Source organism: Aeromonas sp. SER, from assembly GCF_038739615.1.
Taxonomy (GTDB): domain Bacteria; phylum Pseudomonadota; class Gammaproteobacteria; order Enterobacterales; family Aeromonadaceae; genus Aeromonas; species Aeromonas jandaei.
On sequence record NZ_JBCGFC010000014.1, the window covers coordinates 1 to 55143 of the forward strand.

Annotated in this window: 50 protein-coding genes, 1 tRNA gene and 1 pseudogene (1 of these 52 only partly in view); 22 read left to right on the plus strand and 30 right to left on the minus strand. The window is 61.4% G+C overall.

Annotation, left to right across the window (positions count from 1 at the left end):
* The first annotated feature begins 9 nt into the window (after positions 1 to 9).
* From AAHA41_RS18040 to AAHA41_RS18055, 4 genes are all read left to right on the plus strand, one after another.
* A tRNA-Asp gene (locus AAHA41_RS18040) sits at positions 10 to 86 on the plus strand.
* 108 nt (positions 87 to 194) lie between these two features.
* The gene (locus AAHA41_RS18045; protein WP_323070629.1) at positions 195 to 1157 is read left to right on the plus strand and encodes an IS1595 family transposase; all 963 of its coding nucleotides are present in this window, start codon (positions 195 to 197) and stop codon (positions 1155 to 1157) included.
* A gap of 277 nt (positions 1158 to 1434) precedes the next feature.
* Positions 1435 to 1752 carry a PTS system regulator TmaR gene (gene tmaR, locus AAHA41_RS18050; protein ID WP_033115541.1) on the plus strand — a complete coding sequence of 106 codons (318 nt, stop codon included), beginning with the start codon at positions 1435 to 1437 and terminating at the stop codon, positions 1750 to 1752.
* Between the two features lie 209 nt (positions 1753 to 1961).
* Positions 1962 to 5045, plus strand: coding sequence for a transglycosylase domain-containing protein (locus AAHA41_RS18055; RefSeq protein WP_323070628.1), 3084 nt, complete (start codon positions 1962 to 1964; stop codon positions 5043 to 5045).
* 80 nt (positions 5046 to 5125) lie between these two features.
* Here the strand turns inward: AAHA41_RS18055 and yidA are convergent, their stop codons facing one another.
* The 4 genes from yidA to AAHA41_RS18075 all read right to left on the minus strand — a co-directional run bounded on the left by yidA (position 5126) and on the right by AAHA41_RS18075 (position 10437).
* Complete coding sequence (gene yidA, locus AAHA41_RS18060; RefSeq protein ID WP_124243203.1) at positions 5126 to 5935, minus strand: sugar-phosphatase; 810 nt, start codon at positions 5933 to 5935, stop codon at positions 5126 to 5128.
* A 114-nt stretch (positions 5936 to 6049) separates the two neighbouring features.
* Entirely contained in the window at positions 6050 to 7717 is a 1668-nt protein-coding gene (locus tag AAHA41_RS18065) for a FapA family protein (RefSeq protein ID WP_323070627.1), read from the minus strand.
* 257 nt (positions 7718 to 7974) lie between these two features.
* On the minus strand, positions 7975 to 9138 hold the full coding sequence (locus AAHA41_RS18070) for a molybdopterin-binding protein (RefSeq protein ID WP_323070626.1): 1164 nt from the start codon (positions 9136 to 9138) through the stop codon (positions 7975 to 7977).
* 54 nt (positions 9139 to 9192) lie between these two features.
* Complete coding sequence (locus AAHA41_RS18075) at positions 9193 to 10437, minus strand: DUF3391 domain-containing protein (protein ID WP_185430764.1); 1245 nt, start codon at positions 10435 to 10437, stop codon at positions 9193 to 9195.
* Between the two features lie 144 nt (positions 10438 to 10581).
* On the opposite strand from AAHA41_RS18075, the gene metA reads away from it, so the two are divergent.
* A complete protein-coding gene (metA, locus tag AAHA41_RS18080; protein WP_041209306.1) occupies positions 10582 to 11529 on the plus strand; it encodes a homoserine O-succinyltransferase in 948 nt (315 codons plus the stop codon).
* A gap of 1 nt (position 11530) precedes the next feature.
* On the opposite strand, the gene AAHA41_RS18085 is transcribed toward metA, so the two are convergent.
* Positions 11531 to 12049 (minus strand): tyrosine-protein phosphatase, encoded by a 519-nt coding sequence (locus tag AAHA41_RS18085; RefSeq protein ID WP_208737160.1) that lies wholly within the window; start codon positions 12047 to 12049, stop codon positions 11531 to 11533.
* A gap of 143 nt (positions 12050 to 12192) precedes the next feature.
* On the opposite strand from AAHA41_RS18085, the gene AAHA41_RS18090 reads away from it, so the two are divergent.
* Positions 12193 to 12663 (plus strand): Lrp/AsnC family transcriptional regulator, encoded by a 471-nt coding sequence (locus AAHA41_RS18090; RefSeq protein ID WP_033115549.1) that lies wholly within the window; start codon positions 12193 to 12195, stop codon positions 12661 to 12663.
* Positions 12664 to 12700: 37 nt separating this feature from the next.
* Here AAHA41_RS18090 and AAHA41_RS18095 read toward each other — a convergent pair whose 3' ends face one another.
* Positions 12701 to 14695: an LTA synthase family protein gene (locus tag AAHA41_RS18095; protein WP_323070625.1), complete on the minus strand. Its 1995-nt coding sequence runs from the start codon at positions 14693 to 14695 to the stop codon at positions 12701 to 12703.
* A gap of 258 nt (positions 14696 to 14953) precedes the next feature.
* Here AAHA41_RS18095 and AAHA41_RS18100 point away from each other — a divergent pair, with 258 nt between their 5' ends.
* From AAHA41_RS18100 to AAHA41_RS18110, 3 genes are all read left to right on the plus strand, one after another.
* Entirely contained in the window at positions 14954 to 15211 is a 258-nt protein-coding gene (locus tag AAHA41_RS18100; RefSeq protein ID WP_033115550.1) for a DUF2442 domain-containing protein, read from the plus strand.
* A gap of 245 nt (positions 15212 to 15456) precedes the next feature.
* A complete protein-coding gene (locus AAHA41_RS18105) occupies positions 15457 to 17424 on the plus strand; it encodes a TonB-dependent copper receptor (RefSeq protein WP_323070624.1) in 1968 nt (655 codons plus the stop codon).
* A 109-nt stretch (positions 17425 to 17533) separates the two neighbouring features.
* The gene (locus AAHA41_RS18110; protein WP_323070623.1) at positions 17534 to 19162 is read left to right on the plus strand and encodes an alpha-amylase family protein; all 1629 of its coding nucleotides are present in this window, start codon (positions 17534 to 17536) and stop codon (positions 19160 to 19162) included.
* Between the two features lie 73 nt (positions 19163 to 19235).
* Here the strand turns inward: AAHA41_RS18110 and AAHA41_RS18115 are convergent, their stop codons facing one another.
* Together AAHA41_RS18115 and AAHA41_RS18120 are read right to left on the minus strand one after the other, a co-directional pair.
* Positions 19236 to 19775 (minus strand): MgtC/SapB family protein, encoded by a 540-nt coding sequence (locus AAHA41_RS18115; RefSeq protein WP_042032827.1) that lies wholly within the window; start codon positions 19773 to 19775, stop codon positions 19236 to 19238.
* A 27-nt stretch (positions 19776 to 19802) separates the two neighbouring features.
* Entirely contained in the window at positions 19803 to 21245 is a 1443-nt protein-coding gene (locus tag AAHA41_RS18120) for a RimK family protein (RefSeq protein ID WP_323070622.1), read from the minus strand.
* Positions 21246 to 21431: 186 nt separating this feature from the next.
* Here AAHA41_RS18120 and AAHA41_RS18125 point away from each other — a divergent pair, with 186 nt between their 5' ends.
* The 3 genes from AAHA41_RS18125 to AAHA41_RS18135 are packed head-to-tail and all read left to right on the plus strand — an operon-like array spanning position 21432 to position 22956.
* Positions 21432 to 21911 carry an N-acetyltransferase gene (locus AAHA41_RS18125; protein ID WP_323070621.1) on the plus strand — a complete coding sequence of 160 codons (480 nt, stop codon included), beginning with the start codon at positions 21432 to 21434 and terminating at the stop codon, positions 21909 to 21911.
* Positions 21908 to 22153, plus strand: coding sequence for a DUF3624 domain-containing protein (locus AAHA41_RS18130; protein WP_323070620.1), 246 nt, complete (start codon positions 21908 to 21910; stop codon positions 22151 to 22153). The genes AAHA41_RS18125 and AAHA41_RS18130 overlap by 4 nt, the downstream gene beginning before the upstream one ends.
* Positions 22154 to 22209: 56 nt before the next feature.
* Complete coding sequence (locus AAHA41_RS18135) at positions 22210 to 22956, plus strand: SDR family oxidoreductase (RefSeq protein WP_323070619.1); 747 nt, start codon at positions 22210 to 22212, stop codon at positions 22954 to 22956.
* A gap of 61 nt (positions 22957 to 23017) precedes the next feature.
* Here the strand turns inward: AAHA41_RS18135 and AAHA41_RS18140 are convergent, their stop codons facing one another.
* Positions 23018 to 24490, minus strand: coding sequence for a C69 family dipeptidase (locus AAHA41_RS18140; protein ID WP_323070618.1), 1473 nt, complete (start codon positions 24488 to 24490; stop codon positions 23018 to 23020).
* Positions 24491 to 24962: 472 nt separating this feature from the next.
* Here AAHA41_RS18140 and AAHA41_RS18145 point away from each other — a divergent pair, with 472 nt between their 5' ends.
* Positions 24963 to 25418 (plus strand): hypothetical protein, encoded by a 456-nt coding sequence (locus tag AAHA41_RS18145; RefSeq protein WP_302247093.1) that lies wholly within the window; start codon positions 24963 to 24965, stop codon positions 25416 to 25418.
* 143 nt (positions 25419 to 25561) lie between these two features.
* Positions 25562 to 26713, plus strand: coding sequence for an iron-containing alcohol dehydrogenase (locus AAHA41_RS18150; protein ID WP_323070617.1), 1152 nt, complete (start codon positions 25562 to 25564; stop codon positions 26711 to 26713).
* Between the two features lie 268 nt (positions 26714 to 26981).
* Here the strand turns inward: AAHA41_RS18150 and AAHA41_RS18155 are convergent, their stop codons facing one another.
* From AAHA41_RS18155 to AAHA41_RS18165, 3 genes are all read right to left on the minus strand, one after another.
* Positions 26982 to 27440 carry a methylglyoxal synthase gene (locus AAHA41_RS18155; RefSeq protein WP_033115561.1) on the minus strand — a complete coding sequence of 153 codons (459 nt, stop codon included), beginning with the start codon at positions 27438 to 27440 and terminating at the stop codon, positions 26982 to 26984.
* A gap of 172 nt (positions 27441 to 27612) precedes the next feature.
* Positions 27613 to 28089 (minus strand): bacterioferritin, encoded by a 477-nt coding sequence (bfr, locus tag AAHA41_RS18160; RefSeq protein ID WP_033115562.1) that lies wholly within the window; start codon positions 28087 to 28089, stop codon positions 27613 to 27615.
* Between the two features lie 83 nt (positions 28090 to 28172).
* Positions 28173 to 28379 carry a bacterioferritin-associated ferredoxin gene (locus tag AAHA41_RS18165; RefSeq protein WP_033115563.1) on the minus strand — a complete coding sequence of 69 codons (207 nt, stop codon included), beginning with the start codon at positions 28377 to 28379 and terminating at the stop codon, positions 28173 to 28175.
* Positions 28380 to 28516: 137 nt separating this feature from the next.
* On the opposite strand from AAHA41_RS18165, the gene AAHA41_RS18170 reads away from it, so the two are divergent.
* Together AAHA41_RS18170 and AAHA41_RS18175 are read left to right on the plus strand one after the other, a co-directional pair.
* Positions 28517 to 28828: an HlyU family transcriptional regulator gene (locus AAHA41_RS18170; RefSeq protein ID WP_185228209.1), complete on the plus strand. Its 312-nt coding sequence runs from the start codon at positions 28517 to 28519 to the stop codon at positions 28826 to 28828.
* The gene (locus AAHA41_RS18175) at positions 28825 to 30891 is read left to right on the plus strand and encodes a GNAT family N-acetyltransferase (RefSeq protein ID WP_323070616.1); all 2067 of its coding nucleotides are present in this window, start codon (positions 28825 to 28827) and stop codon (positions 30889 to 30891) included. The genes AAHA41_RS18170 and AAHA41_RS18175 overlap by 4 nt, the downstream gene beginning before the upstream one ends.
* Here AAHA41_RS18175 and AAHA41_RS18180 read toward each other — a convergent pair.
* Positions 30878 to 31597 carry an SDR family NAD(P)-dependent oxidoreductase gene (locus AAHA41_RS18180; protein WP_323070615.1) on the minus strand — a complete coding sequence of 240 codons (720 nt, stop codon included), beginning with the start codon at positions 31595 to 31597 and terminating at the stop codon, positions 30878 to 30880. The two genes, AAHA41_RS18175 and AAHA41_RS18180, sit on opposite strands and share 14 nt — an antisense overlap.
* Positions 31598 to 31780: 183 nt before the next feature.
* Here AAHA41_RS18180 and AAHA41_RS18185 point away from each other — a divergent pair, with 183 nt between their 5' ends.
* Complete coding sequence (locus tag AAHA41_RS18185) at positions 31781 to 32797, plus strand: chemotaxis protein (protein WP_041209293.1); 1017 nt, start codon at positions 31781 to 31783, stop codon at positions 32795 to 32797.
* 105 nt (positions 32798 to 32902) lie between these two features.
* On the opposite strand, the pseudogene AAHA41_RS18190 reads toward AAHA41_RS18185, so the two are convergent.
* The 8 genes and pseudogenes from AAHA41_RS18190 to AAHA41_RS18225 all read right to left on the minus strand — a co-directional run.
* Positions 32903 to 33685, minus strand: a pseudogene (locus AAHA41_RS18190) (ElyC/SanA/YdcF family protein); the annotation flags it as partial.
* A gap of 176 nt (positions 33686 to 33861) precedes the next feature.
* Positions 33862 to 36612 (minus strand): collagenase, encoded by a 2751-nt coding sequence (locus AAHA41_RS18195; RefSeq protein ID WP_323070614.1) that lies wholly within the window; start codon positions 36610 to 36612, stop codon positions 33862 to 33864.
* A gap of 260 nt (positions 36613 to 36872) precedes the next feature.
* On the minus strand, positions 36873 to 38267 hold the full coding sequence (locus AAHA41_RS18200) for an AMP-binding protein (RefSeq protein WP_323070613.1): 1395 nt from the start codon (positions 38265 to 38267) through the stop codon (positions 36873 to 36875).
* On the minus strand, positions 38260 to 39189 hold the full coding sequence (menC, locus tag AAHA41_RS18205) for an o-succinylbenzoate synthase (RefSeq protein WP_041209283.1): 930 nt from the start codon (positions 39187 to 39189) through the stop codon (positions 38260 to 38262). Before menC ends, AAHA41_RS18200 begins: the two co-directional genes overlap by 8 nt.
* On the minus strand, positions 39189 to 40037 hold the full coding sequence (menB, locus tag AAHA41_RS18210) for a 1,4-dihydroxy-2-naphthoyl-CoA synthase (protein WP_197025515.1): 849 nt from the start codon (positions 40035 to 40037) through the stop codon (positions 39189 to 39191). Before menB ends, menC begins: the two co-directional genes overlap by 1 nt.
* A 4-nt stretch (positions 40038 to 40041) precedes the next feature.
* Positions 40042 to 40836, minus strand: a complete 795-nt coding sequence (gene menH, locus AAHA41_RS18215) for a 2-succinyl-6-hydroxy-2,4-cyclohexadiene-1-carboxylate synthase (protein WP_323070612.1) — start codon at positions 40834 to 40836, stop codon at positions 40042 to 40044.
* Positions 40796 to 42544 carry a 2-succinyl-5-enolpyruvyl-6-hydroxy-3-cyclohexene-1-carboxylic-acid synthase gene (menD, locus tag AAHA41_RS18220; protein ID WP_320657366.1) on the minus strand — a complete coding sequence of 583 codons (1749 nt, stop codon included), beginning with the start codon at positions 42542 to 42544 and terminating at the stop codon, positions 40796 to 40798. Before menD ends, menH begins: the two co-directional genes overlap by 41 nt.
* Before the next feature lie 32 nt (positions 42545 to 42576).
* On the minus strand, positions 42577 to 43896 hold the full coding sequence (locus AAHA41_RS18225; RefSeq protein WP_323070611.1) for an isochorismate synthase: 1320 nt from the start codon (positions 43894 to 43896) through the stop codon (positions 42577 to 42579).
* Positions 43897 to 44103: 207 nt separating this feature from the next.
* Here AAHA41_RS18225 and AAHA41_RS18230 point away from each other — a divergent pair, with 207 nt between their 5' ends.
* On the plus strand, positions 44104 to 45009 hold the full coding sequence (locus tag AAHA41_RS18230) for a 1,4-dihydroxy-2-naphthoate polyprenyltransferase (RefSeq protein ID WP_041209279.1): 906 nt from the start codon (positions 44104 to 44106) through the stop codon (positions 45007 to 45009).
* A 73-nt stretch (positions 45010 to 45082) separates the two neighbouring features.
* Here the strand turns inward: AAHA41_RS18230 and AAHA41_RS18235 are convergent, their stop codons facing one another.
* Positions 45083 to 46477, minus strand: coding sequence for a PepSY domain-containing protein (locus AAHA41_RS18235; protein ID WP_323070610.1), 1395 nt, complete (start codon positions 46475 to 46477; stop codon positions 45083 to 45085).
* A 267-nt stretch (positions 46478 to 46744) separates the two neighbouring features.
* Between AAHA41_RS18235 and AAHA41_RS18240 the strand changes: the two genes are divergently transcribed.
* Positions 46745 to 47161 carry a hypothetical protein gene (locus AAHA41_RS18240; protein WP_323070609.1) on the plus strand — a complete coding sequence of 139 codons (417 nt, stop codon included), beginning with the start codon at positions 46745 to 46747 and terminating at the stop codon, positions 47159 to 47161.
* On the opposite strand, the gene AAHA41_RS18245 is transcribed toward AAHA41_RS18240, so the two are convergent.
* Together AAHA41_RS18245 and dbpA are read right to left on the minus strand one after the other, a co-directional pair.
* A complete protein-coding gene (locus AAHA41_RS18245) occupies positions 47154 to 47444 on the minus strand; it encodes a YkgJ family cysteine cluster protein (RefSeq protein ID WP_041209276.1) in 291 nt (96 codons plus the stop codon). The genes AAHA41_RS18240 and AAHA41_RS18245 overlap by 8 nt on opposite strands.
* Positions 47445 to 47525: 81 nt before the next feature.
* Positions 47526 to 48905: an ATP-dependent RNA helicase DbpA gene (dbpA, locus tag AAHA41_RS18250; protein WP_108570503.1), complete on the minus strand. Its 1380-nt coding sequence runs from the start codon at positions 48903 to 48905 to the stop codon at positions 47526 to 47528.
* Positions 48906 to 49450: 545 nt separating this feature from the next.
* Here dbpA and AAHA41_RS18255 point away from each other — a divergent pair.
* Entirely contained in the window at positions 49451 to 50656 is a 1206-nt protein-coding gene (locus AAHA41_RS18255) for a nucleoside transporter C-terminal domain-containing protein (protein WP_041209274.1), read from the plus strand.
* Between the two features lie 66 nt (positions 50657 to 50722).
* Here the strand turns inward: AAHA41_RS18255 and AAHA41_RS18260 are convergent, their stop codons facing one another.
* The 4 genes from AAHA41_RS18260 to AAHA41_RS18275 form a co-directional block, all read right to left on the minus strand.
* Complete coding sequence (locus tag AAHA41_RS18260; protein ID WP_323071394.1) at positions 50723 to 51223, minus strand: metal-dependent hydrolase; 501 nt, start codon at positions 51221 to 51223, stop codon at positions 50723 to 50725.
* Between the two features lie 88 nt (positions 51224 to 51311).
* Positions 51312 to 51872 carry a cytochrome b/b6 domain-containing protein gene (locus tag AAHA41_RS18265; RefSeq protein ID WP_108570505.1) on the minus strand — a complete coding sequence of 187 codons (561 nt, stop codon included), beginning with the start codon at positions 51870 to 51872 and terminating at the stop codon, positions 51312 to 51314.
* 44 nt (positions 51873 to 51916) lie between these two features.
* The gene (locus tag AAHA41_RS18270; RefSeq protein WP_323071392.1) at positions 51917 to 52186 is read right to left on the minus strand and encodes a PepSY domain-containing protein; all 270 of its coding nucleotides are present in this window, start codon (positions 52184 to 52186) and stop codon (positions 51917 to 51919) included.
* 110 nt (positions 52187 to 52296) lie between these two features.
* Positions 52297 to 52749 (minus strand): YaiI/YqxD family protein, encoded by a 453-nt coding sequence (locus AAHA41_RS18275; protein ID WP_041209271.1) that lies wholly within the window; start codon positions 52747 to 52749, stop codon positions 52297 to 52299.
* Positions 52750 to 52889: 140 nt separating this feature from the next.
* Between AAHA41_RS18275 and zntB the strand changes: the two genes are divergently transcribed.
* Both zntB and AAHA41_RS18285 read left to right on the plus strand, forming a co-directional pair.
* The gene (gene zntB, locus AAHA41_RS18280) at positions 52890 to 53855 is read left to right on the plus strand and encodes a zinc transporter ZntB (protein ID WP_323071389.1); all 966 of its coding nucleotides are present in this window, start codon (positions 52890 to 52892) and stop codon (positions 53853 to 53855) included.
* Between the two features lie 13 nt (positions 53856 to 53868).
* Positions 53869 to 54381, plus strand: a complete 513-nt coding sequence (locus AAHA41_RS18285) for a mechanosensitive ion channel domain-containing protein (protein WP_043849638.1) — start codon at positions 53869 to 53871, stop codon at positions 54379 to 54381.
* A gap of 48 nt (positions 54382 to 54429) precedes the next feature.
* Here the strand turns inward: AAHA41_RS18285 and AAHA41_RS18290 are convergent, their stop codons facing one another.
* Together AAHA41_RS18290 and AAHA41_RS18295 are read right to left on the minus strand one after the other, a co-directional pair.
* Positions 54430 to 54678, minus strand: coding sequence for a hypothetical protein (locus AAHA41_RS18290; protein WP_033113006.1), 249 nt, complete (start codon positions 54676 to 54678; stop codon positions 54430 to 54432).
* A 66-nt stretch (positions 54679 to 54744) separates the two neighbouring features.
* Positions 54745 to 55143 carry the 3' portion of a DNA-J related domain-containing protein gene (locus tag AAHA41_RS18295; RefSeq protein WP_323071387.1) on the minus strand. Its footprint extends 174 nt past the window's final position, so the window shows 399 of its 573 coding nt (coding positions 175-573); the start codon falls outside the window, past its right edge — the gene reads right to left on this strand; its stop codon occupies positions 54745 to 54747.

The following is a 55143-nucleotide window of genomic DNA, read 5'->3' on the forward strand; positions in this document are numbered from 1 at the left end:
GCCGAATGCGGAGCGGTAGTTCAGTCGGTTAGAATACCGGCCTGTCACGCCGGGGGTCGCGGGTTCGAGTCCCGTCCGCTCCGCCACTAAATAGAAGGCCTTCCCGATTGGGAAGGCCTTTTTGCTAGGCGCTGTCCCAATTACGTGTTGAAAGGCTAATCTTGAAGTAGGCCATCACCTTGAGGGCTACCATCATGGATACCCCAGCCTTTCAACACCTGTTATCCCTCTTTCCCCAGTTAACCCTGCGCCAGCGCCGTGTTGCTCAACAGGAGCTCACCGCACCCCATGCTATTACCTCTCTCAATGCACAGTTACCGGCATGCCGCGGGTGCCCTCATTGTCACGCCGATGCCGCCCAGCTGGCCCCTTGGGGATGGAGTCGTGGACTACGTCGCTACCGTTGCAAACAGTGTCTGCGCACCAGCTCGGTGCTCACCAAGACGCCTCTGGCTCGGTTGCGTAAAGCCCAGTGCTGGGAAGACTACGCGCAAGCCCTCATCGAAGGGCTGACCGTCCGCCAGGCAGCGATGCGTTGCGGGGTCAGCAAAAACACCGCGTTCCTCTGGCGGCACCGTTTCTTGCGCGCGATGGCCACTCATCAAGCCACTCGTGAAGAAGGCATCGTTGAGGTGGATGAGACCTTCTTCCTCGAGTCATTCAAGGGGCAGCGGGGATTGCCACGTCCGCCGCGGCATCGTGGTGGTAAGGGACGAACCCGGGGAACCGGACAGGATTATATACCGGTGATGGTGGTACAAGACCGGGCAGGCCACCATGCAGATTTTCAGTTGGAAGAGATGAATGCCGAGGCAGTCATCGCGGTTTTGAAGCCCCTTGTCTCTAGGGATGCGGTGCTGTGTAGCGATGACGCGGGCGTGTATGCCAGCTTCAGCAAAGTACAGGGCGTGACGCATCAAGTGGTACGCAATCGTCAGGGTGAGCGAGTAGCCGGCGCGTATCACATTCAGCATGTGAACGGGTATCACCATCGGTTGAAAGAGTGGATGGTACGTTTCCATGGTGTGGCGACGCACTACCTAAAGAACTACCTGGGTTGGCGCAGGATGCTGGAGCGTTACGGGAGGGGAGTGAATATCAAAGCGTGTTTGCATGAGGCACTGGGGTACCCCATGCAACACGTAATTGGGACATAGCCTTTTGCTATGGGCGATTTGCCCGTTGGCCACAGCGTTGCACGCCTGAATAGACATCAAAGCCCGGTCTGATGACAGGGCTTTTTCGTATGGAAATCCACCCGGCTTGTTTATTTTTACTGGTCTGCTTTTGGCTTGTGGTGCGCGATTAGGGTTGTATCTCGCTTATAACTCGGTAGAGTAAGGGCATCTTGAGTTTGCCTCTCCTGCCGGTGTTTGAGCGGGAGTCAGGTGTAACTTGGCCAGTTTTTATCAACCTTAAGCTAGTGGTATCGATATGGAACAAGTAAACAAGTCCACCTTCAGCGATGTACTGGAATATGTGCGTATGTCCCGTCGCCAGAACAAACTCAAGCGTGAAATTGCGGATAACGAGAAGAAGATCCGTGACAACCAGAAGCGTGTACTGCTGCTCGATAACCTGAGCGACTATATCAAGCCGGGTATGAGCATTGATGAAGTGCAGGCCATCATCGCCAACATGCGTACCGACTATGAAGAGCGTGTAGATGACCACATCATCAAGAACGCCGAGCTCTCCAAAGAGCGTAAAGAGCTGAGCACCAAGCTGAAAAGCATGAGCTCCCACAAATAATGCTTCGCTTACCTTGTTAAACAACACCGGCCATTGGCCGGTGTTTTGTTATCAGCTCTGATCTCTGCCACTCCTGCAACAATCGGCTCCCCTTTTTAGAGTTGCCCTGTTACCATCAATGCAAAGCGGTCAATAGTTTCAAGCCATTGACTTGAAACGACTAAGCTTGATTGAAACACAATAAATTGCGCAACCATGGTGGGGCTTTTATGGGCGCATCAGAACAGACGGATTTGACACAAGTGGCATCTCAAGATTCATCTGTCCAGACCATGGACGGGAACCCCAAGCGCAAGCGTCGTTCCTGGTGGCGCTGGCTGTTTTGTTTCCTCTTCCTCGTGTGTCTTGGGGCTGTGATCACTCTGGTTGGTTACGAGATGAAAACCTCGAAGCTGCAATCTCAGGAGATCTCGCGCTATGCCGCCAAGCTTACCTATCAGGTGGAGCCTGGTCAGAGCAAGCAGATCGCTTTCCCTGAAGATGGCCCGTTCGACAAGCGACTTGGCTACGTACAACTGCCAATGATGCAGGAGCGGCTGCTGCAGCGAGGCTATCAGGTCAGCAAGCAGGTGCATTTCTCCGATGCGCTCTACGACTACGCCAAGCGTGGCTTCTTTGTCCCCTATACCGAGAAGGTACAGGCCGGGCTGTCGCTCTATGATTGCCGCGCCGAACCTTTCTACCAGTTCCGGTATCCGACCCATCACTATCCGGATTTTGCCTCGATCCCACCGCTCATCATCCAGTCGCTGCTCTTTATCGAGAACCGCGACCTGCTGAGCAATGAGGAGCCGTTGGCCAACCCGGCTGTGGATTGGCCACGCTTTGCCAAAGCGGCTGTTTCTCAGGTCGGCAAAGCACTGGATATGCAGGATCAATCTGCTGGCGGCAGTACCCTGGCAACCCAGGTGGAGAAGTATCGTCACTCTCCTGACGGCTTGACCATGTCCCCCACCGAGAAGATCCGCCAGATGGCATCTGCCAGTGTGCGAGCCTACCGACTTGGGCCAGAGACGCTGGAAGCGCGCAAACTGGTGGCTTGGGCCTATCTCAACTCGGTGCCCCTCTCGGCTGCTCCCGGCTACGGCGAGGTGCACGGGTTGGGTGATGGCTTATGGGTCTGGTTTGGCGCCAATGTCGAGGATGTAAACCGTCTGCTGGATCCTGCTCGCAACCAGAACGCCTCGCTGGCGGAGCAGGGCCTGGCGCTGCGTCAGGTGGTGTCTCTGATGATCGCCCACCGCCGTCCCTCCTACTATCTGGCTCAGGGGCGGAGTGCGCTGGCAACGCTGACCGACAGCTATCTGCGCCTGTTTGTACAGGAGGGGATGATTACGCCTCCGCTGATGGAAGCCGCCCTCAAGGCCAAGGTGACTTTCCGCGACTTTTTGCAATCTCCGGCGGTGACCAAGGTCAATAACAGCAAGGGGTTGCAGGTGGCGCGTACTCGTCTTAGCCGACAGCTCGGGGTGCAGCTTTACGATCTCGACCGGATGGATCTTACTGCCGAGACCAGCCTCAATATGCCGCTGCAGAACGAGATTTCTCACTATCTGCAACAGCTGGCTGACCCCACTTTTGCGGCACAGGTCGGCCTGTTTGGTGAGCGCCTGCTTTCGCCAGAGAAGACCGGTGACGTGCGCTACAGCTTCACCCTGTTCGAGAAGTCGCCGGAAGGGTTCAAGGTGCGGGTGCAGACCGACAACACCGATCAGCCGTTCGACATCAACGAAGGATCCAAGCTCGAGCTGGGCTCCACTGCCAAGCTGCGGGTGCTGACCACCTATCTGGAGATAGTGGCCGAGCTGCATGACAACTATGCCGACATGCCGGCAGCGAGCCTGCGCAAGCTGGCCGATGCCTCTCAGGATAATCTCAGCCGTTGGGCCATCTCCTATCTGATGACCGCGAAGGACAAGAGCCTGCCCCCGATGCTGGAAGCCGCGCTGGATCGCCAATACTCCGCAAGCCCCAGCGAAGGCTTTTTTACCGGTGGCGGTATGCACACCTTCAACAACTTCCGCAAAGAGGATAACGGCCGCATCCCGGCGATTCGCGATGCGCTGCGCGAGTCTATCAACCTGCCGTTTGTCCGCCTGCTGCGTGACATTGTGCGTTACAGCCTCTACAAGGAGGGGAACCGCGCCCAGCTGCTCAAGGATGACAAGGATCCCCGTCGTCAGGAGTATCTGGCCAAGTTTGCCGACAAGGAGGGTCAGACCTATCTGCTGCGCTTCTGGCGCAAGTATCACGGCAAGAGTGCCGATGAGCAGCTCGATACCTTCCTGGATGGGTTGAAGCCGAGTGCGGTGCGTTTGGCGGCGGTTCACCGCTATCTGATGCCAGATGCTGACCTGGCGACCTTCTCAGCCTTTCTTGCCAAGCGTCTGCCGAATGAGAAGCTGAGTGCAAAACGGGTCGAGCAGCTCTATGTCAGTTACGGCCCCGGCAAGTATTCACTGCCGGATCAGGGCTACATCGCGCGGGTGCACCCGCTGGAGCTGTGGCTGCTCTCCTACCTCAAGGAGTTCGACAAGGCGACTTTTGCCGATGCGGTTGCGGCAAGCCGTGACGAGCGCCAGGAGGTTTACAGCTGGTTGTTCAAGACCCGTCACCGCAGTGCCCGTGACAGCCGCATCCGCACCATGCTGGAGGTTGAGGCCTTCCTCGATATCCATCAGCGCTGGGCGCGGCTGGGCTATCCATTCGACCATCTGGTGCCGTCGCTGGCGACTGCATTGGGCAGCTCGGGCGATCGTCCGGCAGCCTTGGCCGAGTTGATGGGGATTATCCAGAACGGCGGGATCCGGGTACCGACGCTGCGCATCGAGCATCTCTCGTTTGCCAGAGGTACGCCTTTCGAGACCGAGTTCGATCCGACTCATACCGAAGGGACACGCGTCTTGCCGGCCGAGGTGGCGACAGCGCTGCGCAATGCACTCTCCAAGGTTGTCGAAGGGGGGACGGCGAAACGGATTGCCGGTGCCTTTACCATGCCGGACGGCACCGTGCTGGCAATGGGCGGCAAGACGGGGACCGGTGACAACCGGATCGAGACGGTAGGGCGTTATGGCAATGTGACCAGCTCGCAGGCTCGCAACCGTACCGCGACCTTCGTCTTCTATCTGGGGGATGATCACTTCGGCACACTGACGGCTTACGTGCCGGGCAGCCAATCCGACAAGTTCCGGTTCACCTCGGCGTTGCCGGTGCAGGTGCTCAAGGGGATGGCGCCGCTGCTGATCCCCTATCTGCAACCGGGTTCCCATACCCAGTGTCTGGCCACTCAGTGAGTAGCAGACAGAGATAAAAACGGGGAGGCTGTGAAGCCTCCCCGTTTTTTATTATTGAATACAGAGCTCTCGCTGACTCGTCAGGCGTTCAGAATGAACTGTTCAATCACCTGAGCCACGCCATCTTCATCGTTGCGAGCCGTTGTGTGCTGGGCCAACGCCTTGATCTCATCGGTGGCGTTACCCATGGCGACACCCAGTCCTGCGTATTCGATCATATGGTGGTCATTGCCGGCATCCCCGACGCAGATCACCTGATCGGCGGTCAGACCAAGGTGATCGGCCAGTGCGGCAACCCCTGTCCCCTTGTTGCTCTGCTTGTTCATGAATTCGAGGAAGAAGGGGGCGCTCTGCACCACTGTGTAGCGCTCATAGAGCTCTGCGGGCAGGCGCTCGATGGCGCGGGCGAGCTGAGGCGGTTCGTCGATCATCATCACCTTCATGATCTGCTCGTCGGCCGGCAGGGTGGCGAAGTCGATCAGATTGATGGGCATGCCGATAAGACGGGATTCATGCTCGGTGTAACGGCTGACGCGCGGGCTGATAAGCCCCTTGGTGACAGAAAAACCGTGGACGTTCACTTCCAGCTCGTCGGCCAGTTTGGCGACGGCGCTGGCATCGCTGCCGGTCAGCAGCTGGCTGCGGATGATGCGCTGATCGGCAACCTGCTGTACCAGAGCTCCGTTGTAGCAGATGACATAGTCATGCTCCCCGGTGAGGCCGAGCTCGACCAGATAACGACTCATCCCCTCCAGCGGCCGGCCAGAGGCCAGTACCACGGTGACACCTTTGGCACGAGCCGCCGTGATGGCGGCGTGGGTGCGGGGAGTAATCTGGCCTTGCGGGTTGAGCAGGGTGCCATCCATATCCAATGCGATCAGCTTGTACATCATTCACTACCTGAGTCTGGGCGGCCCGCCCAATGGGGCCTGGGAAGTGGCGAGTGTAGCGAAAATCGGCGGCCGGATCACGGTCACTACTGATATGAATAGGGGCAGCTTAGCCTATTTATGCGCCTCATAGGGGATCATCTGAAGTTGATCCTCCCGGATGCAGAAGTGGATGGGGCCGTGTTCGATATCGACCCGGTTGTGGTGATGGGCCATCTCTACCTCGACACCGGGGAAGAGATGCTGGGTGGCGATGATGTCCATCTCTGCCATCAGCTTCTGCAGCTCTTCGTGGTTGGCCGCAAGTTGCTCTTCCAGCTGGAGGAGCTCCTGCTGATGGCGCTCGCGGATTGGTTTGAGCTTGCGCAGGGTATCGGGATTGCGTTTTTCAGTGGGGAGTTGCACCAGCCGCATTACCAACTCCTTGATCTTGTCGAGCTGCTCCTGACAGAGCTGTTGCTGTTGTTTGAGCTGATGCTCCTGCTCCTTGTGAGTAAAGTAGCCGCCAAGGATCTGCAGCTTGGTCTGGTTACCGGCCGATGCGCCCAGCACTGGAGAGATGATGAGCCGGTTGGCGATGGCGAGTCCTCCCAAGAGGTTGCCTTTACGCATTCCGCCGTCACCCACCTTGATGTCCTGCCCACTGCGGCTGTAGCAGTGGCTGAGCTGGGTCTGGATCTGGATATCGCCGCCTGCCTCCAGCTGGGCATACTGGGCATAGCTGGCGTGGATCTCCCCCTGCGCGTTGAGTTGGCAGAGGTACTCGCCCTGTTCATTACGTCGGCCTATGATGCCGTGACGCACCGTGATGGTGCCCCCCGCTTCAATCCAGCCCCCTTCGATAAAGCCACCGATGACGATGTCACCGCTGACCGAGATCTTCATACCCGGATTGACATCATCATTGACGATGAGTCCCCCCTCAAAGGTGATGTGACCGTGGCGGGCATCCACCCGCTTGACGCTCAGCACCTCATCCACCTTCATTCCCGCCTTCTCCTGACAGGGGAGACCGGCGCGGCTTGCAATCAGCAGATCCGGGTCATCTGGCGAGAAAAAGGTGCCCTCTCCGGCGCTCATGGGGCTGTCCTTGCCATGCTTGGCAGGGAGCTCCTGACCGGTCACGGTGAAGCCGGGGACGCCCTGAGTGGCCGGGTGACGGCGCATCAGCTGGGCGCCTGCCTTGACGGTGACGATGGAGCCGAGATCCCTCAGATCGACCCGGCCATGATCCAGCTCCTGAGGTTTGAGAATACGTTCAGCCGGGGTCTCCACCAGCCGCTCGTAGCGGGTGTCCTGACCGTTGACGGCGGCCTGGCCGCGTGCGATGACCAGTTTCAGCATGCTGCCGGGGGCCGCCTCCTTGGCGGAGAGGATGGCGGTAGCAAGCAGAGCCTCGCTGACCCCCTGCTTCACCTCGCTGATGGAGATCGCCTCTTGCAACTGTTCGAGGGTCAGGTACTTGCCACCCCAGTCGGCGGTGATCTGGGCGCTGGCACTCATCCGGTCTTTCTCGACCACAATCAGCACCTTGGCATCGTGTCGCTTGGCGATGGGGATGGGAGTCGTTGGAACAGAGGCGGCAGGGTTGCCTTGCAGCATGTTGAGCAGGGTGATCGACTGTTTGATCCCCTCCGTCAGGGGTTGGTAGCGGCGGCAGTTGGAAGCGAGCAGCAGGGTCTGCACATCCTGTTCGGTGACAGGTTTGGTGAGACCCGGCGCGATGCGCAGGCAGACCTGATCCATGTCACTTGATAGCAGCAGCCACTCTTTGCTTAACACCGGCTCTCCTTGCTGGGTGGGAGAGGGAAGTGCCCCTCTACTGTCATTAAATCTCTCAATGATGGATAAAGCGAATCACTGAGCCGAAGAGTGTGCAGTATTTGGATATTTCTGCTGGAAGGTCAATGGATTGAGTGCAAATGGGTGACGGGATCGTAAGAAATGACAGTGCTGATTGGAGATGACCCGGCCCAATGCCGGATCATGGAAACGAGCCTGTGCGGCGCAGAAGATTCAGGATTGGTTTTCAGCGTAGGTCAGTCGCCGAGCCGGGCTGTTCTGGTCAGGGTGAGGTAATCGGCCAGTACCTGCAATCCCAGCAGATGGCGGCGCAGCATGTCGAGGGCGGCGAAGGCGAGGATCTTGCGGCGGCTCTCGGGATCCGGGTGGCTGACCTTGAGGGTCTGACCAAACGGTTGTCCATCGGCACAGAGCAGCAGTGGTACGCCGTCCGGGCCAGCCTGACCTATGGTCAGACTCACTCCATGGGGAGTACCCGTCAGCTGGGCAAGCTCGCAGCTCAAGGCGCTGCTAAAGCTGGCCTCCAGCGCAGCGTGTTCATGGCACATTGTCAGCAAGGCCCCCCGGCTCTCACATTCATACAGAGTGAGTGGCTTCTCTCCCTGCAGAGTGAGGATCTGCTGCGCCGGTTCGAACTCCCCTCTGCCGACCAGCCAGGGCTCGATGGTGGCGAGCAGTCGCGCTTCGGCTGCATCCATGTCTGCCGTGCTGGCACCATGGCCGATCAGTTTCAGCTCGATGAGCGGCATGGCGGATCGGTAACCGAGTTCGATGCCGCTGGGCCAGGGGGCCGAATCCAGCATATCGCTGAGGGCTGATTCCGAGATGCCGAAGGTGTAGAAGCGGCGCAGCTCGGTATCGGTCCGGGCGCCGGCCAGCACCTTGAGGCGCGGCATGATCTGCTCGCGCACCATCTGTTTGAATTCGAAGGGGACGCCCGGGGTGAAGAAGAGCCGGCTCAGGCCGTGGCTGGCCGGGTGAGTAACCACAAAGCCACAGGCGGTACCGACCGGATTGTCGAGGATCTCGCAATCCTGCGGCAGCCAGGCCTGCTTGGCATTGCTGGTGGGCATGGTTCGGCCGCGGCTGGCGTAACGCGCTTCAATGGTGGCGAGCCAGTCCGGAAACAGGGTGAGCGGCTGGCCGAAAGCCTCGGCCGCCGCCTGAGCGGTGAGATCGTCGGCAGTGGGGCCGAGCCCGCCACACACCAGCACCACCTCGGCACGGCTGGCGCTCTCCTGCAGCACGTTTTTCAGGTCGACGAGGTTGTCCCCCACCGTCAGGCGGCGGCGCACCTGCCACCCCTGTTCCAGCAGCAGAGCGCTGAGCCAGGCGGCATTGGTATCCACCACCAGTCCCGTCACTATCTCGTCTCCGGTGCTGATGATCTCGATACGCATGGCGGGCTCCTTGTGCTGAAACGGGGAAAAGAGAGGGCTACTGGCCTGCGGGGATCAGGGCTTGTTGTGCTCGAAGTAGTAACTGATCCGGGTACGCGGGTTGAGGTACTCGAACACCGCAGGTGGCAACCGCTTGGGATGGATCACCTTGGCGATGGAGAGCTCGGCCTGCTGCAGGTCGATGATGGCTGCTTCCTGACGCGGGATACGCGGATCGTACACCAGCACCGAGGGGTAGAGCAGGCGGGATGCGTTGACCGACATCACCAGCCCTACCTGACCGTTGGAGAGCTGCACCACGCTGCCGGGCGGGTAGATCCCCATCAGCCGGATCAGCATGCTGAGGTACTCCGGATTGAACTGGGCCTTGCGCTGCTTGTAGAGGCCGCTCAGGGCCGAGTAGGGCACCTTGGCCTGCATGTGGCAGAGGTTATCGTACTCGTTGATGAGGGAGACCATCTGGGTGAGCGGATCGAGCTGCCCCTTCTTGAGCCCCTCCGGGCCGCTGCCATCCAGATATTCGTGGTGGTGCAGCACTATGCCCTTCGCTTCGGCCGGAAAATCCTTGGCCAGATTGAGCAGGTCCAGCCCGTAGCGCGGGTGCTGGGCCATCAGGTTCTGCTCCGGCTTGGTCAGCGGCTCGGTCTTGCGCAGGATCTGGCTCGGGATCTTCAATTTACCGATGTCGTGGAACAGGGCCCCCATGCCGACCTGGCGGATCTCGTCGGCAGTCATGCAGCACTCCTTAGCCAGCAGCATGCTGAGCACGCTCACATTGAGGGAGTGGAAGTAGAGGTTGTTGCCATCCTCGCCGTCAGAGACCAGATGGAGCACCATCTCGTCTACCGAGAGCAGCTGCTCGGTCATTGCGTTGACCAGCTCCTGCGCCTCGCCGATGGCATTGAGGGGGCGTGACTGGATCTTGCTCATCACGCTGCGCACCTGCGCCAGCGACTGCTGGAACTGCTTTTCGCACTGCTGCAGATTGCGGCGATAGAGCTGCAATTGCTCGATGCGGCGATCCTTCTCCTGCTGCATCTGGGCCTGACGCTGGGCTGCATCGGCGTTTTCCGATGGCGGGGTGACGGCATGTGCCTGCTCGAGAGGCTTGGGTGGTACATCGCTCTTGTCGGGAATGATGGTCACCAGTTTGAGGCCCAGGCGACGGATCAGTTCGATCTCTTCTTCATTCTTGATTTTGAAGCTGGAAAACAGGAACGGGTGTTCGCGCCACCCCAGTGGCAGGGATACATAGTTGCCGACTTGCAGTCGATCTACGGAAATCTTGATACCGGTCATTATCTTGGATGCAGGGGAGATACTGAGCCGTATGCTAGTCAAAGGCGAGGGTGAATACAAAAGGTATCTGATGACAGGGTGAACGCTTTATTATAGGCTTCTGGATGTCCAGACATATTTACCGATGCAGTACAGGGAGTAAGCATGCCGATCAAGATCCCGGACCAGTTACCCGCCGCCGAAGTGCTGGGGCAGGAGAACATCTTCGTGATGACGGAATCACGGGCCGTCACCCAGAACATCCGCCCACTGCGGGTGTTGATCCTCAATTTGATGCCCAAGAAGATTGAGACCGAGATCCAGCTGATGCGGATGCTCTCCAACTCGCCGCTGCAGGTTGATGTGGATCTGCTGCGCATCGACGATCGGGAGTCGAAGAACACGCCGCAGGCGCATCTGGAGAACTTCTATCACGACTTCGAGCAGGTGCGTGGCAACAACTACGACGGCATGATCATCACCGGGGCTCCGCTCGGGCTGGTGGAGTTCGAGGAGGTGGTTTACTGGCCGCGCATCGTCGAGATCATCGAGTGGTCCCATCAGCATGTGACCTCCACCCTGTTCCTCTGCTGGGCAGTGCAGGCGGCGCTGAAAGCCCTATATGGCATGGAGAAGCAGACCCGGGGCGAGAAGCTTTCCGGTGTCTATCACCACCACCGTCTCGACGAGCACGAGCCGCTGTTGCGCGGTTTCGACGATGAGTTTGTCGCGCCTCACTCCCGCTATGCTGCGTTCGATGGCGACCTGATCCGTGCTCACACCGATCTGCAGATTTTCGCGGAATCAGCAGAGGCGGGCGTCTATCTGGCGGCCACCAAGGATTGTCGTCAGGTGTTCGTCACCGGTCACCCGGAATACGATGCGCTGACCCTAGATGGCGAATACCAGCGGGATCTGGCGGCCGGGCTCGACCCCATCATCCCGGTCAACTACTACCCGAACAACGACCCGAGCCAGACCCCGCGCGCAAGCTGGCGCAGCCACGGCCATCTGCTGTTCTCCAACTGGCTCAACTACTACGTCTATCAGCTCACCAGTTACAGGGTGGAAGATATCGGCAAGGTCTTTACCTACGACCAGAGCGGCAAGTAGTTCAGGCGTTGTTCTCCAGCCGCTCGGCCTGCTGCTGCAGCCAGTGGCGGTGGGTATCCAGAGTGAATGCCTTGGGTCTGTGCGCCTTGACGGTGGCCATTGCCTCGTCAAGGGGCCGGCCAAGGGAGATCAGCAGAAGGGCGGCCAGCAGTCCGGTGCGACCGCTTCCCCCCTTGCAGTGGATGACCAGATGCTTGCCATCTTGCAGCAGCTCGGTCAGCCGGGGCAGAAGTTGCAGCCAGCTCTGCTCGAAACGGGAGTCGGGGGCCTGATCATCTTCGATGGGAAGGTGGAACCAGCGCATTCCCTCCCGTTCGACCTGCACGCCAAGGTGGGCGAGGTCGAAGCGGGCCAGTTCGGCGTCAGTCATCAGGGTGATGACGGCGTGGGCACCGGCCAGTCGCAGCTGGTCGAGGGCGAGAGTCAGCGGCACCTGCTGGGTGCCCGGACAGGGGGTCAGCAGCAGCTGACCATCGACGCGGGGAAGCTCCAGGCTCCAGAAGGGATGAAACGGGTGCATGGCGGATCCTCGTGTGGCGGCCGGTTTACCGAGCCCGGCGAATGGCGCCAAGCATAGGCAGGGCGGGGGGGATGTCAATGGCCGTTGTGTTTGGCCCGGTTTACGGGCAGAGTCTAAAAAATTGAGCGGTTAGAGGAGTGAAGATGAGAAATCTGGATCAACTGGATTTGGATATCCTGGCCCATCTGTTTCGGGATGCAGGCATGACCAACAAGGATCTGGCCGCGCTGGTGGGGGTTGCTCCCTCCACCTGTCTGGAACGGGTACGCAAGCTGCAACAGGACGGGGTGCTCAAGGGGGCGCACTGCGAGGTCGATTATCAGGCCCTCGGTGGTCACATTCAGGCCATGGTCTCCCTGCAACTGGCCCGCCATAGCCGCCAGATCATCGATGATTTTCGCGATGCCATTCTGGTGTTGCCCGAGGTGATCAGCCTGTTCCACATGGGGGGCAAGGATGATTTCCTGGTGCACCTCTGCGTGGCCGATACCGAACACCTGCGCAACTTTGTCTTCGATCACTTCACCTCCCGCGAAGAGGTGGTGCATCTCGAGACCTCGCTGGTGTTCGAGCACAGGTTCAGCCGCTCGCTGCCCTGTTTCCCCCAGCCATAACGCCAGTGTGAAAAAACCGCCTTTCGGCGGTTTTTTTCTATCGGGTGGCGCTGGTTGATGGCGCCTGTTCGGCAGCGGCGGTTCGCTCATCTTTGGCCGTCCGGTAGAGCCCCTTCTGATAAGCCAGGCTGCCCCAGAGCGCCAGCCCCAGCGTCGCCTCTTTCATGGCGGCTGGTTGTGCCACCGGCGTCAGCGTTTCGGTGGCATCGTCATAACGATACCCCTCCGCCGGACGTTCCGGTTGCAGGATCACCACATCCTGACCGCGCATCAGGGCAAAGTTCTTGTCGTACTGCATGATGGCGCGCCCCGGCCAGTCGGCGGGCATGCGGGTGAGATCCTTGCCGAGCATCGGATAGTCGGCACTGATCCCCATCAGGGAGAGCAGGGTCGGTGCCATGTCTATCTGGCTGACGATCCGTGGATCCTTCTTCGGCGCTATGCCCTCGCCCACGATAACCCCCGGGATATGGAAGCGGGGAATGGGCACCAGACTGGCACCGCTGACCCGGCTGTCGTGGTCGGCGATGACCAGAAACAGGGTGTCTTTCCAGTACTCCGAATTTCTCGCCTTTTTGAAGAACTCGCCGATGGCGTAATCCGCATACTTGGCCGCGTTGTTGCGGGTCTGCTTGGGCTGCTCGTAGAGGGCGATGCGATTGTCGGGAAATTCGAACGGATCGTGGTTGCTGGAGCTGAATACCAGACTGAAGAAGGGTTTGCCCTGTTTGTGCAGCCCTCTGAAGGTTTCGTCAGCCTTGGCCATCAGGTCCTCGTCGGATGCGCCCCATGAGCCCTTGAAGACCGGGTTGGTGAAATCCTTCTGCTCGACGATGGTGGTGAAGCCGTTGCCGAGGAAGAAGCTGCGCATGTTGTCGAAGTGGCTCTCGCCGCCGTAGATAAAGCTGGTGTCGTAGCCCCTTTGTTTGAGCAGATCGGCGATGGTGAAGAAGTTGGTCTGGCTCTTGCCGAGCTTGACCACGGCCTGTGCCGGAGTCGGCGTGAAGCCGGTCAGCACCGCCTCGATGCCGCGCACCGAGCGGGTGCCGGTGGCGTAGAGCTGCTCGAACGCCCAGCCCTGTTGCGACAGGGCATCGATGTTGGGAGTGAGCGGCAGGCCGCCGAGGGAGCCGACGAACTGGGCGCCCAGGCTCTCCTGCAGCAGGATCACCAGATTCTTCGGTTTGCCGCCGTAGCTGGCTTCGTTGAAGGTCTGGCTCGGCAAGGTGTCGGAGCTGAACTCATGGGCGGCCCGGCCACTCTCCTGACGCACAATCTCGATGATCTGCTTGTCAGTCATCTTGCCGTAAAACTGGCTGGCATCTTCCTCTGCTCCCATCTGCTTGATGGCAAAGAAGAGGGAGTAGGCGGAGTTGACGGTCAGCGCATTGACCAGCGGGTCATCGGCAAAGGCGACCATGGCCGGGTTCAGGGCGCGATGGCCCAGGCTGGAGCGGGCACCGAGAAAACCTATGGCCAGAATGAGCAGGGCAAAGGCGGGCCGCCAGTACCAGCGCGGGAAGGTAAGATCGCGCAGCAGACGGCCACTCAGCCACCAGCCTCCGGTCAGCACGGCGCCACTGAAAACCACCGCCAGCAACAGCTCGGCTTTGCGGCCCGCCCACAGCATGGAGAGCACCTCTTTCGGATAGATGAGGTACTCCACATAAAGGCGATTGGGGCGCACGCCATATTCGGTGACAAACGAGGGGGTGGAGATCTCGAGGAACAGCATCAGCCATAGCCCGACGGTCAGCCAGACGCGCATCAGCTGCATCCAGCCCCGACCGATGGTGTGAGGCCCGGCCAGCAGCAGGGTAAACATGGCCGGGACACCCCAGAGCCAGCAGATTGTGGCGAAATCGACCCGGATCCCTTGCAGCAGCATCTCCTGCCAGCCGGCGACGGCATCGACCCGTTCCAGTTGCCAAATCCCCAGCGCAATACGGCTGAGGGTCAGAGAGCCAAGGGCAAGCGCACAGAAGACGGCAAAAGGCCAGAACGGGCCTAGCCGCTGTTTCAGAGTTGTCATGGTTGTTCCTGATTGAGCCTGTAAGCATCTGTCCACAGATGCTTTTTTTGTTTTGTTGGGAGATATGACAAGGAGATGGGGAGAAGGTTGCGCGCTGATCGCGGTAAAAGAGATAAATTGCGTGCTGCTTATGCAAAAGTGTGACATCAGACAGCTGTAGCACCAGCATAACCTGCTGCCGGAAGTGTGAGCCCACGCGCTAATGGGTTCATGGTTGCTATTTATAATTGCCGCGAATTATCTGGGTGGAGCCGAAGGATGCCGGTCTTTATCGATGTCGACTATTTGCAGGGATGGCGCCTGTTTCTGGTGTTGTCGGATGGCACAACAGGCGTGCTGGATCTGACCCCGTGGCGAGGTCAGCCGCTGTTTGCTGCGCTGGAGACGGAGCGTCATTGCGCCCGGGTCTTCATCAACCGCCACCACCAGCTGGAGTGGCCTGTTGGCTGCACGCTATCCGCCCATGAGGTTTATCACCTCATCATGCCGATGGACGAGCGGGAAGCCTTCCGCTAATCCCTGCTTTTTGTGAGCCAACGCCAGATTCCTGTTACTGGAATGTTTGGGCGTTTGCCTTCCTGAATCAAATTGGGTAAAAACAGCGCAACATTTTGCCAACCTGGCTTTGTTTCGTCTGATCAAGGCTTGCCGCACTCATGCTGCAGGCCTTTTTTGCGACCAGAGCCCAAACCTTTCCCTTGCTGAAAGGTTTGACTGGCAAGATGAAAAAAACATAACAAACAAATACATAAGGAAAATGTATGGCTTGTCATATGCGCACTCCTCTTGCCCTGCTGGTGGGAGGGTTGGCCTGTCACGGCGCTGCCGGGCAGGAGCAGATTCAGCAACCGGAAACCATGGTGGTCGTGGCGAGTCGCCCCGCCAGCACCCTGGAGGTCACCCTCGATCCCAAGAAACCTGGCTCCCCAATGCCGGCGGCCGATGGCGCCGGTTATCTCAAAAACGTCACCGGCATGAGCATGGTGCGCAAGGGGGGGCTGGGTGGCGATCCCGTGCTGCGGGGGATGGGGATGTCCCGCCTCAACGTGCAGATGGATGGTGGCATGCTGGCTGGCGGTTGCGGTGGTCGCATGGACCCGCCCACTGCCTATGTGTTCCCCCAATCTTTTGACCGGATCCGGGTGCTCAAGGGGCCGCAATCCCTCGAGCAGGGGGCGACCCTGGCGGGAACCGTGCTGTTCGAGCGGGACAGGCCCGAGTTTATGGCACCGGGCTTCAAGAGCGACGCCTCGGCCCTCTTTGGCAGCTTCGGCCGCGATGATCAGATGGTCGACATGACGGCAGGCTCGACCGATGGCTATCTGCGCGGTCAGTTCACCCACTCCGATAGCGACGATTACCGCGATGGTCACGGTAACAAGGTGCGAGCCTTCTATCGCCGCGAGAACGGCACCGCCCAGCTGGGCTGGACGCCGGGGGAGCACACCTGGCTGGAGCTCACCGCCGAGCGCAGCAACGCCCGTGCCGCCTATGCGGACCGCACCATGGATGGCCCCATGTTTGACCGTGAATCCTTCGGGCTGAAGCTCAAGCAGGAGGAGATCACCACTCACTGGCAGCGCAGCGAGCTGACCCTGTGGGACAACTACATCGACCACATCATGGACAACTTCAGTCTGCGGCAAAGCAGCGCCCCCAAATCCCTGAACAACCCGGATCGCCGCAACACCGGCGGGCGCTGGGCCAACGACATCGCTCTGCCAGCCGACTGGTTGCTGACCGCCGGGCTCGACAGCAACCGGGATCAGCACCGCAGCCGGGGCGGCGTCGACTATGCCACCAAGGATCGCCAGCGCACCCTGCGTTTCGAGCAGCAGGGCGGCTTTGCCGAGCTGGGGCGCCAGCAGGGGGCCCACAGCTACAAGGGGGGGTATCGTCAGGATCGGGTCGAGACAACCCGTTATGGTGCGGGGGATCAGACCCTCTACAGCGAGACCGAGCACCTCGACAGCGGTTTTGGTCGCTACGAGTATCAGTGGTCGCCTCGCTGGTCCAGCTATCTGGCGTGGGGACAGGCAGAGCGGGCGCCGGACTACTGGGAGCGCAGCAAGGACAGCACCCCGTTTACCCTCAACCCGGAGCGCAGCCGCCAGTGGGATGCGGGTCTGGCTTTGCGCAGCCGCGAGCTGGATCTGACCCTCTCCCTCTTTAGCGCCAACATCAAGGATTACCTGCTCTACAACAGCAAGTCGAACCAGGTGCGCAACATCGATGCCCAGACCCGGGGCGGCGAGCTGGAGGGGCGCTGGCAGTTTGCCGAGCAGTGGCGTCTCGATGGTGGTCTGGCGGTGGTCTATGGCGAAAACCAGAGCGACAACAAACCGCTGGCCCAGATGCCGCCCCTCGATGGCAAGCTGGCGCTGGGCTGGCAGCCGGACGAAGCGCTGAGCTTTACCCTGCTGGGGCGCGCCGTGGCGGCGCAGGATCGGGTGGACGTGGGCTCCGGCACGGTCGCCGGTCAGGATCAGGGGGAGACCCCGGGCTTCTTCACCATGAACCTGAGCGGCGCCTGGCAGTTTGCCAAGGGGTGGCAGCTCTCGGCCGGGGTAGACAACCTGTTCGACACCTTCTACTACGAGCACCTTTCCAAGTCGGTGCACAGCAGTCAGGCCGGGTTGGGCTATGAGCAGAACGGTCGCATTCCCGAGCCGGGTCGTGCCTACTGGATCTCGGTCAACTACCGCTTTGCCTCAGACGGCGTGCTCTGAGCAAGACGAGCGGGTAACGTTTTCAGTCACAGACCCCTCTGCGATCGCTCGCTATCATGGCAAAAAGCAGGTGCATTCAGACACTTGTGCTCACAGCGGGAACATAACAATGAAACAGGGAACGTTGCGTTATGGCGGCCTCATCGGGGCCGCCCTGTTACTCGCCGCCTGCGGCGGCAGTGGAAGTTCTGGCGGGGGGAGTACGCCTCCCGCCGTCAATCCACCAGTTACTCACCCTCCGGTCGCCACGGCCAGTCGGGCCTGCTACGGCGATGAGCAACTCGCCTGCAATCTGCGCATCTATCAGGTGATGGTGGAGTCTTTCGTCGACGGTGACGGCAGCGCCAACTACGGTGTCGGCTACGGCCCCTCCCGTCACAACGGTGATCTGCAGGGGATCATCGACAGCCTCGACCACATCAAGAGTCTCAACGTCAACGCCATCTGGCTCACCCCCGTGTTCGACTCCTGCGCGGGGCAAGGGGGTGATGACAAGCTCGATGCCACCGGATACTTCGCCTGCGACTACTTCAACGTCGATCCCAACTTCGGCAGCAACGCCCAGCTGAAAAAGCTGGTGGATGGGGCGCATCAGCGCGGCCTCTACGTCTTCCTCGACGGGGTGTTCGGCCACGTCAACAAGGTGGGGGTGAGCAAGCCTTCACCGGCCGGCTTGTTGCCCGCCCTCAAGAGCGGCGGTGCCGGTTATCCGGGTCAGCTGGTGGATTACAGCCAGCCCCAGAGTCTCGCCTACTTCAAGGAGGTGGCCCGCTACTGGGTCGAGCAGTACGGCATCGATGGCTGGCGTCTCGATCAGGCCTATCAGCTGAGCCTCGATGAGTGGCGCGCCATTCGCCGCGAGGTGGAGCGGGCCAGTGCGGCGCGCAAGGTGGCCGGTCAGCAGTGGGGCACCCTCGGCTATATGGTGGGCGAGGTGTGGAAGGGGGCTGACGACATTCGCGCCCAGGCGTATGGGCCGAGCGACAATCCGGCACTCTCGTCTGCGTTCGATTTCCCGCTGCGCTACGGCATCGTACAGGCGCTGGCGGTGGAGGAGTCCGGCAAGGGCGGGCAGGGGGCCAGCGTGCTCGACGCCAGCTGGAACAAGGTGGAGAACTACCCGAACCACGCCATGCCGAACCTGATGCTCGGCAACCACGATCTGGTGCGTTTCGGCGATCTGCTGGAGCGAGGCCACTTCAATCCGACGGAGTACTGGCAGCGCCACAAGGCGGCCTTCAGTTTCCTCGCTGCCCGCTCCGGCCCCATCACTCTCTACTACGGCGAGGAGTTTGGCGACGAGGTGCCGGGCTTTGCCGCCAAGGTCGGCGGTGACTGCGCGGCGTTGGGATTGTGCGACGATCACGTGGCCCGCAGCGACGGCAAGGTGCCCGCAGTCACCGGCTTTGTGCCGGGCAGCGAACAGGCAGAGCTCAAGCAGTGGCTCAGCCAGCTGCTGGCCCTGCGCGCCAAACACCCCGCCCTCTATCAGGGGGAACGGGTCAAGCTGGTAGCCGAGGGGAGCCTCTATGGCGACATCAAGGAGACGGCAGCAGAGCAGATCGTCTACCTGCTCAACGTCTCAAGCACCCCCCAGAGCTATGCAGTGCCGGTCGGCAAACTGCGCAGCGGCAGTGCGCTGGTGGATTTGCAAAGTGGCGAGAGCCTGGCCATTGGCGGCAGCAGCGTAACGGTGGAGTTGCCACCCCTCACCGGTCGCTTCCTGTTGCTGCAATAGCGCGACCACGACCCAATGCAAAGGGCTCCATAGCGGAGCCCTTTTTCATGGCGATACCCGTCGCGGTGTCGTTCTACTTCTCGATGCCGCTGCCCAGCTCATCCGGGCGGGGAGCGGCTGGCGGGTGACCATTGCCGTTGCCATTGCGCCAGCTCTCCAGTCGGTTGTGCACCCCGCGGCGCAGGCTCTTGAAGCTGGTCTCCAGATAGTCGACACCGACCAGAATGGAGAGGGTGACACCGGTGAGCAGCAGCGCCTGATGGAGCATCTGCATGCCGATGAGGGCGCCGAGGGCGGCCAGCATCCAGACGGTGGCGGCGGAGGTGACCCCCAGTACCTGTCCATCCCGGGTCATCATCACCCCGGCACCGAGAAAGCCGATGCCGGTGATGAGCTGGCCCAGCACCCGTGCCTGATCGGCGCTCTGGGGGCTGAGGGCGGCGCCGATGGCGAGAAAGCAGTAGGTGCCGAGGATGATGAGCGAGGAGGTGCGGATGCCGACCGGCTTGCCGCGCAGCTGGCGCTCCAGCCCTACCAGAGTGCCGCACACCAGACAGACCAGGATGTTCTCCCAGCCAAGGGGCGCAATGTCCCACCAATCAGTCGTCATCATATCCACCTCTGCAATCGATGCTTGTTGTTATCCAGCCGCGCTCTGCCCCCGGTTCTCCAGCCGCTGGCGGAAGGCGCGGGCGAGGCGCTCGTAGAGGTCCTTTGCCTCTCTGTCCTCAATATCGCCACGTATCCAGGGATTGTCGATGATTTCCAGCAGCACGCAGTCGCGCCCTTGCTGGCGCAGGTCGACCCCGAACAGGCCGTTACCGAGCTGATGAACGGCGCGACGGGCGGTTTGCAGCACCCGCTCCGGCACCTCGCTCAGTGGCAGCGCCTCAATGCGGCTCATGTCGAGAGGGTGCTTGCGGCGGCGAATGCGGTTGCCGGGCTCGGGGCGGAAACGGCGGCAGGCAAACAGCGGTGAGCCATCGAGAAAGCCGATGCGCCAGTCGAACTCGGCGGGGATCCGGCTCTGCACCAGCAGCAGGGCAGAGCGACCCAGTCCCTCGTCCAACAGGCGAGCCAGCTGCTGCTCGTCGCTGGCCATGGCGAGATCCCGTCCCTGCGCCCCGTCGGGCACCTTCACCATCAGCGGCAGGCCGAGCCGTTGCACCAGCTCGTCGACATGGTGGCGGCCGCGGCGGGTCACCACCATGGTGGGCGGCATGGGCACGCCGCTACGCACCATCAGCTCGTAGAGATAGAGCTTGTTGCTGCAGGCGAGGATGGCGCGGGAGCTGTCGATCACCGGCATCTTGAGCTGCTCGGCGCGGCGGGCAAATTCGAAGGTGTAGTGGCCGACCGCCGTCTCGGAGCGTAGCCAGAGGGTATCGAACTCCGGCAGCCGCTCGATGGCTGACGGCGCCAGGATCTCGGCCCGGATCCCCTGCGCTGCGGCCGCTTTGATAAAGCGCTCCAGCGCCACTGCATCGCTGCTGGCGCGGCCGTCGTTGGGGTCGACCAGAATGGCGAGCTGATAGAGCGGCGCCGCCTGCTCCTCGTCGCCGGTGCCCACCAGTGCCTGGGCGTGGTGCAGCATCAACTCTTTCTCGCTTGGGCTTAGTTCCAGCGGTGACAGGCTCTGCTGCTGGCGCACCGACCAGCCGTGGCGGCCGCGCTTGAGGGTCAGCTCCTGCAGCGGCAGCTGGCTCAGGCCATAGTAGTAGCGGGCCAGCCCCGCCAGCTCGCTCTGTTCACACTGGCCGAAGATGGCGCGCACCCGGATTCGGTCCTCGCTCTGCTGGGCCAGCCACCCCTGCAATTTTCGCCACAGCTTGGCCGGTGGCTGCTGGGGTTGCAGCTGGCTGATGGCCTGCAAACCCGGCAGGCAGTGGTGGCCGCGGGCCTGGGCCAGCAGTGAGCAGTAGTAGCCAGCGCTCAGGTGTTCCAGATTGCGGCAGAGGTTGATGATGCGGGGGCGGCCGCCGGTGGTGGGCACCCCGTGTTGCAGGTAGGTGCGGGCGGTCAGCAGATAATCGGCATGGCAGGGCCAGTCGCCCAGCTCTTCGACGATGACGTAGGTACTCATATTTTCGGCTCCACAGATGAAACTGCCTTAAGCGGCAGGATCCCCAGTGGGCTTCGATGCACCGACAAGCACGACAATGGCGCGAGGGGAAACAAGAGGTTACAGTGCCTAATATTCTGCCTTGGTAACTTGTGATACAAGTCGCATTTTTGGTGCTGAGGATAAATAACCGAACAAGGACTCCCCGTGTTGACCGTCCGCGCCGCCCGACCCAGCGATCTGGGCGCCATCGTTAAACTGGAACGCTACTGTTTTCCTCCCGAGGTCGCCTTTGGCCGCAGTCGCTGGCACTATCTGCTCGCCCAGGCCAGAGGCCGCACCCTGCTGGTGCTGGATGAGAAGGAGCAGCTGATGGGCTATCTCTGCCTGCTGGAGCACAAGGGGTGGGATCGCCTCATCGTGCAGACCCTCGCCATCCGCTGGACCATCCGTCGTCAGGGCTGGGCGCAGCGCCTGCTGGAGCAGGTGATCCGCGAAGGGCAGGAGGCTGGCTGGGGGGCGATCCGGCTGGAGGTCGGCGATGCCAACGCCGAGGCGCTGGCGCTCTATCGGGGGCTGGGGTTCAAAGCCACCCAGCGGCTGCCCGACTACTATGGCCCCGGTCAGCATGCCCACCGGCTGGTGCTGAAGCTGGCCGGAGAGAGGAGAGAAGAGGAGAGGGGATGAGCTGCGACAACTGCCTCGCCACCGCCATCAGGGCCAAGCTGGGGCGCTGTCCGGTCTGCGCCGGCCAGACCTTTGCCATCGGCATGGTCGGCTGGCTGGTATGGTGGTGGTGTGGCGCCGACACCTCGGTCAACGCCCTGACCGGCCTGTTGTTTGCACTGGGGGGATCGGGCCTGTTTTTGCTCCACCTGCTGGTGTTTGTCTGGCGCAAGGTGACCGGGCGTGAATTGAGCGACGAATGAATCAGATTGATTTCAAACAGATAAATAACAATAGCGCTGTAGATATGGAGGTTCAGATGATAGCAATGGTAACGGGCGCCTCGTCCGGGTTTGGTGAGTCCATCAGCCGTCAGCTGGTGCAGGCGGGCTACCGGGTGATCGGTACCGGCCGCCGCGGTGAGCGGCTGGCTGCGCTGGCCGACGAGCTGGGTGCGCAGTTCCTGCCGCTGGTGTTCGACGTGCAGGACAAGGCGGCCACCTGCGCTGCCATCGCCGCTCTGCCGGCCGAGTGGAGCGAGGTGGATCTGCTGGTCAACAACGCCGGGCTGGCGCTGGGGCTGGAGCCGGCCCACAAGGCGGATCTGGAAGATTGGGAGCAGATGATCGCCACCAACATCAGCGGTTTGACCCTGCTCACCCGCCTGCTGCTGCCGGGCATGGTGGCGCGCAATCGCGGCCACGTCATCAATATCGGCTCCATCGCCGGCACTTACCCCTATCCGGGCGGCAATGTCTACGGCGCCACCAAGGCGTTCGTGAAGCAGTTTAGCCTCAACCTGCGTGCCGATCTGGCGGGCACCGCCATCCGCGTCACCAACGTGGAGCCGGGTCTGTGCGGCGGCACCGAGTTCTCCAACGTGCGCTTCCACGGTGACGATGCCAAGGCGGCCTCCGTCTATCAGGGGGTGCAGGCCATTCAGCCGGAAGATATCGCCAATACCGTGCTCTGGGTGAGCCAGCAACCGGCTCACGTCAACATCAACAGCATCGAGATCATGCCGGTGGCGCAGACCTTCGGCCCGCTCAATATCAGCCGCCGCTGATGGCGGTAGTTGACGAAATGAAAGAGGCTCCCTTGGGAGCCTCTTTGCGTTGGTGAGCCGATTACAGGCTCATGATCTTCTTGAACTCCTCCGGCGAGTACTTCTGCTCGGTGCGCTTGGTGAGATCCGTCATCAGCTTGTAGCGCAGCGTTTTGGCCATCTGATAGGTCTGCTCCAACTGGCCATAGGAGTAGTCGGCGGCCAGCCCGATGGCGGTAGCCTTGTCGCTGGCATACGCCTGCTTCAGGCTCTTGTCGAGTAGCGCAACCTCCTTGTAAAGCTTGCTGCTCTCCTTGCTCCAGACGCCGCGCAGCAGCGGCAGGTACTTGTCCGGATCAGCGCTGGCCAGTGCGGTCAGGCTGCGGAACTGCCAGTAGGCAGAGTCATCGGAGTAGCTGTCGCTGCCGGTGCGATAGGGCAGGGGATAGTTTTCCAGCGTGTTGTAGAGCGGCACCATCACAGATTCGGCCAGCACGCCGTAGCTCTGCCAGATCAATCCCTGCAGCTCTTTGGGCATCTCCTTGCGCAGCTGGATGACGTGGGATTCGAGCTGGCGATCGATGCGGATCGGCCGCTCCGCCTTGCCCGCCAGCGGCGTGCCCTCATAGGTGGCGCTCAGCAGCCTGGCCACGTCCGGCACGGCGATGGGGGCATCCGGCTTCATAAAGAGCGGATATTGCGCCTGCCGGGTCGGCTGCGGGTGGCTGGCGGTCAGCATGTTCTGGCCGAGCCACTCCCGATCCACGTTATACGGGTCAGCGATGACCCCGAACGCCTTGGCGAAGTTGAACTCTTTCGGGTCGGCGTTCTCCAGCAGTTTGTGTTCGCGTACAAACTCCAGCAGCTTGGGCGAGTGCAGCACATCGGCGCTGTCGAGATTGACGCCGTGGATGCGCAGGCCGTTGGCCACCATGGCATAGCTGTCGTCCGGCACCCGCACCGCGATCCAGTGGTGGCCGGAGCCGATCTCCATCAGCCAGGCCTCGTTCACATCCGCCAGATAGAGGCTGTTGCCCTCACCGGCGCCATATTGCTCCACATAGCGGCCAAGCAGCTCGACCCCCTCTTTGGCCGTCTTGGCCTGCGGCAGGATCAGGGTGGGGATGATGGCTTCAATCACGCCCTTCTCGATCAGCGGATCGGCTTTCTGGGCCTTGTCGTTGACCTCGGCACTGGTGGTGGCCGAAATGGCGACGTTGAACTCGTTGATGCCGCGCTCCTCGTAATACTTGCCGTCCGGGTCGCTGGCTGTTGCATCCCAGTCACGAATGGCTGAGTAGGCGAAAAACGCCTTTGGCATCGGCACTTCCAGCCCGTTACCCAGCTTCCAGAGTTTGCCCTCGTTCTGCTGCGAGGGCCGGAAGGCGAGGTACTTGTTCCAGTTGTTGACGCCAAAATCCTCGTTTCTGGCGATCATCACGCTGCCATCGGCACTGGCCCCCTTGCCGACGATAAGGCCGGTACAGGCGTCGGCACTGGTGCCAAGCAGGGTGAGCAGGGTGGCGGAGAGAAGACTCAAAGTGTGTTTTTTCATCGTTATGCCCGAAAGGTTGCGGTGAGTGAGAGTCAGACGAGGGGATGAGGTGTGGAGAGGCCGCAACTCCGAACTGGCAGCGGAGCGAGCACGGCAGATTGGTCTGCCTGTTATTGGTTTTACGAACAGATCATCCATGACACGGCTGGCTGGTTGTGATGTGCGCCAAAATTGTATTCCTGAGTGGTTGTTTGTTTTGTGATCGATGGAGCGTTCCTGCGGTTTATATGGTGCCGCGTTTTTGAGGCAGCGGTATGTGTCGGAAATCGGGGTAAAAGCAGCGGATGAGTCATGATTCTGACGCTGCGTCGGGGCTGTAACCGTTGGCAAGCTTGCCAGAGCGTGGATCTCGCCCAATCTGACAAGTTGGCCTGTAACTTGCTCGTTTTATTGTCAAAGGTGGGGCCAGACCCCATATCGCCGCATTCAGTCGGCCCGCTCCGGCGGGTCGGCACACAGAACGGGAGTCTTCATGGATATCAAACCCTACAGCCAGCAGCTTGCCCAGAGCGCCTCCAACAACCGCGCCCTCGCCACCCTCAACAGTGCCGGTAGCGGTGGTCAGGGTGGTGGCTGGGAGGAGATGGTCAGCCTCTCCACCCAGCGCATGACCGGTCAGGCCCAGCAGGTGCTCACCTATGAACATCTGGCCAAGAACAGCAAGCTGCCGCCGGCGCTCGACATGAGCTCCGACAAGGGGGGCGTGGTACAGCAGCTGGTGGACAAGGCGCTCGGGTTTGACCGCAAGAAATTCAACGAGATAGAAGACAAACTCAAGGCTATTGCCGACAACAAGAAGCTGACGCCGGAAGAGCGGGCTGAGCAGAGCAAGCCGCTCAACGAGCAGAAAGATGCGATGCTGAAAGAGGCGATGGATCGCCTGACCGGCAAGAAGAGCTCATCCAAAGATGAGGCCAAAACCGCCTGATCCCGTCACTGTTGTGTGAGATACCCGGTCGGCACAGATGGGCCAGTGTCGACCGCCGATGGGCAAGCTTCTGCCACCTCTTTTGACCTCACCTCCCCACAGGCGCACAATGTCCGCGCATTGAGCCAGTCGAGGAGTCCGCCGTGTACAACTTCCAATATGCCAATCCGACCCGCATCTGTTTCGGCGAGGGGCAGATCGCCACCCTGCCCGAACTGATCCCGCCCGGCAGCCGGCTGCTGGTGCTCTACGGCGGTGGCAGCATCAAGCAAAACGGCGTCTATGAGCAGTTGACCCGGGCGCTGGAGGGGGTGACGTGGCAGGAGTTTTCCGGCATCGGCGCCAACCCCAGATACGAGCTGTTGATGGAGGCGGTGGCGCTGGTGAAGCGTGAGCGCATCGACTTCCTGCTGGCGGTCGGTGGCGGCTCGGTAGTCGATGGCTCCAAGTTTGTTGCGGCCGCCGCCTGCTATGAGGGTGATGATCCCTGGGATATCTGCGGCAAGCAGGCGCGCGTGCACCAGGCGCTGCCGATGGGCTGCGTGCTGACCCTGCCGGCGACCGGCTCCGAGAGCAATCCCACCTCGGTGGTGAGCCGGGGGGATGTGAAGATCTCCTTCAGAAGCCCGCTGGTGCAGCCGCAGTTTGCGGTGCTCGACCCGACCACCACCTACAGCCTGCCGCCGCGCCAGACCGGCAACGGGGTGGTGGATGCCTTCGTCCATATCGCCGAGCAGTACCTCACCTTCCCGGTGGGAGGCGAGGTGCAGGACAGACTGGCGGAGGGGCTGCTGCAGGTGCTGGTGGAAAACGGCCCCAAGGCGCTGGCGGAGCCGACCAACTATCAGGTGCGGGCCAATCTGATGTGGGCGGCCAGTCTGGCGCTCAACGGCCTTATCGGTTGCGGGGTGCCGCAGGATTGGGCCTCCCACGCCATCGGCCATCAGCTGACGGCGCTTTACGGGCTCGACCACGGCCAGAGTCTGGCGGTGGTGCTGCCCGCCCTGCTGCGGGAGCGGGCAGCGCAGAAGCAGGAGAAACTGGCCCAGTTTGCCGAGCGGGTGTGGCACTCCAGCCGCGAGGATTATGCCCTGCGCATCGAAGAGGCGATTATCCGCACCGAACAGTTCTTCCAGCAGATGGGCCTCGGTACCCGCCTCTCTGACTATGGCCTCAGCGAAAGCTGTATTCCGGCGGTCTGCTCCAACCTCAAGCGGGTCGGGCGCACCGCACTCGGGGAGCAGCAGGATATCGACCCGGATCAGGTGGCGCGGATCCTCGCCCAGGCACTGTGAATCGCCAAAGGGGGGATCGGGGGCACTCCCTCATCTGACCGCCAGAGTGACAGGCGTCAGCGCCAAACAAGATTGTTGCAAGAAAAGCTGGCTATAAAATTTTTTTGTTGCGCTGGTGAAATAATCGCGCGACCACGCCAGCGGCTTGTTTCATCAGAGCTGGCAAATCCAGCTGGCCGATCTTCCGGTCAATTCGTGCTGACCAGGGGCTATCCCCGGCAATAACAAGGGCCGCTTGCTGCGGCCCTTGGTGTATCTGGCAGATCTGTTACTCGGTGCGTGCCTTGAGGTAGCCGGCGTAGTCCGGGATCTGCACGCTGAACGCCTGCCGCATATGGGGGCTGTCCATGATGAAGTCGGCGGTTGCTTCGTTGGTGGCAACCGGGATGTTCCACACCGCAGCCAGTCGCAGCAGCGCCTTCACATCCGGGTCGTGGGGCACCGCATTGAGGGGATCCCAGAAGAAGATCAGCACGTCGATCTTCCCTTCGGCAATCAGGGCGCCAAGCTGCTGGTCGCCACCCATGGGGCCGGAGAAGAGGCAGGTGATGGGCAGCTCGGCCTTTTTGCCGAGCATGGTGCCGGTGGTGCCGGTGGCATAGAGGTGGTGGAGCTTGAGCTCCTCCTTGCGGCGCATGACCCAGTTCAGCAGAGGGGTTTTCATGTTGTCGTGAGCGACCAGTGCCACCCGCTTGTGGGGTGCCATCTCGCGTGCAATCTGTTCCATGAAGGTATCCGTAGCATTGTGATTGGAATTGAGCCGTATCCTAATCGAAAGCCATGACAGATGCTGTGTCGGGCGTATTAACTGTGATCCTGCCGGAAAGTTTTCGGGCAATGGTGGCCCAAATGAAGAGACCCGCCAGCAGCGGGTCTCTTCATTTGAGTTCTTTGGCGGGTCAGGAGCCGTGGTGCAGCTGTGCCTGCTGGTAGTTCTCCAGCCCGATGCGATCGATGAGATCGAGCTGGGTCTCCAGCCAATCCACATGCTCCTCCTCATCTTCCAGGATCTCCTGAAACAGGTCGCGGCTGATGTAATCCTGCACCGATTCGGCGTAGGCGATGGCCACTTTCAGGTCGGGAATGGCATCCATCTCCAGCGAGAGGTCGCAGCGCAGCATCTCTTCCACCGTTTCACCGATGCGCAGCTTGCCGAGATCCTGCAGGTTGGGCAGCCCTTCGAGAAACAGCACCCGCTTGACCAGCTCGTCGGCGTGCTTCATCTCGTCGATGGATTCGTGGTACTCCTTGTGCCCGAGCGCCTTGAGGCCCCAGTCATCGTAGATGCGAGCGTGAAGGAAGTATTGGTTGATGGCAATCAGCTCATTGGCCAGCACCTTGTTGAGGTGGGCAATGATCTTGGGGTCTCCTTTCATCGACAGTGCTCCTTGGTTCGTGCCTGAAGTGGCAATCATCAGAGCTTAGTCGAGAAACATGACGACTTCGGGATGGCGGCGGATCAGGCCACTTCGTAGTAGAGCGGGGTTTGCTCCTGCTCCATCTTGTCGAGCTCGGCAGCGATGATCTCCATGGTCATGCGCACGCACTTGCCGCACTGGGCGCCCACCTCGAGCGACTGCTTGAGCTGGCGGAACTCGCTGCTGCCTGACTGCACCGCCTTGCGGATCTGGGTATCTGTGATGCCGCGGCACAAACAGACGTACATGGTGGATTACCTCATATGAAATTGAGTGAAATCTAAATGAGAGTGGTTCGCAATGCAAATAACCATTGGTAATAAGATCCCCCGCTTGCCACTTGTCACCCCCTTGGGGAGAATGCCCTGATACAGAGGGAACCATCATGCTCAAGAAACTGTTCAGCGCCCTGTTCGGGGGCGAGCCAGCCAAGGCACCGGAAGTCACTCCCACCGAATATGCCGGCTATCTCATCTATCCGGAACCCATGGCCGAAGGTGGCCAGTACCGGCTGGCAGGCCGCATCACCAAAGAGGTGGATGGCGTGCTGCAAACCCACCGCTTTATCCGCTCAGATCTGTTTGCCAACCCGGCCGATGCCGAGCGCTTCATGGTGCAGAAGGCCCACACCTTTATCGATCAGATGGGGGATCGCATGTTCGAGCCCCGCAAACCGGCTGACAGCCAGGCTTCATGACATTGCAAGAGGTCACCCTGCTGCGCGAGGCGCTGGCCCGCGCAGGTGAGCGGCGCCTGATCTGGCTGGAGGGGGAGGAGGCCGACTGCATTGCCCGCGCCCAATCCCTGCTCGGTGAGACTGTCTTCTGGCTGGGGGAGGGGCCCGAGTGCTATGCCCCGCAACCCGCCGCCAAGGCGCTGCAGCGGCTCGGTCAGGAGTGCGACACGCTGGTGTTCAACGCCTTCAGCGGCTTTCATCCCGATGCCTTCGGGGCGCTGGCGGGCACTCTGCGCGCTGGTGGCTTGCTGTTGCTGTTGACGCCGCCCAGAGAGAGCTGGCCAGCATGGCCGGATCCCGACCGGATTCGGCTGGTGGCCCAGCCGGAGGATGCCGGTCGGGCCGGCCACGGCTTTATCGCCCGACTGGTGCGGTTGCTGGCGGGGGATCCTGCCCTCTCGCTGGAGCCGCCGGTTTGCTCGCAGCCTTGGCAACCGATTGGGCCCGAACGCAGGCTGAGCTGCGATCAGGCGCGGGCACTGCCCGCCATCCACAAGGTGTTGCACGGTCATCGCCGCCGGCCGCTGGTGCTGAGTGCCGACCGCGGTCGTGGCAAGAGTGCGCTGCTGGGGCTGGCCGCCGCTGAGCTGCTGCGCCAGCAGCCCGCGCTGAAAATAGTGGTGACGGCTCCCTCGCAGGCGACGGTCGCCACCCTGTTTGCCCACGCCGCTCGCGGGCTTGATTGCACGCCAGAACAACTGACCGGGCTGAGCTACTGTTCGCCAGATCGGCTGGTGCACGAGGCGATGAATCCCGATCTGCTGCTGGTGGATGAAGCGGCAGCCATTCCGACCCCGCTGCTTGAAGCCATGCTGGCCCGCCACAGCCGCATTGTGTTTGCCACAACCGAGCACGGTTACGAAGGGACGGGGCGCGGTTTCCACCTGCGCTTCAAACGGGTGCTCGATAGCCAGACCCCGGAGTGGCAGGAGATCCACCTCTCTGAGCCCATTCGCTGGAGTGAGTGCGATCCGCTGGAGCCGCTGATTTTCCGCCTGCTCGGCCTCAATGCCGAAGTAGCAACGCCCTTGCCGCCGACCAGCCCGAGCTGGCGTCTGATCAGCCAGGAGGCGCTGGCCAGCGACGAGGCGTTGCTCAACCAGCTGTTCGGCCTGCTGGTGCTGGCTCACTACCAGACCACGCCGAGCGATCTCAGGTCACTGCTGGAGAGCCCGGATCTCGACATCCATCTGCTGGAACAGGATGCGAGCCTGCTGGGAGTGGCGCTGGTGGCGCGGGAAGGGGGAATTGACCCTGAACTGTCCGAGGCGATCTGGGCCGGGCGTCGCCGTCCGCGCGGCCATCTGCTGCCCCAGTCGCTGCTGGCTCATGCCGGTTTCAAAACGGCGGGGGGGCGCAGCTACGCCCGGGTGATGCGCATCGCCATCCATCCCGAGCTGCATCGCCACGGTCTGGGGTCGCTGCTGCTTGGTAAGCTTGAAGAGCACTATCGTCAGATTGGCATCGACTATCTCGGCTCGGCCTTTTCGGCCAGCGCCGACCTGCTCCCCTTCTGGCGCAAGGCCGGACTAGCGGTGCTGCGCATAGGCCTGCAGCGGGATGCCGCCAGCGGCTGCCATGCAGCCCTGCTGCTCAAAGCGCTGAAACCCGAGCATGAGATCGAGTTGAATCAATGGCAGCAGCGTTTTGTACGCCAGCTGCCGACCTTGCTGGCGGGCGAGTTGAGCGCGTTGGATCCCGAGTTGGTATGGCAATGCCTGCAAGGCAGTACCGTTACCACGCCGGAGTTTGGTGAGTTCGAGCGCGATGAGATTGAGTGCTTTGCCCTGCATCACAAGCCGTTCGAACTGAGTCAGTCGAGCTTGCAGCTGTGGTTGGCGCGCAATCTGGCTCGGCTGGCCGAGCTCACCCCGGATGAGCGTTATCTGCTGATTGCCCCCATCTGGCAGTACGCAGAGTGGGGGGCGCTGGCTGCGAGGTTGCAACTGGCGGGCAAGCCCGCCGTGATCAAGGCGCTGCGGGCGCTGCTGGCGCGTCTCCTGATCTCCCCTACCACTCGATAGGTTTGCCCTGCCAGTCGAGAAAGCTCAGCTCGCCATCCGGTTGCAGCCGGTTCATCAGGTTAACCAGATGGCCGGCCACCAGCTCGGGACTCTGCACGTTTCCCGCCGGTACGTTGGCGTGAAACGGGCGAGAGAGTGGGGTATCCACAGTGCCGGGATGGAAGGTCAGCAATTTGACGCCGGGCGCCCGCCGGGCCAGCTCGATGGCGGCACACTTGAGCAGCATGTTGAGGGCGGCCTTGGATGCGCGATAGCCATACCAGCCGCCAGCCCGGTTGTCGCCAATGCTGCCGACCCGGGCGCTGAGAACGGCCAGAGTGCAGGGATCGCGGCCAAACAGCGGTAACAGCTGGCTGATCCAGCGCAGCGGCAGCAAGGCGTTGGTCTGGTAAAGATGGGTCATGGCCGCGAGATTGAGTGCCTCCAGCCGCTTCTCCGGCTGGATCTCCCCCTGATGCAGGATGCCATTACATATCACCACCCGATGGGGTCTCGGCGCCAACTCCGCGATACGGGCTACCGCAGCTACCATCTGCTCATCGCTGTAATCGCAACATAGCCAGTGCAGACCCGGCGATGAGAGGCCAGCAGGTGCGGGCTGACGACTGATGGCAATCACTGGCCCGATACCCGCCGCCAACCAGTGTGCGACCAGCGCCGCCCCGATACAGCCAGAAGCGCCAATCACGACGACACCTTCACTCATCTCTGGCTCCTTATCAGCGCATGGATTTGTCCTGATTGGCAGATACGATCGTGCCAGCCTGCGGGATCAAGCGGTTAAGGCTGCAATCTTGCCGAGATCCGAGCCGCTGGGCTAATTCCATTCCTATACTGAGGGAAAACCGCAGCGGAGTGCTGCCTGCGCAACCAGAGCATGAGAGTCACCATGATGGCCAAAGACGGGGAAGAGCGTAAATCCATTCTGACCGAGAGCGGTACCAACGAGCTCGAGATCATCGAATTTCACCTCAAGAAGCAGCTGCCGGACGGGCGCGAGAAGATCGCCTACTACGGGATCAACGTCGCCAAGGTGCGCGAGGTGATCCGGGTGCCGGAGACCACCGATTACCCCAACGCCCAGCGCCACATGGTGGGCGTATTCTCCCTGCGGGATCGCCTCATTCCGCTGGTGGATCTGGCGGGCTGGCTCGGCATCAAGACCAACCCCGACCCCAGCCACAAGGTGGTGATCGTCACCGACTTCAACAAGATGGCCAACGGCTTTCTGATCGACAGCGTCAGCCGGATTCACCGGGTATCCTGGGAGGATGTGGAGTCACCCAGCCAGTTTCTGGAGGCGGGAGAGAACGACTGCGTGGTGGCCGTGGTCAGGCGCGATGGCAACCTCATCATGATCCTCGATTTCGAGAAGATCATCGCCGATATCAACCCCGAGCTCAGCATGGAGAAGTACGACGTCACTCAGGATCGCAAGGTTATCATCGACGATCGCATGATGGCACTGCGTCAGAGCAAAACCATTCTGGTGGTGGACGACTCGGCCTTTATCCGCAAGATGATCGAAACCACCCTGCGCACCGCCGGTTACAACGTGATCACGGCCAAGGATGGGGGAGAGGGGTTGGAGATGATGACGGATTTCGATCGCCTGGCCCAGGAGGAGAGGATGCCGGTGACCGGCTTCGTCAACGCGGTGATCACCGATGTGGAGATGCCGCGCATGGACGGCATGCATTTGCTCAAGCGGCTGCGGGAGACCCCCTCCTACAAGGAGATGCCCATCGTGATGTTCTCCTCGCTGATGAGTGACGACAACCGCCAGAAGGCGCTGCAACTGGGGGCGAACGATACCATCACCAAACCCGAGATTGGGCGGATGGTGGGGATGATGGATCACATGCTGCTGGGGATAGCACTCCCTTCGCCCGCCAACAATATCTGATAGCGGATTAGCCAAGAGAAAACGGCCACCTTATGGGGTGGCCGTTTTGCTTTTACTGGTTATCCGAAGGTCAGGCAGTTTTTTCCTGATCAAGCATCACCCTCAGGAGGCAACGCTGGCACTGGCTGCTGAGGAGGCAACCGGCAGTTCGATAGCCGGTTTGGCCGGCTCTTCGGCAGGCTTGGGCGGCTTGATGCAGGGCTGCTGGGTGCCGATGGTGCTGAGCGACAGGCAGGGGATCGGCAGACCGATATGGACGGGTTCGCCGAGAAACTTGGGCCCCTTGTCCAGCACGTAGAGATCGACCAGCCCCATCACCCGGGCAAACACCTCGCGGATCCGGGTACGGATGCCCTGATAGGCGCTGGGATCATCGGCGTTGAAGCCGACCGCATCGATGCCAAAGTGACGGGCAATAAAGATGGCCCGCTCGTTATGAAAGCCCTGGGAGACCACGGTAAAGCGATCCTGACCGAACACCTCTTTGGCTCTGACCACAGAGTCGAGGGTGCGAAAGCCGGCGAAATCCATGTATATGGCGGAGGCCGGGATCCCCGCCTTGATCAGGGCGCGCCGCATCTGGCGCGGTTCGTTGTACTGCAGGGTGGCGTTGTCGCCGGAGACCAGGATGTAGTCCACCTTGGCATTGTTGTAGAGCTCGGCCGCCGCCTTGATGCGGTATTTGAAGTAGTGGTTGGGGCCACCGCCCGAGAGGTATTTGGAGGTGCCCAGCACCACGGCAACCCGGTTGTATGGCACATCGCTCACCTTGTCGAAGGTGTAGTGGCGTGCATCCGAGACGATCCACTCGCTATAGGCCAGCACCGAGGCAATCAGGGCCAGCAGTGACAGCAGGCAGGCGAGGAGGATCTTGGCAAACTTCTTCATGCGCGATGCGGTTTGGGTCTGAAATTGGGAATGGCTTCCGGCATTCTATTACAACTCGGCTGTTGGCGTCAGGCTTGATAGCAGTAGCGGGACGCATTGGGGCAGGGCTTGTCGCAGGAAATCACTGATATAAAGAGGGGCTGCGCTGGCAGCCCCTCGACGTTTTCAGGCCCGGATCAGTGAGCCGAGTCATTGGCCTTGCAGGCTTCCGACTCCTTGTTGGCTTGCCACCATGGCAGCAGATCCCGGCTCAGCCACTCCTGATAGGCTGCGCTGTCATTGGCGATCAGCTTGTTGAGCTCCGCCTCGAAGTCGCTCAGCGCCTGCTGCCGATCCGGATTGCGCAATGCCTGCGCCATCGCCAGCCAGCTGGCATTGCGACCGGTATCGTTGAGGAAGCGGTGCACAGTGTAGGACCAGGAGTAGACCATCTCACCCCCCTGGTCGTAATCAAGGTGCAGGATGGATGCCAGAGTCGGCCGCTGGTTGGCGGGGCGGTTGCTCACATTGTCCAGACCTCTGGCAAAGCACTGGCCATGGGCGATGTACTCCGCCACCCCCTCGGCCCACCAGGTGGTGCGATTGAGGGGATAGTGGCCAAAGCTGCCGTACTGGTTGAAGCGGCCGTCGAGATAGTGGACGTACTCGTGGCGCAGGTTCCACACCTGGAAGGCAGGGCGTTTCCACTCGGCCTCATAGGCAAAGAAGCGGGCCTGATTGCCGGGGCGAGCCGGATCCCCCTCGATGTAGATGCCGCCATTGTCAGTGGAGACGCCAAAGAGGGCGCCGCCGTACCGGCTCCAGTCGGCGGAGGAGTTGAAGATCACCAGCTCCAGCGCCTCGTTGTGATCATCCGCTACCGGTTGTTCGCCGGTTTCCATAAGCTGGTGGAAATGCTGCTCTTCCTCACCCAGCTCGCGGCAGATCCCTTCAGCCTGAGCCTGGGTAAGATCCTGGGCGCGCAGGCGCAGGGTCGGCGAGCAGGTGTGCTCGAAGGGCAGGATATCCTCCATGCGGATCGGGGTGCAGAGCCCGGCAAACTCGCCGCTGACACAGGCTTCACTGGTGCGATCCGTGTAGGTGAGGTAGTAGCTGGAGAGGGTGAGGGAGACCTCTTCCAGCAGGGCCGCGGGCTGGTTGCCTCCCGGAACCAGCCCGTGCTGGCGCATGATGGCGATGACATCGCGGTCGAGCTGCTGGCGATAGCTGTTTGCCTCGTCCGGTCTGGTGTAGCGCATCATCTGATAGAGGCGGCTGTGGGCATCGAGGATGTTGTTGAAGATAAACAGATCTCGCGAGCCGTCACGCTGCTTCCAGAGTGCCAGCTCGCTCATGCCGAGCAGACGCAGGTTCTGGCGGATGGCCGTTTCCTGCGCCAGCAAGGTGGCGGTGAAGTCCGCCTGCTGGCCATAGGATGCGCTCTGATCGACCAGATTGAGCAGTTCGAACAGCCCGTCAGCCCAGGGCTTGTGGCCATTGATCTGTGCCGCATGTTGCACGGCATAGGCAAACGCCTGATTCAGCTGTGCCAGCATGGGCGCGGCGCTTTGCCGGAAGGCTTCCTGTCCCAGCTGTCCTTGGGCGGCCACGCTCCACGCTTCCAGCACGGTTCCGGCCTGATCCTGCGGTTCTGCGCCCAGCAGCAAGGGGTGGTTGAGCAGATCAATCATGACACCAGCCAGTGCGCGGGCGACCTGATCGCTCTCCTGCTTGATACCGCCGTGATAGTTGTGGGCGCGCACATAATAGAGCAGCTTGTCCATCGCCGGATGGGTCGGCTGATTGGCCGCCAGCAGGGCACGCATGCCGCGCACCACCGCCATCAGCTTGGCATCGTCGTGACCATAGTCCGGCTGCCACGCTGGGCTGTTCTGCCCGCTCACATCGGCCACCAGCTTGGCTGCGTCGGCATCGAGCAGATCCGTATCGGGTTGCTCGGGCTCCGAGCAGGGGCGACCGTTGGCGCGGCGGCACTCCAGCTGCTCCTCCTTGCTATCAAGGATGATGGGGCGGTTGAGCACCCTGCTCTCCTGCCACTCGTCGGTTTCCGGCAGCGGCTGCCACTCGGCCCCGGCGATCGAGTATTGGTAACCACTGTCCTTGAGGGTCACGGCGACGTTGCTGCCAGCCGGGATCACCTGACGGCAGATGCGATAGCGGATGGTGTTGGTTCCCTCCTTGCGCTCCTGCGGTTCGTCGCACTCCTGCTGTGGCGTGAGCTGATCGAGCTGCCACTGATAACGGCGCCAGACGTGGATCTCGCTCACCTGAGCGGCCGCCTGAGATCCGCTGTTCGGCTGCAGGCGGAAGAAGATCTGTTCCAGCCGGCCATCCCGTTCGCTGGGGCTCTCTTCCAGCACATGCAGCTGTTGCCAATCCTGTGGCTGATAGTGCCACTCCGGCTCGGCACAGCGCCCCTGTGCGTTGAGTTCACAGCGGTCCAGTTCGCGCTCGCTCTGCCCCAGGATCACCGCAGAGGGGAGTGGCAGGCGATCCTGGCGGGTGGCGGTCGGCGTGCCAGCCAGCTGCTCCCAGCGGCCCTGTTTCATGCCATAACCGAAGTCATAGCTGCTGGCGGGGATCAGCTTGCCGGCCGGAACCCGATCTTCGCAGCGGACGAAGCGGATCTGCCAACCGGATTCCACCCTGAGCTGGGGCTCGCCACACTGCTGCTCAGCGAGGGCCGCGAGGTCGCTCCCCTGCCAGTCAAGGCGGCGATAGACCCTGAGCTGCTGATAGGGAGCGCTGGTGCTGCGAGCCTTGAGCTCGTAGGTGATCTCGGTGATGCGCGCGGCGAGTTGCCGGCTCGATTCGCCAGTCAGCTGATACTGCTGCCAGTCATTGGGGGAGTAGTTGGCTTGCGCCGAGGGTGTAGCCAAAAGCAGGGGGCCTGCCAGCAGCAGCCACCCGGTACCTGAACGGTTCATTTTTATCCCTTGTTATTGTCTGCGTTGTAACCGACAGGCAATTTATGGGGATTCAAAAGAATATCAATAGTGGTTTAAAAAAGATAAAAATCAATAAGATGTGCTTTATTTTTCGGGCGGGTGGTATGAGGGCGCTTCAGCAGTAGTAAAGGCTCACATGAGACATTTTCATGTATGGGATGAAATCACGAAAATGGGAGCAACATCACATCCGGTTGCCGGTGTTACTCCCGTCGGTTGGGTCAACCACCGCTGTTCGGTTATTCAATGGCCCACTGTTGAAACAGTTTGCGCTGGGGTTTGAGATTACCGCCGAGATCGGGCCAGGGGAGCCAGCGGTCGGGCACCATAAAGCCGGGCAGGGTGGCACGGATCCAGGCTGCCAGCTCGGGGTAAGGGACCGGTTCGCCGTGCCAGTCGATAAAGGCGGCGGGGCGCTGCCCCCACTCGTCGCTCGGCACCGGCACCACCAGTGCCTGGGCGACAGCCGGGTGGTCCACCAGCCGCTGCTCTATGGTCTCGGGCTGGATATTTTCGCCCCCCGAGATAAAGAGGTTGTCGAGTCGCCCCTCTACCACCAGTTCGCCGCTCTCGCTGAAGTGGCCCTTGTCACGGGTATGAAACCAGCCATCCCCATCAAGCGGTAGATCGAGCGTTCCATCGCGATAGTAACCGGCAAACAGGGTGGCACCGCGCACGCAGATCTCCTGCTCCCTGATGCACACCTCCCGTCCCGGCAGCGGGTGGCCGACCACACCGGCATTGCCGGGGATGGTGGTGCAGACCTGACTGCCCATCTCGGAGAGGCCATAACTCACCTTGGGTTCGAGCCCCATGGCGCAGAGACGGCTCACCAGTGGCTGCGGGATGGCGGCACCACCGAGCAGCAGCTCGCGCAGTCGGGTGCGGGCGGGGTCAAAGCCCTCTGCCAGCAGGCGCCAGAGCTGGGTCGGCACCAGCGAGAGGTGGGTGATGGGTTGCTGTTCAAGCCGCGCCTTGAGCGGCTGAGTGCGATCGTCCAGCACCAGAGTGGCGCCAGCCAGAAAGACCCGAAACAGGATGGCGTAACCGCCAACGTGAAACAGCGGCAGGGAGAGCAGCCAGCCGCCCCCCTGATCGAGGGGGATCAGAGCGGCTGAACCGCGAGCCGAGGCCAGATGGTTGGCCAGCCGGTGTACCACGGCCTTCGGCATACCGCTGGAGCCCGAGGTGAGGATCATGTTGTTGAGCTGGGCTGGCACCAGCATGCAGCTGCTTTCCTCCGTTGCCAGCTCATGGGTGAAATCGAGGCGCAAGGCTTGCCAGCTGCCCGTCGGGATCTCGCCAGCCGACCAGAAGGCAGTGGCATCGAGCAGGGTTGCCAGCTCGGCCTGCCGCGCCGGTGGAAAGGCGGGATTGAGCGGGCAGAAGATGATGCCGCTGCGCACGCAAGCCCATGCCAGCAGCACATCCTGCTGCGCGCCGCGCACTACCGCTGCAAGGTGATCGCCGGGCTGGAGGCCAGCTTGTGCCAGCTGTTGGCACAGGCTGTTGATGTGGCGATCGAGTTGGCGATAGCTGAGCGGGGTTGGGCCATGGATGGCGATATGGTCGGGTGTGAGCCCTGCCCAGTGGCGTACCGGGCAGGGTTCCTTGCTGTGGGTGGGCTCAATCACGGAGAAACAGCTGGGTCAGTTGGCTCACATCAGGCTTGCCATCGCTATCGAGCAGATCCCCCGCCATCCAGCGGCGGGTATCGAGACCGGGAGCCTGCTCCGGCGCCCACTCACCCGCCAGACGGGCGAGCTGATTCAGCCCGAGACCCGACTCGAAGCAGGAGGAGATGATCACCTTGAGCCGCAGCTCGCGGGCGCGGTTGACCAGCGCTTCGATGTTGGCGAGCGAGCCGAGCAGGGTGGGTTTGAGCACCAGCGCCTTCAACTGCGGGATAGGCTCCCACGGCTTGCCCTGCGCCAGGAGTTCGTCCAGCGCTACCGGCATGCCGGTGCGGTTGGCAACGAAGGCGATATCGGCGAAATCGGCGCAAGGGTCTTCCAGATACTCGATGCGGTTCGGGTCGAGATGGCCGCAGAAGGTCCAGGCCTCCTCGCGGGTCCAGCCCTGGTTGGCATCCAGCACCAGTTTGAGGGAGGGCACCCGATCGCACAGCAGGCGGATCAGCGCCAGCTCGTCACGCATCGGATAGCGGGCCACTTTCAGCTTGGCCTTGCTGGGGGTGCTGTGGAGCCACTCTTTCCAATTTTTCAGCAGCTCTTGCGGCGAGCCCTGAATAAGGGGGTAAGGCGCGGGCAGCGGGTTGCTCTGCTCCGGCCATTTGCGGCGTGCGCAGTCGAGACCAAATTGCACCGACGGCAGCACTGGATTCGGGGTATCTCCGGCGGCCAGGGCCGCCAGAGCGGCGAGTGCTTCCTGCTCCGCCTGTTGCAGGCTCTCTTGCGAGAAGCCGGGCAGGGGGGCAATTTCCCCCCAGCCGTCGTTGATGCGCACCAACAGCCCCTCTCGCGCCACCTCCACCTTGCCGTGAAAGGTCAGTGGCTGGGTAAAAGGCAGTTGATAGCGATAGAGGGCTAGTGTCATCAGGGGTTCCGCTTGTATTTGGAGAAGTCGGGACGGCGTTTTTCGTTGAACGCGTTGCGCCCTTCCTGACCCTCTTCGGTCATGTAGAACAGCATGGTGGCATTGCCAGCCAGCTCCTGCAACCCTGCCTGACCGTCACAATCGGCATTGAGGGCCGCCTTCAGGCAGCGCAGCGCCATCGGGCTGTTTTGCAGCATCTCGCGGCACCAGCGCACGGTTTCGCGCTCCAGATCCGCCAGCGGCACGACGGTGTTGACCAGACCCATGTCGAGGGCTTGCCGGGCATCGTACATGCGGCAGAGGAACCAGATCTCGCGGGCTTTCTTCTGGCCGACGATGCGGGCCATGTAGGAGGCGCCCCAACCGCCGTCGAAGGAGCCCACTTTCGGACCGGTCTGGCCAAACTGGGCGTTGTCGGCGGCGATGGTCAGGTCACACATCATGTGCAGCACGTGGCCGCCACCGACCGCATAGCCGGCCACCATGGCCACCACCGGTTTCGGGCAGGTGCGGATGTCGCGCTGGAAGTCGAGCACGTTGAGGTGATGAGTCCCCTCGTCATCGCGGTAGCCACCATAGTCGCCACGGATCTTCTGGTCGCCACCGGCGCAGAAGGCCTTTTCGCCGAAACCGGTCAGGATGATGGTACCGACCTGATCGTCATAACGGGCATCGGCCAGCGCCTGCAGCATCTCTTTGACGGTGCGGGGACGGAAGGCGTTGCGTACCTGGGGGCGGTTGATAGTGATCTTGGCAATGCCATCGCCGGACTTGTGATAGAGGATGTCCTCGTAACCGGCGGAGCAATCACGCCACTCGACAGGTGCGTAGAGTTCCGCTTCAGTCATTGCTTCAATCATGACTCTTCTCTTCTTGTTGTTGGTTGACCCACTCCGCAAGGAGTCGGGCAAAAGCCTCGGGTTGGTGGGCATGCAGGTTGTGGCCGCCATCCAGCTCCAAGTGGTTGATTTTGCGATGCTGACTCGCCATGAGGCAAGCCAGCTGATGGAATTTGTGATCCCGCTTGCCGCTGACATAAGTGACAGGCAACTCGCCTTGCGCCAGCCAGGAAGCGAGATCCGGCTGCTGGCCAAGGGAGGTGGCGCGCAGCATGGCGGCCACGGCCTTGCCGTCGTTGCCAAGGCGGCGAGCGATCTGGCGGGCGCGGGCCGCCTCGTCGAGATCGGCAAACACCCCCTGCCGATACCAGTCGGCCAGCACGTCGGCCAGGGGCTCGCGCTCGAAGCGCTCTGCCCAGCTCTCATCGTGGGCGATGCGGGCGGCCCGCTCACCGGTTGGCAGCCCCGGGTGGCAGTTCTCCAGCAGCAGTCCCGATAGCCCCGCCGGCTCACGGCTGGCGTGGTAGAGGGCCAGTCGCCCGCCCAGCGAGTAACCGACCAGTAGGTAGCGCTCGATACCGCGACTGGCTAGCTCCCGGCACAGCCACTGGTGACTCTGCTCGAAGTCGTTGACCCGCAGCTCGTGATGCTGGCCGTGACCCGGCAGGTCGAGGGCAATGCAGTGGTGGCCGGGCAGGCGGTCAATGACCGGTTGCCAGTCGTTTCCATCGCCGAGCAGACCGTGCAGCAGAACCAGCGGTGTGTCGTTACAGCTCACGGATGGTGGCTCCCAATGCCTTGAGATCATCGGCCACCTGCTCGCTCGGTACCCTGATCTCGATCAGGGTAACGCCACCCTTGAGGGCCAAACCGTACTCCTGCTCGAATCCGGCCAGGGTCGTCGGCGCGCGGTAGGCGAGGCCAAACATGGCGGCGGCATGTTCAAAGCCGAGGCCGTGGGGCAGCCGGTAGTAGCTCTCCAGCAGCTCCCCTTCGGTGGGGACGGGCAACATGCGAAAGATACTGCCGCCATCGTTGTTGAGCAGGATCACCACCAGCGGCTGGCTCGCCTTGCTGAGCAGGGCCAGGCTGTTGAGATCGTGCAGGGCGCTCAGATCGCCGATCAGCAGGGTGGTGGGCTGGTTGCTGCTTTGCGCAAATCCGTAAGCGGTGGCGATGAGGCCATCGATGCCGGAGGCGCCGCGGTTGGTCATTACCCGGCTCGGCCCCTTGCCCGTTTCGCCGAGCATGTCCATCAGTCGGGCCGGCATGCTGTTGCCGACAAAGAGCTGCCCCTCGATAAGGCTATTGATGCGATGGCAGACTCCGAGCTCGGAGAAGCGATCGCAGGCGGCGGCTATCGCCTGACCGACCGGTTGCAGCAGCGTGGCCAGCCGATGCCAGGGGGCATTGCTGGCCGTGACCGGATGGGCAGAGGCAAAGGCACCAGCGTTGCAGAGCAGGCGGTTGCGCAGCCGGTAGTCGGGGTCGAGCCGCGCCGGCTGCGGATCTACCAGCCAGTAGTCGTGCCACGCCTGCTGCTTGATGAACTGGCCAAGGCGCTTGGAGACCAGTCGGGCGCCAAATTGCAGCAGCACCTCGGCACAGCCCAGCTCGGCGGCCACGGCTGCATTGTTGAGGGCGAGATCCAGCTCGATCAGATTGCGGCGATCGAAGCGCAGCTGGCTCTGGATATCGGCCAGCAGCGGCCAGCCAAGTCGCTCCGCCAGCTCGGCGGCAGCCTCTGCTTGCTCCGGATCTGTAATGCGACCGGCAACAACGATGCCGCGCTTTTGCCGAAAGTTTTCCCACTCCGCCTGCGGTGGGCAGGTCGGTTCGCTCTGCTGCCACGGGCTCCAGGGCGTCTGCGAGTTGAGCCAGTTGCCGAGGGGGGTCAGATAGTCGGAGAAATCCTGATAGTGTTCGCCCGGGTAGAGGGGCTCGGGGTACATGCAGTTGAAGTGCACCACCCCGGGGGTGAGCGCCTGCCTGGCCAAGGCTTGATCTACCGAGCTCAGCACAAACGCCGCTGGAATGGTCGGGGTGGGGCTTGGCAGGCTCTGCTGATAGACGGGGTAGCGGCCGAAGATCCCCTGCTGGTCGATCGCCTGATTGGCGCCGTTGTCGATAAGCTCGTGGGGACGATCGGCGGAGAGAATGATTAGCGGCACACCGGTGAGCTGGGCTTCGGCTACCGCGGGCCAGAGGTTGGCCACCGCGGTGCCGGAGGTCATGATCACCGCCACCGGGCGATTGCTCCCCTTGGCCAGCCCGAGCGCCATAAAGCCGAGGCCGCGCTCGTCAAAATGCAGATGGCGGCGAAAGCCCTGATGTGCCGCAGCCGCCATGGTCAGCGGCGCGGAGCGGGAGCCGGGAGCCAGCACCAGATCGCGCACGCCGAGGCGAAAGAGCTCCTCCAGCAACAGGGAGGACCAGACATGGTTGAAGGTGGCGTGCTGATTTGAAAACGGGCGGCAGGCAAACACTTCGCTGGCTGGCTCTTTACGGGTGGGCATAGGGGCTCTCGTGGCGTGAAAAGGGTGAATGACTATCCCAGCAGGGAGAGCACATTGGCGATCTTGTTGTCGAGCTCGGCCCACTCTGCGGCAGGCTCGGAACCGGCGACGATGCCGGCACCGGCAAACAGGGTGACGCTGCCGGGCTGGATGCGGGCGCTGCGGATGGCGACCGAAAACTCCGAGGTCTCCCGGCTCAGCATGCCGCAGGCGCCGGCGTACCAGCCGCGCTCGTAGGGCTCGAACTCGCGGATAAAGGCGAGCGCCGCCTCGCGCGGGGCACCGCCCACCGCCGGAGTCGGGTGGAGGGCGTCGAGCAGTTGCCAGTCGCAGACGCCGGGTTTTAGCTCGGCTTCGATATCGCACTTGAGGTGTTGCAGCAGCCGCAGTTTGAGAATGCGCGGCTCGGTCAGGGTGGCATCGTGGGCCAGTGGCGCCAGTCGGCTCAGGATATCGGCGTGAACCAGCCGGTTCTCCAGCCGGTTTTTGCTGTCGGTGAGCAGCTCGGTGGCCAGTGCTTCATCGGTCGCCTCGTCGCCGGAGCGGCGAATGGTGCCGGCCAGCGCCTCGGTAAAGAGGTGGCGCTCCTCGCGGCGGTAGAGCCGCTCGGGGGAGCAGGCGATAAAAGCTTGCTCTGGAGAGAATTGAAAACCGAAGTGGAAGCAGTCCTGGGCGTGGTTGGCCCACTGATCCAGCATGGCCCAGGGATTGATCTGGCCGGCGTCGTGCTGGCTGGTCAGCACGCTTTCGCGCGATAGCACCACCTTGGGGGTGCAGGCCTGAAAGTCGGGGGCGGTGACTCGCTCTACCAGCGTCTGCCAGCGCTCGGGGCCGGGGCAGTCGTGACGATGCCAGCGCTGTTTTTGCAGCGGGGGCAGCGGCGCTTCCGGTTGCAGCGCATCGAGGGCGGTTTCGGCCGCGTGCAGCTCCTGCTCCAGATTGTCGCCGGTCAGCCAGAGGTTGAGGCAGAGGCTGATGCACTCGCCGCGGCGCACCAGCTCGATGCGGGGCAGCACGAAACGGCAGGCGCCAAAGCCCTGCCAGCCCGGCTGGGTCGGGTCGAACGCCAGACCGCCATAGTAGCGGGGGCTGTCATCATGGGGCTCTGCCGTGTTGCTGCACACCTGACGGATATCTTCCGGCGCAGTCAGCTCCTGAATGGCGCCCAGCGCGACATATTCGGGGCTGCTCTGGCCACGGGCATGCCAATAGATACGCGGATAGAGGGTTTGCGCCGCGAGCCAGCCCAGAAAAGAGCGGATCTCGAACGTCACGCGCAGCCGCACGAAGCCGCTGGCCTTGCTGTGACGCAGGGCGTCCAGTTGTTGCTTGATATGGGTCTGAGCCAACATGGATTCTTGTCTGAGCCGGATAGTAACGGCCGATCCCGCAGCGGGATGCCGTAGGTTTATGCCAAAGGCGATGATTTCCTATATATTATCTGCCCATTCGTCCATGTAAATCGCCCGAGGGTGCTGCACTCTCAGGGGCCAAGTATACCCAAATCCGGTTCGATAACCCTTAATCCGATCAATATCCGATAGTTTGGCCATCACAATATGACAAATAACGTATCTGTTTGGTTGCTGGCGGCGCGTTTGCGCACCTTGCCGCTCGCCTGCTCCTCCATCCTGCTGGGCTCCGGGCTGGCTGCCAGCCGCGGTGCCTTCGATGGCACCATCATGGCGCTCTCCCTGCTGACCGCCATCCTGCTGCAGATCCTCTCCAATCTGGCCAACGACTATGGCGATGCGGTCTCCGGTGCCGACAACGGTGAGCGGATCGGGCCACAACGGGCAGTCGTTTCTGGCCTGATCACCCGTAAGCAGATGTGCGTGGCGATGGCGCTGACCGCGCTGGCGGCGGTGGCCAGCGGCCTGCTGCTGCTCGGCTGCGCCTTTGGTGGCCAGTGGTTGCAGATCCTCACCTTCGTGGTGCTGGGTGGTGCGGCCATTGTCGCGGCAGTGACCTATACCGTGGGCAAGACTCCCTATGGCTACCGCGGTTTTGGCGATATCTCGGTGTTCCTCTTCTTTGGCCTGCTCGGGGTGCTCGGCTCCTACTACCTCTTTACCAAGACGCTTGAGCTGGATCTGCTGCTCCCTGCGACAGCCTGTGGCCTGCTGGCGACCGCGGTGCTCAACATCAACAATGTGCGCGATATCGAGACCGATGCCGCCAGCGGCAAGATCACTCTGGCTGTACGCCTTGGCCGCAATCGTGCCATCGCCTATCACTGGGTGCTACTGGGGGCGGCGCTGCTGGCGACCATCGCCTTTATCCTGACCCAGCCCGCCAGCTTCTGGCCGTGGATCTTCCTGCCTGCCATGAAGCCGCTCACCGATGCTGCCAGAACCCTGCGTGAAAGCTTCGATGGCGAGGTGCTGACCGGTGCCCTCAAGAAGACCGCCATCAGCGCATTTCTGTTCAGCCTTCTGCTCTCCATCGGGTTGGCGCTCTCCTGACCTGCTGGATGGAACGGCGATAAATGAAAAGGGCTCCCGAACGGGAGCCCTTTTTGATCGTTATCGAGGCAGCTCAGCTGGCCTTGGCCAGTGCCGGAGTCCGGTGGGAGAAGAGCAGGGTATCGAGCAGCCAGATGGCGACCAGCGAGGCGCCCACCAGCGGGAAGGCAATGCCCAGCAGGATCAGCAGGGCGATGGCGCCACGCATAGGCGGAAGTTTGGCGGGCAGCGGCGGTGCGGCGAGACGCCCCTGCGGGCGGCGGCACCACCAGATCCAGAGGCCGCTCACGGCGCTGGCCAGCACCATCAGGCAGATGAGCAGCATGGCGAGCTGATGGGGCCAGCCGTAGAGCTTGCCCATGTGCAGCATGACGCCACTCTCCACTGTTTTGGCGACCGGGCCGTAATCCTGCCAGCGCACATCGGCCAGCACCTTGCCACTGTATTGATCGATATGCAGGGTAGCGTCGTTGCGCGGATCATCGGCAAAGATCGCGATGGTATAGACACCGGTGGTGCCGACCGGTGGGGTGATGCTGTACCCTGGACTCACCTTCCGGGCAGTGGCGATATCCACCACCTGTTGCAGCGGGATCCGCTGGCTGGCCATCACCATTCCCTCGTGCTCGCCGTGGTTCATGGCGCCGTGATCGTGCCCCTCATCGACCGGCTGCGAGCTGGGCATGGGGGTGTTTTCCACCGCCCAGGGGACAGTCTGCTCATGGGCCTGATTCAGGCTGCGGGCCAGCGGTGCCGATTTGGGTACCTCGTTCCACATGGCGGCCGGGAAGCGGTTCCAGACTGCGGCAAACTGGTCGCCCCAGAAGCCGGTCCAGGTCATGCCGCTCAAGAGCAGCAGCAACAGGAAACCTGCGCCCCAGAAGCCGATAACGGCGTGCAAATCGCGCCACCAGAGGCGGCCACGCTGGTTGACTCTGGGCCAGAGAATACCGCCCACGCCGGGCCCCTTGCGCGGCCACCAGAGATAGAGTCCGCTGATGAGCAGCACTATGCCCCAGCCGGCAGCCAGCTCGATCAGCCGATCTCCGGTGGTGCCTAGCAGCAGCTCGGCGTGTAGCGCACGGGCGACAGCCTGCAGATTCCACTTGTTATCCATGGTGCCGAGCAGGGCGCCGCTGGCGGGATCGAGAAACAGGGTCAGTTCGCGATCCCCCTGATTGACGATGAACTGGGCGCTCTGGTCTGCAGCAGCAGGCGGCAGATATTTGCGCAGGCTGGCGTCCGGCATGGCGATCATCGCCTTGGCCAGCAGCTGGTCGGCACTCAGGGTTTGACTGGCGGGGGTGACCTTCATCAGCTCGGGATACATCAGGTTGTCGAGCTGGGGTTTGAACAGATAGACGATCCCGGTCAGTGACAGCAGGATCAGAAAGGGGGCGACAAAGAGCCCTGCATAGAAGTGCCAGCGCCAGATCCGCTGGTAGTGGTTAGAATCCCTGCTTTTCATTGCCCGTCCTTGTTGAGTGTTCAAACATTTCTGTAGGTGGAAGGTTTGTGGTGGCGCGGATAATAGCAGCAACGTTTCGTTAACTGCAATCACACATTCTGGCTATTCGTCTGACCATGCGAGACGGTGCCGCCAGCGGGATATTCGAGGCATAACCCGCTCTGGAAGGGCTGGAGGGAGACCGGATTTATCTGGACTTTCCCATATAAATTATTACCTTATGGTAACAATCCGATTTCGGATGCCAATAAAAAGAGGGACGCAAGGATGCAGCCGCACGGTCAATTCGAGATGGAGCGCAGGGGACAGATGATGATCTGTCGGCCGAGCGGCCCCTTCAATCTGGCAGGGGCCGCCGCCTATGAAGCGCACTTTGCCCGTGAGCTGACCGGGTTGGTGGCCCATCCCTGGGGAATCGTCGAAGTGGCGACCGAGTTTGAAGCGGCCGGGCCCGAGGTTTTGACCCGTTTTCGCCGCCAGTTTGGCTGGTGTGCCGAGAACGGCTGTCTCTTTCTGGCGGTTGTGCTGTCGGGGGGATTCAAGCGATATCTGGCTGATCAAATCTTCAAAGGCTTGCCGTTTCGGGCGGTGCACTATTTCGAGCAGGAGGGGGCCGCCATTCGCTGGCTGGAGCAGCAGCTATCGCTCTGCGCAGTGAACAGCCGAGCCACTCATGTCAGCTGAGGTTGATAAACCACTTGTCCCGCTCGTCGATGCAGTCGGGTTCCCCCATCTCGAAATCGCGGCAGATCAGCGGCCGAACTTCATAGATGCGGCACATCATGGTGTTGCGATCGAGCGCCGCGCACCAGCCATCTTCCAGCCGGTGCATGACCGGCACCTCGCCTTCCCGCTCTTCGATATAGCGATCCGGCACGCCTGTATCGGTAATGATCATCACTTCGAGACGGCAGCAGCAGGCTTCGCAATTCTGGCAGCTGACGGCTGGCTGGGTTGTCCGGGGCATGTTGTCTCTCTGGCCGGATAGCGGCATTGATGGATATGAAACAGGCGCCGTGACAGCGCCTGTGTCCGGGCAGGATGAACCTTAGCCCAGTTTGCGGGCGCGGTAGCTGCGGCCCTTGATCTTGCCTTCCTGCAGCCGCTTGAGTGCAGCCTTGGCCACGCTCTGTTTGACCGCGACGTAGGAGTACTGCTCGGAGATCTGGATCTTGCCGACGTCGGCGCCGGCAATGCCGCCTTCACCGGTCAGGGCTCCCAGGATATCGCCAGCGCGCACCTTGGTCTTGCGGCCCGCATCGATGGAGAGGGTCACCATCTGCGGCGCCAGAGGCTTGATGGCACGGCCGATGGCATCGAGATCTCCCAGCGGCATAGGTGCCTGCTGGTACTCCTCGATGACGTTTACCCGCTGCGCTTCATTCGGCTGATAGAGGCTCAGGGCCAGACCCTGCTGACCGGCACGGCCGGTACGACCGATGCGGTGTACGTGCACTTCCGGGTCATAGGTGAGCTCGTAGTTGATGACGGCGCCCAGCTCCTTGATGTCGAGGCCGCGAGCCGCCACGTCGGTGGCGACCAGAATGGTGGCGCTGCCGTTGGCAAAACGCACCAGTACCTGATCCCGCTCGCGCTGCTCCAGATCGCCGTTCAGAGCCAGTGCCGAGAAGCCCTTGGCGGCCAGATGGTCAGCCACGTCATTGCAGGCCCGCTTGGTGTTGCAGAACACCACGCAGGAGCTTGGCTGATAGTGGCTCAGCAGCCAGGTGAGGGCGTCGAGGCGCTGGCCGGCCGGTACTTCATAGAGCTTCTGTTCGATGGCGCTCTCTTCATGGAGCGCCTCCACGCTTACCTCCACCGGATTGCGTTGCACGCCGCGGCTCATCTGGGCGATCCCCTCCGGATAGGTGGCGGAGAAGAGCAGGGTCTGCCGGTCGCGCGGGGCATGGCTGATGACCCGGTTGATATCTTCGCCAAAGCCCATGTCCAGCATGCGGTCTGCTTCATCCAGCACCAGCGTCTTGAGGCTGTCCAGCTCCAGAGTGCCCTGCTCCAGATGCTTGAGAATGCGGCCCGGGGTGCCGACGGCGATGTGGGCGCCAAAGCTCAGGGTGGCCGATTGCGGTGCGGTCGGGGTGCCGCCGCACAGGGTCACCAGCTTGACGTTGGGCAGGGTGCGGGCGAGACGACGGATCTCGGTCGCCACCTGATCCGCCAGTTCGCGAGTCGGGCAGAGCACCAGCGCCTGTACCTCGAGCCGGTTGACGTCGAGGCTGGAGAGCAGGCCGAGGCCGAAGGCTGCGGTCTTGCCGCTGCCGGTTTTTGCCTTGGCGATCAAGTCTTTGCCATCGAGTACCAGAGGCAGGCTCTGAGCCTGGATCGGGGTCATCTGCAGATAACCCAGAGTGGTGAGGTTCTCGAGCAGGGCGGGTGAGAGGTTCAGGCTGCTAAATTCGCTGTTGTTCACAAAAAGGCTCTATTTCGGAGAAAAACGGGCAGCGCCATGGCGCCAGGGGCGCGCATCATACCAGAATCCGGCGCAGGATGTGGCGGAAATTTGAACGACTGGGCCGCATCGGGTCATCTCGGGGTCATTTGTCGCCAAAGTAACAAACACGAGAGACCGGGAATAAATAGCCGGCATTTTTTAAACGTGTTTTTAATTATTCATCACAGATAAACGTTTTTCGCTTGGGTTGATTAAATTATCGGGTGAAAAAACGGCGAAAATGGGGGTAGAGCAATTAACTGGCTGTTATGAAAATGATATGAAAATATCGGGTGGTATCGTTGCTTACATCCGTTTATTTTCTATCATTATGTTTTATATTAAGTTTGTTGGTGATGATGTTGCATGATTAATATGCTTTTATTGCTTAATTAATTTAAAAACGTTTGTATTATCTAGCATGCATATTATTGAGCAGGATTGTGATGGCTATCTGATTTTTAAATATGCAAATGTCTATGATGGCGCCGTCAAAAAATACAATTTACTCAGGTGCTACTGGTATGGAATACGTTCACTTTGTGCTCGGACTGGTAATGGTCCTTGCCCTCTCTCTGCTGGCTAACCGCCACAACTGGAAACAGATCAAGCTGCGTTATATCGGCCAACTGCTGGTGGTCGAACTGGCGCTGGCCTGGTTCATGCTGAACTCCGAAGTGGGTCTGGCAGTCGTGGGTGGCTTTGCCGCCGGCTTCACCAAGTTGATGGAGTTTGCCAAACAGGGTACCGACTTCGTGTTCGGTGGTCTGGTCAACGAAGGGGCCTTCTCCTTCTTCCTGATGGTGCTGATGCCTATCGTCTTTATCTCCGTGCTGATCGGTATTCTGCAGTACATCCGTCTGCTGCCGCTGGTGATCCGTGGCATCGGTACCGTGCTTGCCAAGATCAACGGCATGGGCAAGCTGGAGTCTTTCAACGCCATCAGCTCCATGATCGTCGGTCAGTCCGAGAACTTCATCGCGCTCAAGAACATTCTGCCGCACCTGAACGAGAAGCAGATGTACACCCTGGCCGCCACAGCCATGTCCACCGTCTCCATGTCCATCGTCGGTGCCTACATGCAGCTGATCGAGCCGCGCTACGTGGTCGCCGCGCTGGTACTCAACATGTTCAGTACCTTCGTCGTACTGTCGCTGATCAACCCCTACGAGCCAGACAATACCGTGACCGACGCCAAGGCGCTGTCCGAGGGTGACGAGCACCATACTCCGAAGAAAGAGAACTTCTTCGAGATGCTGGGCGAGTACATCATGGCCGGTTTCTCCGTTGCCGTTATCGTGGCTGCCATGCTGGTCGGTTTCATCGCCCTGATCGCACTGGTCAACTACCTGTTCGAGATGGCGTTTGGCGTCAACTTCCAGTACGTAATGGGTTACATCTTCTATCCGATCGCCTGGATCCTGGGTATCCCGAGTGGTGAAGCGTTGCAAGCGGGCTCCATCATGGCGACCAAGCTGGTGACCAACGAGTTCGTGGCCATGATGGATCTGGGCAAGGTTGCTGCTCAGCTCTCTCCGCGCACCGTCGGCATCCTCTCCATCTTCATGGTCTCCTTCGCCAACTTCAGCTCCATCGGCATCATCGCCGGTGCGGTAAAAGCGCTGAACGAAGAGAAGGGCAACATGGTCTCCCGCTTCGGTCTGAAGCTGGTATACGGTTCTACGCTGGTCAGCCTGCTCTCCGCAGTTATCGCAGGCATCATGCTCTGATCCTCTAGTGGCACTTGCCACTGTTTAGGCCCCTGATTTCGGTCAGGGGCCTTTTTTGTTTCTGGCTTACAGGTGCCAGCCACACCACCAGCCCGCGACCAGCAGGGTGAGGGTGCAAAAGCCGGTCTCGATGGCGCCACCGCTTTTGAGCGGCCAGCCCGGCAGGCGGTAGCGGCGCTTGATGGGCCAGAAGAGCGGAATGCCCGCCGGGGTGAGCCAGTCCCCCAGCAGATGACTCAAGTAGCCGACGATCAGGGCATCCTTGACCCCGAGCGGCAAGGTATCGGGCGGCAGCTGCTGGTTGAGCCCCCAGATGGCTGCTGCGACCGCCAGCAGGCTGTGGGTGAAGCCGCGATGGCCAAAGAGGCGCGACAGGGGTTTGGAGATCCACGGCAGTTGCTGCCCCAGCAGCGACTTGGGGTGGTCGAGATCCGGCAGCAGGGCGCTGGCCAGCGCGATCGGGATGCTCTGCCACAGGCTGGCATCGGCCAGGGCCGGTGTCAGCTGCAGTTTGTGGGCGATCAGGGTACAGGTAACGGAGAAGAGCAGGTGCCCTTGGGCGGTCATGGTGGCTACAACATGGGAAAATGGCGGCGCATCTTACCAGTGTTGCAGCCCGTTGCAGCAAAAAAGCGGGGCTGGCGGGTCGACCCGCTCAATCGTTGCGCGGGTCTTCCACTCTGGCGTCGGCAGGCACCCGTTTTTTGCCCACTATCATGGCACGCAGCAGGTCGCTGCGAGTGAGGCGGTCGGTCAGGATCACTACGGCGGCATGAACGCCGACGGCTGCCAGCAGGGTGTTGGCGATGGTGCCGTGCAGCTCTTCCAGCCAATCTTCACCCCAGAAGGCATCCCAGGTGGTGAGCCAGCCGGTGGTGATGGTGCTCACCAGCAGCAGGATCAGCAGCCAGATCATCAGGGCTCCCATCGGGTTGTGGCCCAGATAGTAGGGGTGACGGCCTTTTAGCAGCTGCTGGAGGTAGCTTCGCACCTTGCCCGGGGTCGGCCACCACTGGCCGAAGCGGGCGTAGTAGGAGCCGGCAAAGCCCCATACCACTCTCACCAGCAGCAGGAGGGCCAGGGTATAACCGACGTAGCGGTGGGGCTTGCTCCCCTCTTCCAGCACGAAGAAGTTGAGCAGGCAGAGGGTGACGGTGGCCCAGTGAAACAGCCGGATGAGGGGATCCCACACTTTCACTTCAGATGAGGTTGTCATGGCAAGACTCCATGGAGGGGCCGCCAGCGCGGCCCGTTACTGCGCTATTCGTCGATCTCTTCCTTCACTTTCTTCAGGTCGGTCGGATCAAAGTAGATTTCGACTTTGCGCCTCTCCTTGTCCCAGCCGTAGATCTCGTAGCAGTTGGTCTTGGTGACCTTGAACTTCTTGATGTCGTAGCCCATCGCCTTGATCTGCTGCTGGGCATCGGCCTCGCTCAGCCATTTGCTCTTGTCGGTCCGGGTACATTGGGGATCGGCCAGGGCTGCGCCGCTCAACAGGGGGATCAGTAACAACAGGGGGGTCAGTTTCATTGCTTGCTCCTTGCGGTTGATGTTGCAACAGCGACAAGGTTAGGCATCAAGACTTAAGACAACGTTAAGAGGGGGGAGGATATTTTCCCCGGCTTGTACCGGGGCTGTGTTTAGTCCAGCTTGCCCTTGACCAGCCACTTGTCGAGGGCATTGGCAAAACGCTGCTTGTCGGCGGCGTTGAAGGGGGCTGGGCCGCCGGTTTGTACTCCGGCCGAACGCAGCTCTTCCATGAAGTTGCGCATGCCAAGACGCGCCTTGATGGTCTCGCGGGTGTAGATCTCGCCGCGGGGATTGAGTGCCTCGCCGCCGGCATCGATCACCCAAGAGGCGAGAGGGATGTCGCCGGTGATCACCAGGTCGCCGGGTTTGACCTGCTGGGCGATGACATGATCTGCCACATCGAAGCCTTTCTCCACCTGCTGGGTTTTGATGAAAGGCGAGGGGGGCACCCGCAGTCCCTGATTGGCCACCAGGGTGGTTACCACCTGAGCGCGGTGGGCGGCGCGGTAGAGGATCTCCTTGACCGGAATGGGGCAGGCATCGGCATCAACCCAGATAGGCATGGCATGGTTTCCTGTAGTCAAATGGACGACAAAATGGCAGCGCGCATGGTAGCACAATCCCCCCGAGGCTGGCTCGGGGCTGAGTCGGCTCCGCCTTTCGTGTAAGCTGGGGGCTGCATGTGACACGAGAAGGAGACGAGATGGATCGGGTGCCCAGTGATGTAATTTATGCCCTGACCCTGGATGGCAAGGGCGGCATGACGCCGCTGGCGGCGGGAAGCGAGATTCCGGAGCAGCAGCCGGGCTGGCTGCATCTGGACTACGGCAATCCGGAGGCGGCACGCTGGCTGCTGCAGACGCCGCTACTCAACGAGGCTGCAAAAGAGTCGCTGCTCGGCCAGAGCAATCGACCCAAGCTGGTCCGGATGGGGGAGACAGTGCTGCTGATCCTGCGCGGCATCAACCGCAACAAGGAGCACCGACCGGAAGAGATGGTGGCGCTGCGCATCTACATCACCCCGGATCTCATCATTAGCAGCCGACGCCGGCCGCTGCTCTCCGAACAGGATGTCTTCAACCAGCTCAAGCTGGGCGGCGGCGCAGATAGCCCGGCTGACTGGCTGGTGGAGATCTGCGATGCCCTGACCGATCGCGCCGGCGAATTTGTCGAGGAGCTGCACGACCAGATCCTCGAACTGGAAGAGATGGTGCTGATGCGCGACATGCCGGCCAATGGCCGACTGGCGCTGATCCGCAAGCAGCTCATCATGATCCGCCGCTACCTCTCGCCCCAGCGGGATCTGGTGGCGCGCCTCGCCAACGAGAAGATCAGCTGGCTGGATGAGGATGACCGCCGTCGTCTGCTCGACATCGCCGACCGTTTGCGGCGCTGGCTCGACGACCTCGATGCCGGGGTGGCGCGCACCGCCGTGCTGGCGGACGAAATCAACAACCTGATGGCGGAGGCGACCAACCGCCGTGCCTACCAGATGTCGGTGATGGCGCTGCTGTTTCTGCCCGCCAGCTTCCTGACCGGCCTGTTTGGCATCAACCTGGGTGGAATGCCGGGGGCCGAGAGCCCGACCGCCTTCTGGGTCTTCTGCGGATCTCTGGTGGTGATGGCGGTGGGGCTGGCGTTCTGGCTCAAACATCGACGCTGGTGGTAGGGAGGAGCGAACCATGTGGCAATCCATCGGTTTGACCCTGCTGCTGTTGCTGGGTCACACCCTGATCCGGCGACTCATCCACAAGAGCCTGATGGCCCTTGGCCAGAGCCGGCAGGTAAGCGAGAACAGGGTCATTTACGTGGCCCACGTTTTCCACTTTCTGCTCGGCTGCGCCACCCTGCTGGTACTGGCCGGGGTGTGGGGGCTCGACTTCTCGCGGCTGGTGGTGCTCGCCTCCTCCTTCTTCGCGGTATTGGGCGTGGCCATGGTGGCGCAGTGGTCGATCCTCTCCAACATCACCGCCAGCATCACCATCTTCTTCGCCTTTCCCTACAAGATTGGCGACCGGATCCGCATCCTCGACAAGGATGATTCGGTCACCGGGGTCATCACCGAGATTGGTCTCTTCTATGTGCGGGTGCGCGATGACAACGGCGATCTGGTCACCTATCCGGCCAACCTGATCCTGCAAAAGCCGGTCAGAAAGCTGGAGTCCAAAGCGCCGGAACCGTTGCAACCGGAATAACCGGAATAGAAAAGGCTCTCTCGGGAGCCTTTTTAACGATGGAACGGGTTAGCGTTCGAAGAAACGGTAGAGGTGCTCCACCTGCACCGGACAGTCCGCCACCAGATGTACATGTTCGCGCGCCTGATCGACCGTGCCGAAGCTGACCGGGCAGCCGAGGGTATCGGTCAGTTCATACAGGGTGCCCTTTTTGTCACGAAATTCGATGAGCCAGCCGGGAATGGCAACGTCGTGGAGGATTTCGGCTTCTTGCAGGATATGTTGCTGATAGAGCTTACGAAGTTCACTGACTGTCATGATGCTCTCCTGTGAGGGGATATCCGGTTTCAGTCTATGCCTGTCACCCTGCAGGGGGCAACCGGATCATCCGCGCAGGCACTCCCAGCCCCAGCGGATGCGAATAAAGGTCTCGGCATCGCCCCCCCGATCCGGGTGATGCGCAAGGGCCAGTTCCCGCCAGCGGCGGCGGATGGCCTCTGGCGTGGCATCCATCGCCAGCCCGAACAGGGCCAGCGCCTCCTCTCGTTGTCCCACACCATCGCAGGCGCGCCAGAAGCTTGCAAGCAGTGCCTCCACCTCCTCCCTACCGGTTTGCCAGAACACCTGCCAGTCGAGGTAGTAGCTGCGCAGCGCCTCGCCTCGGGCGAGTGCGCTGCCAGTATCAGCAACGGCACCAAGCGGTTCGAGGCGGATATCCAGCGTGCTTATCACCAGGCACCAACCCTCCTCATAAAGCTCGGCCTGCAGTTGGTAGAGGGCGTT

What these genes read in the sequence shown, in the direction of transcription:
- AAHA41_RS18045 (WP_323070629.1), top strand. Translation starts at nt 195, where the DNA reads ATGGATACCCCAGCCTTTCAACACCTGTTATCCCTCTTTCCCCAGTTA.
- tmaR (WP_033115541.1), top strand. Translation starts at nt 1,435, where the DNA reads ATGGAACAAGTAAACAAGTCCACCTTCAGCGATGTACTGGAATATGTG.
- AAHA41_RS18055 (WP_323070628.1), top strand. Translation starts at nt 1,962, where the DNA reads ATGGGCGCATCAGAACAGACGGATTTGACACAAGTGGCATCTCAAGAT.
- yidA (WP_124243203.1), bottom strand. Translation starts at nt 5,935, where the DNA reads ATGTACAAGCTGATCGCATTGGATATGGATGGCACCCTGCTCAACCCG.
- AAHA41_RS18070 (WP_323070626.1), bottom strand. Translation starts at nt 9,138, where the DNA reads ATGCGTATCGAGATCATCAGCACCGGAGACGAGATAGTGACGGGACTG.
- AAHA41_RS18075 (WP_185430764.1), bottom strand. Translation starts at nt 10,437, where the DNA reads ATGACCGGTATCAAGATTTCCGTAGATCGACTGCAAGTCGGCAACTAT.
- metA (WP_041209306.1), top strand. Translation starts at nt 10,582, where the DNA reads ATGCCGATCAAGATCCCGGACCAGTTACCCGCCGCCGAAGTGCTGGGG.
- AAHA41_RS18085 (WP_208737160.1), bottom strand. Translation starts at nt 12,049, where the DNA reads ATGCACCCGTTTCATCCCTTCTGGAGCCTGGAGCTTCCCCGCGTCGAT.
- AAHA41_RS18090 (WP_033115549.1), top strand. Translation starts at nt 12,193, where the DNA reads ATGAGAAATCTGGATCAACTGGATTTGGATATCCTGGCCCATCTGTTT.
- AAHA41_RS18095 (WP_323070625.1), bottom strand. Translation starts at nt 14,695, where the DNA reads ATGACAACTCTGAAACAGCGGCTAGGCCCGTTCTGGCCTTTTGCCGTC.
- AAHA41_RS18100 (WP_033115550.1), top strand. Translation starts at nt 14,954, where the DNA reads ATGCCGGTCTTTATCGATGTCGACTATTTGCAGGGATGGCGCCTGTTT.
- AAHA41_RS18105 (WP_323070624.1), top strand. Translation starts at nt 15,457, where the DNA reads ATGGCTTGTCATATGCGCACTCCTCTTGCCCTGCTGGTGGGAGGGTTG.
- AAHA41_RS18110 (WP_323070623.1), top strand. Translation starts at nt 17,534, where the DNA reads ATGAAACAGGGAACGTTGCGTTATGGCGGCCTCATCGGGGCCGCCCTG.
- AAHA41_RS18115 (WP_042032827.1), bottom strand. Translation starts at nt 19,775, where the DNA reads ATGATGACGACTGATTGGTGGGACATTGCGCCCCTTGGCTGGGAGAAC.
- AAHA41_RS18120 (WP_323070622.1), bottom strand. Translation starts at nt 21,245, where the DNA reads ATGAGTACCTACGTCATCGTCGAAGAGCTGGGCGACTGGCCCTGCCAT.
- AAHA41_RS18130 (WP_323070620.1), top strand. Translation starts at nt 21,908, where the DNA reads ATGAGCTGCGACAACTGCCTCGCCACCGCCATCAGGGCCAAGCTGGGG.
- AAHA41_RS18135 (WP_323070619.1), top strand. Translation starts at nt 22,210, where the DNA reads ATGATAGCAATGGTAACGGGCGCCTCGTCCGGGTTTGGTGAGTCCATC.
- AAHA41_RS18140 (WP_323070618.1), bottom strand. Translation starts at nt 24,490, where the DNA reads ATGAAAAAACACACTTTGAGTCTTCTCTCCGCCACCCTGCTCACCCTG.
- AAHA41_RS18145 (WP_302247093.1), top strand. Translation starts at nt 24,963, where the DNA reads ATGGATATCAAACCCTACAGCCAGCAGCTTGCCCAGAGCGCCTCCAAC.
- AAHA41_RS18155 (WP_033115561.1), bottom strand. Translation starts at nt 27,440, where the DNA reads ATGGAACAGATTGCACGCGAGATGGCACCCCACAAGCGGGTGGCACTG.
- bfr (WP_033115562.1), bottom strand. Translation starts at nt 28,089, where the DNA reads ATGAAAGGAGACCCCAAGATCATTGCCCACCTCAACAAGGTGCTGGCC.
- AAHA41_RS18165 (WP_033115563.1), bottom strand. Translation starts at nt 28,379, where the DNA reads ATGTACGTCTGTTTGTGCCGCGGCATCACAGATACCCAGATCCGCAAG.
- AAHA41_RS18170 (WP_185228209.1), top strand. Translation starts at nt 28,517, where the DNA reads ATGCTCAAGAAACTGTTCAGCGCCCTGTTCGGGGGCGAGCCAGCCAAG.
- AAHA41_RS18175 (WP_323070616.1), top strand. Translation starts at nt 28,825, where the DNA reads ATGACATTGCAAGAGGTCACCCTGCTGCGCGAGGCGCTGGCCCGCGCA.
- AAHA41_RS18180 (WP_323070615.1), bottom strand. Translation starts at nt 31,597, where the DNA reads ATGAGTGAAGGTGTCGTCGTGATTGGCGCTTCTGGCTGTATCGGGGCG.
- AAHA41_RS18185 (WP_041209293.1), top strand. Translation starts at nt 31,781, where the DNA reads ATGATGGCCAAAGACGGGGAAGAGCGTAAATCCATTCTGACCGAGAGC.
- AAHA41_RS18195 (WP_323070614.1), bottom strand. Translation starts at nt 36,612, where the DNA reads ATGAACCGTTCAGGTACCGGGTGGCTGCTGCTGGCAGGCCCCCTGCTT.
- menC (WP_041209283.1), bottom strand. Translation starts at nt 39,189, where the DNA reads ATGACACTAGCCCTCTATCGCTATCAACTGCCTTTTACCCAGCCACTG.
- menB (WP_197025515.1), bottom strand. Translation starts at nt 40,037, where the DNA reads ATGACTGAAGCGGAACTCTACGCACCTGTCGAGTGGCGTGATTGCTCC.
- menH (WP_323070612.1), bottom strand. Translation starts at nt 40,836, where the DNA reads ATGATCTCAAGGCATTGGGAGCCACCATCCGTGAGCTGTAACGACACA.
- menD (WP_320657366.1), bottom strand. Translation starts at nt 42,544, where the DNA reads ATGCCCACCCGTAAAGAGCCAGCCAGCGAAGTGTTTGCCTGCCGCCCG.
- AAHA41_RS18225 (WP_323070611.1), bottom strand. Translation starts at nt 43,896, where the DNA reads ATGTTGGCTCAGACCCATATCAAGCAACAACTGGACGCCCTGCGTCAC.
- AAHA41_RS18230 (WP_041209279.1), top strand. Translation starts at nt 44,104, where the DNA reads ATGACAAATAACGTATCTGTTTGGTTGCTGGCGGCGCGTTTGCGCACC.
- AAHA41_RS18235 (WP_323070610.1), bottom strand. Translation starts at nt 46,477, where the DNA reads ATGAAAAGCAGGGATTCTAACCACTACCAGCGGATCTGGCGCTGGCAC.
- AAHA41_RS18240 (WP_323070609.1), top strand. Translation starts at nt 46,745, where the DNA reads ATGCAGCCGCACGGTCAATTCGAGATGGAGCGCAGGGGACAGATGATG.
- AAHA41_RS18245 (WP_041209276.1), bottom strand. Translation starts at nt 47,444, where the DNA reads ATGCCCCGGACAACCCAGCCAGCCGTCAGCTGCCAGAATTGCGAAGCC.
- AAHA41_RS18255 (WP_041209274.1), top strand. Translation starts at nt 49,451, where the DNA reads ATGGAATACGTTCACTTTGTGCTCGGACTGGTAATGGTCCTTGCCCTC.
- AAHA41_RS18260 (WP_323071394.1), bottom strand. Translation starts at nt 51,223, where the DNA reads ATGACCGCCCAAGGGCACCTGCTCTTCTCCGTTACCTGTACCCTGATC.
- AAHA41_RS18265 (WP_108570505.1), bottom strand. Translation starts at nt 51,872, where the DNA reads ATGACAACCTCATCTGAAGTGAAAGTGTGGGATCCCCTCATCCGGCTG.
- AAHA41_RS18270 (WP_323071392.1), bottom strand. Translation starts at nt 52,186, where the DNA reads ATGAAACTGACCCCCCTGTTGTTACTGATCCCCCTGTTGAGCGGCGCA.
- AAHA41_RS18275 (WP_041209271.1), bottom strand. Translation starts at nt 52,749, where the DNA reads ATGCCTATCTGGGTTGATGCCGATGCCTGCCCCATTCCGGTCAAGGAG.
- zntB (WP_323071389.1), top strand. Translation starts at nt 52,890, where the DNA reads ATGGATCGGGTGCCCAGTGATGTAATTTATGCCCTGACCCTGGATGGC.
- AAHA41_RS18285 (WP_043849638.1), top strand. Translation starts at nt 53,869, where the DNA reads ATGTGGCAATCCATCGGTTTGACCCTGCTGCTGTTGCTGGGTCACACC.
- AAHA41_RS18290 (WP_033113006.1), bottom strand. Translation starts at nt 54,678, where the DNA reads ATGACAGTCAGTGAACTTCGTAAGCTCTATCAGCAACATATCCTGCAA.